Source organism: Streptococcus lactarius, from assembly GCF_016642265.1.
Lineage (GTDB): Bacteria > Bacillota > Bacilli > Lactobacillales > Streptococcaceae > Streptococcus > Streptococcus lactarius.
In genome coordinates this window covers 1-50,668 of record NZ_MRXX01000005.1, presented here as the reverse complement: position 1 = coordinate 50,668, position 50,668 = coordinate 1, and the positions used below count along the sequence as shown (strand labels likewise).

Annotated in this window: 43 protein-coding genes and 2 pseudogenes; 11 read left to right on the top strand and 34 right to left on the bottom strand. The window is 41.4% G+C overall.

What is annotated here, in order from left to right; genetic code table 11:
• Positions 1–241: 241 nt before the first annotated feature.
• Positions 242–1,378 (top strand): L-lactate oxidase, encoded by a 1,137-nt coding sequence (lctO, locus tag BTU61_RS04255; protein WP_200772462.1) that lies wholly within the window; start codon positions 242–244, stop codon positions 1,376–1,378.
• Between the two features lie 220 nt (positions 1,379–1,598).
• On the opposite strand, the gene nusB is transcribed toward lctO, so the two are convergent.
• The 7 genes from nusB to uvrA form a co-directional block, all read right to left on the bottom strand.
• Positions 1,599–2,030, bottom strand: coding sequence for a transcription antitermination factor NusB (gene nusB, locus BTU61_RS04250; RefSeq protein WP_200772461.1), 432 nt, complete (start codon positions 2,028–2,030; stop codon positions 1,599–1,601).
• A complete protein-coding gene (locus BTU61_RS04245) occupies positions 2,023–2,412 on the bottom strand; it encodes an Asp23/Gls24 family envelope stress response protein (RefSeq protein WP_003005404.1) in 390 nt (129 codons plus the stop codon). The genes nusB and BTU61_RS04245 overlap by 8 nt, the downstream gene beginning before the upstream one ends.
• Positions 2,413–2,448: 36 nt before the next feature.
• The gene (gene efp, locus BTU61_RS04240; protein ID WP_187540072.1) at positions 2,449–3,009 is read right to left on the bottom strand and encodes an elongation factor P; all 561 of its coding nucleotides are present in this window, start codon (positions 3,007–3,009) and stop codon (positions 2,449–2,451) included.
• Positions 3,010–3,156: 147 nt separating this feature from the next.
• The gene (locus tag BTU61_RS04235; RefSeq protein WP_200772460.1) at positions 3,157–4,263 is read right to left on the bottom strand and encodes an SPFH domain-containing protein; all 1,107 of its coding nucleotides are present in this window, start codon (positions 4,261–4,263) and stop codon (positions 3,157–3,159) included.
• 8 nt (positions 4,264–4,271) lie between these two features.
• Positions 4,272–5,270 carry a TIM44-like domain-containing protein gene (locus BTU61_RS04230; protein ID WP_200772459.1) on the bottom strand — a complete coding sequence of 333 codons (999 nt, stop codon included), beginning with the start codon at positions 5,268–5,270 and terminating at the stop codon, positions 4,272–4,274.
• Positions 5,271–5,326: 56 nt separating this feature from the next.
• Positions 5,327–6,394 carry a M24 family metallopeptidase gene (locus tag BTU61_RS04225; protein ID WP_200772458.1) on the bottom strand — a complete coding sequence of 356 codons (1,068 nt, stop codon included), beginning with the start codon at positions 6,392–6,394 and terminating at the stop codon, positions 5,327–5,329.
• On the bottom strand, positions 6,391–9,216 hold the full coding sequence (gene uvrA / locus BTU61_RS04220) for an excinuclease ABC subunit UvrA (protein WP_200772457.1): 2,826 nt from the start codon (positions 9,214–9,216) through the stop codon (positions 6,391–6,393). Before uvrA ends, BTU61_RS04225 begins: the two co-directional genes overlap by 4 nt.
• 122 nt (positions 9,217–9,338) lie before the next feature.
• Here uvrA and BTU61_RS04215 point away from each other — a divergent pair, with 122 nt between their 5' ends.
• Both BTU61_RS04215 and BTU61_RS04210 read left to right on the top strand, forming a co-directional pair.
• Positions 9,339–10,283, top strand: a complete 945-nt coding sequence (locus BTU61_RS04215) for a magnesium transporter CorA family protein (RefSeq protein WP_187540063.1) — start codon at positions 9,339–9,341, stop codon at positions 10,281–10,283.
• A gap of 27 nt (positions 10,284–10,310) precedes the next feature.
• Positions 10,311–10,988 carry a DUF1129 domain-containing protein gene (locus BTU61_RS04210; RefSeq protein WP_187540061.1) on the top strand — a complete coding sequence of 226 codons (678 nt, stop codon included), beginning with the start codon at positions 10,311–10,313 and terminating at the stop codon, positions 10,986–10,988.
• Between the two features lie 222 nt (positions 10,989–11,210).
• Here the strand turns inward: BTU61_RS04210 and rpsR are convergent, their stop codons facing one another.
• From rpsR to rpsF, 3 genes are read right to left on the bottom strand one after another with little or no spacing between them, the layout of a single operon-like run.
• Positions 11,211–11,450, bottom strand: a complete 240-nt coding sequence (gene rpsR / locus BTU61_RS04205) for a 30S ribosomal protein S18 (protein ID WP_000068664.1) — start codon at positions 11,448–11,450, stop codon at positions 11,211–11,213.
• 41 nt (positions 11,451–11,491) lie between these two features.
• Complete coding sequence (locus BTU61_RS04200) at positions 11,492–11,989, bottom strand: single-stranded DNA-binding protein (RefSeq protein WP_200772456.1); 498 nt, start codon at positions 11,987–11,989, stop codon at positions 11,492–11,494.
• 20 nt (positions 11,990–12,009) lie between these two features.
• Positions 12,010–12,300 (bottom strand): 30S ribosomal protein S6, encoded by a 291-nt coding sequence (gene rpsF / locus BTU61_RS04195; RefSeq protein WP_003005040.1) that lies wholly within the window; start codon positions 12,298–12,300, stop codon positions 12,010–12,012.
• Between the two features lie 302 nt (positions 12,301–12,602).
• On the opposite strand from rpsF, the gene BTU61_RS04190 reads away from it, so the two are divergent.
• From BTU61_RS04190 to BTU61_RS04180, 3 genes are read left to right on the top strand one after another with little or no spacing between them, the layout of a single operon-like run.
• Positions 12,603–13,655 carry a bifunctional glycosyltransferase family 2/GtrA family protein gene (locus BTU61_RS04190; protein WP_200772455.1) on the top strand — a complete coding sequence of 351 codons (1,053 nt, stop codon included), beginning with the start codon at positions 12,603–12,605 and terminating at the stop codon, positions 13,653–13,655.
• On the top strand, positions 13,642–14,544 hold the full coding sequence (locus tag BTU61_RS04185; RefSeq protein ID WP_200772454.1) for a phosphodiester glycosidase family protein: 903 nt from the start codon (positions 13,642–13,644) through the stop codon (positions 14,542–14,544). The genes BTU61_RS04190 and BTU61_RS04185 overlap by 14 nt, the downstream gene beginning before the upstream one ends.
• Positions 14,525–14,932, top strand: a complete 408-nt coding sequence (locus BTU61_RS04180; protein WP_200772511.1) for a hypothetical protein — start codon at positions 14,525–14,527, stop codon at positions 14,930–14,932. Before BTU61_RS04185 ends, BTU61_RS04180 begins: the two co-directional genes overlap by 20 nt.
• A gap of 279 nt (positions 14,933–15,211) precedes the next feature.
• Here BTU61_RS04180 and BTU61_RS04175 read toward each other — a convergent pair whose 3' ends face one another.
• Positions 15,212–17,293 (bottom strand): surface-anchored 5'-nucleotidase, encoded by a 2,082-nt coding sequence (locus BTU61_RS04175; RefSeq protein ID WP_200772453.1) that lies wholly within the window; start codon positions 17,291–17,293, stop codon positions 15,212–15,214.
• Positions 17,294–17,716: 423 nt separating this feature from the next.
• Between BTU61_RS04175 and BTU61_RS04170 the strand changes: the two genes are divergently transcribed.
• Positions 17,717–18,055: a CHY zinc finger protein gene (locus BTU61_RS04170; protein WP_200772510.1), complete on the top strand. Its 339-nt coding sequence runs from the start codon at positions 17,717–17,719 to the stop codon at positions 18,053–18,055.
• 46 nt (positions 18,056–18,101) lie between these two features.
• Here BTU61_RS04170 and BTU61_RS04165 read toward each other — a convergent pair whose 3' ends face one another.
• The 3 genes and pseudogenes from BTU61_RS04165 to BTU61_RS04155 form a co-directional block, all read right to left on the bottom strand.
• Positions 18,102–18,641 (bottom strand): biotin transporter BioY, encoded by a 540-nt coding sequence (locus tag BTU61_RS04165; RefSeq protein WP_200772452.1) that lies wholly within the window; start codon positions 18,639–18,641, stop codon positions 18,102–18,104.
• 388 nt (positions 18,642–19,029) lie between these two features.
• Positions 19,030–21,414, bottom strand: coding sequence for a phosphoketolase family protein (locus BTU61_RS04160; RefSeq protein WP_200772451.1), 2,385 nt, complete (start codon positions 21,412–21,414; stop codon positions 19,030–19,032).
• Between the two features lie 275 nt (positions 21,415–21,689).
• Positions 21,690–22,453 (bottom strand): annotated as a pseudogene (locus tag BTU61_RS04155) (DeoR/GlpR family DNA-binding transcription regulator).
• 308 nt (positions 22,454–22,761) lie between these two features.
• Here BTU61_RS04155 and BTU61_RS04150 point away from each other — a divergent pair.
• Genes BTU61_RS04150 through BTU61_RS04140 form a run of 3 tightly spaced genes read left to right on the top strand, consistent with a single transcriptional unit; the run spans position 22,762 to position 26,613 of the window.
• Positions 22,762–24,060 carry a PTS sugar transporter subunit IIC gene (locus tag BTU61_RS04150; RefSeq protein WP_200772450.1) on the top strand — a complete coding sequence of 433 codons (1,299 nt, stop codon included), beginning with the start codon at positions 22,762–22,764 and terminating at the stop codon, positions 24,058–24,060.
• 4 nt (positions 24,061–24,064) lie between these two features.
• Positions 24,065–26,278: a glycoside hydrolase family 95 protein gene (locus BTU61_RS04145; RefSeq protein WP_200772449.1), complete on the top strand. Its 2,214-nt coding sequence runs from the start codon at positions 24,065–24,067 to the stop codon at positions 26,276–26,278.
• A gap of 20 nt (positions 26,279–26,298) precedes the next feature.
• Positions 26,299–26,613, top strand: coding sequence for a PTS sugar transporter subunit IIB (locus tag BTU61_RS04140; protein WP_234700084.1), 315 nt, complete (start codon positions 26,299–26,301; stop codon positions 26,611–26,613).
• A 267-nt stretch (positions 26,614–26,880) separates the two neighbouring features.
• On the opposite strand, the gene BTU61_RS04135 is transcribed toward BTU61_RS04140, so the two are convergent.
• From BTU61_RS04135 to BTU61_RS04045, 19 genes are all read right to left on the bottom strand, one after another.
• Positions 26,881–27,765: an aldose 1-epimerase family protein gene (locus tag BTU61_RS04135; protein ID WP_200772448.1), complete on the bottom strand. Its 885-nt coding sequence runs from the start codon at positions 27,763–27,765 to the stop codon at positions 26,881–26,883.
• Between the two features lie 144 nt (positions 27,766–27,909).
• Positions 27,910–29,316: a 6-phospho-beta-galactosidase gene (gene lacG / locus BTU61_RS04130; protein WP_200772447.1), complete on the bottom strand. Its 1,407-nt coding sequence runs from the start codon at positions 29,314–29,316 to the stop codon at positions 27,910–27,912.
• A 102-nt stretch (positions 29,317–29,418) separates the two neighbouring features.
• On the bottom strand, positions 29,419–31,113 hold the full coding sequence (locus BTU61_RS04125) for a lactose-specific PTS transporter subunit EIIC (protein ID WP_200772446.1): 1,695 nt from the start codon (positions 31,111–31,113) through the stop codon (positions 29,419–29,421).
• Positions 31,113–31,430, bottom strand: a complete 318-nt coding sequence (locus BTU61_RS04120; RefSeq protein WP_187540033.1) for a PTS lactose/cellobiose transporter subunit IIA — start codon at positions 31,428–31,430, stop codon at positions 31,113–31,115. The genes BTU61_RS04125 and BTU61_RS04120 overlap by 1 nt, the downstream gene beginning before the upstream one ends.
• A 43-nt stretch (positions 31,431–31,473) precedes the next feature.
• Positions 31,474–32,307: a PRD domain-containing protein gene (locus BTU61_RS04115; RefSeq protein ID WP_187540031.1), complete on the bottom strand. Its 834-nt coding sequence runs from the start codon at positions 32,305–32,307 to the stop codon at positions 31,474–31,476.
• Positions 32,308–32,944: 637 nt separating this feature from the next.
• Positions 32,945–33,925, bottom strand: a complete 981-nt coding sequence (lacD, locus tag BTU61_RS04110; protein WP_200772445.1) for a tagatose-bisphosphate aldolase — start codon at positions 33,923–33,925, stop codon at positions 32,945–32,947.
• A gap of 2 nt (positions 33,926–33,927) precedes the next feature.
• Complete coding sequence (locus tag BTU61_RS04105) at positions 33,928–34,857, bottom strand: tagatose-6-phosphate kinase (protein ID WP_200772444.1); 930 nt, start codon at positions 34,855–34,857, stop codon at positions 33,928–33,930.
• Positions 34,858–34,867: 10 nt separating this feature from the next.
• On the bottom strand, positions 34,868–35,383 hold the full coding sequence (gene lacB / locus BTU61_RS04100; protein ID WP_200772443.1) for a galactose-6-phosphate isomerase subunit LacB: 516 nt from the start codon (positions 35,381–35,383) through the stop codon (positions 34,868–34,870).
• Positions 35,384–35,401: 18 nt separating this feature from the next.
• On the bottom strand, positions 35,402–35,827 hold the full coding sequence (gene lacA / locus BTU61_RS04095) for a galactose-6-phosphate isomerase subunit LacA (protein WP_200772442.1): 426 nt from the start codon (positions 35,825–35,827) through the stop codon (positions 35,402–35,404).
• 332 nt (positions 35,828–36,159) lie between these two features.
• Positions 36,160–36,915 carry a DeoR/GlpR family DNA-binding transcription regulator gene (locus BTU61_RS04090; protein WP_187540021.1) on the bottom strand — a complete coding sequence of 252 codons (756 nt, stop codon included), beginning with the start codon at positions 36,913–36,915 and terminating at the stop codon, positions 36,160–36,162.
• Positions 36,916–37,098: 183 nt separating this feature from the next.
• Positions 37,099–38,814: a phospho-sugar mutase gene (locus BTU61_RS04085; protein ID WP_200772441.1), complete on the bottom strand. Its 1,716-nt coding sequence runs from the start codon at positions 38,812–38,814 to the stop codon at positions 37,099–37,101.
• Positions 38,815–38,850: 36 nt separating this feature from the next.
• A complete protein-coding gene (glgD, locus tag BTU61_RS04080; protein ID WP_200772440.1) occupies positions 38,851–39,966 on the bottom strand; it encodes a glucose-1-phosphate adenylyltransferase subunit GlgD in 1,116 nt (371 codons plus the stop codon).
• Between the two features lie 13 nt (positions 39,967–39,979).
• Positions 39,980–41,092, bottom strand: a complete 1,113-nt coding sequence (locus BTU61_RS04075; RefSeq protein WP_187538886.1) for a glucose-1-phosphate adenylyltransferase — start codon at positions 41,090–41,092, stop codon at positions 39,980–39,982.
• A 356-nt stretch (positions 41,093–41,448) separates the two neighbouring features.
• Positions 41,449–42,306, bottom strand: a complete 858-nt coding sequence (gene metF / locus BTU61_RS04070; RefSeq protein ID WP_200772439.1) for a methylenetetrahydrofolate reductase [NAD(P)H] — start codon at positions 42,304–42,306, stop codon at positions 41,449–41,451.
• A gap of 99 nt (positions 42,307–42,405) precedes the next feature.
• Positions 42,406–44,655 carry a 5-methyltetrahydropteroyltriglutamate--homocysteine S-methyltransferase gene (gene metE, locus BTU61_RS04065; RefSeq protein WP_200772438.1) on the bottom strand — a complete coding sequence of 750 codons (2,250 nt, stop codon included), beginning with the start codon at positions 44,653–44,655 and terminating at the stop codon, positions 42,406–42,408.
• 536 nt (positions 44,656–45,191) lie between these two features.
• Positions 45,192–45,857, bottom strand: a complete 666-nt coding sequence (locus BTU61_RS04060; protein WP_187538864.1) for a potassium channel family protein — start codon at positions 45,855–45,857, stop codon at positions 45,192–45,194.
• A 9-nt stretch (positions 45,858–45,866) separates the two neighbouring features.
• Positions 45,867–47,249, bottom strand: a complete 1,383-nt coding sequence (locus BTU61_RS04055; RefSeq protein ID WP_200772437.1) for a TrkH family potassium uptake protein — start codon at positions 47,247–47,249, stop codon at positions 45,867–45,869.
• A 31-nt stretch (positions 47,250–47,280) separates the two neighbouring features.
• Positions 47,281–48,045, bottom strand: coding sequence for a nucleoside phosphorylase (locus tag BTU61_RS04050; RefSeq protein WP_200772436.1), 765 nt, complete (start codon positions 48,043–48,045; stop codon positions 47,281–47,283).
• Positions 48,042–48,611 (bottom strand): sugar O-acetyltransferase, encoded by a 570-nt coding sequence (locus tag BTU61_RS04045; protein WP_200772435.1) that lies wholly within the window; start codon positions 48,609–48,611, stop codon positions 48,042–48,044. The genes BTU61_RS04050 and BTU61_RS04045 overlap by 4 nt, the downstream gene beginning before the upstream one ends.
• Positions 48,612–48,989: 378 nt before the next feature.
• Between BTU61_RS04045 and BTU61_RS04040 the strand changes: the two genes are divergently transcribed.
• Complete coding sequence (locus BTU61_RS04040) at positions 48,990–50,345, top strand: VWA domain-containing protein (RefSeq protein WP_234700081.1); 1,356 nt, start codon at positions 48,990–48,992, stop codon at positions 50,343–50,345.
• A gap of 198 nt (positions 50,346–50,543) precedes the next feature.
• Here the strand turns inward: BTU61_RS04040 and BTU61_RS04035 are convergent.
• Positions 50,544–50,668, bottom strand: a pseudogene (locus BTU61_RS04035) (DegV family protein); the annotation flags it as partial.

Below are 50,668 nucleotides of genomic sequence, written 5' to 3'. Positions count from 1 at the left end.
GTGCGGAGGTGGGACGACGAAATCGAATTCTAACGAATGACCGATTTCTGTCCCACTCTCTATTTTGTGTAATGGATCAGTGTTAACCTGCACTTTCTTTTGGAACATAAGTCATTCTTTTATTTCATAATCTATGTTTAGATTGAAAATGACAGACAAATTTTTTGAAAATCGTTTGCAAATAAGTTAAGATAGGTGGGTAAGAAAAGAGTAACCGCTTACTTATGAAGGAGGACATTTTATGTCATATAAAACAAGCAATGCAGAAGGACCTGTAGATTTTATTAACACTTATGATTTGGAGCCTATGGCGCAACAAGTCATTCCAAAAGCTGCTTTTGGCTATATCGCTAGCGGAGCAGAAGATACCTTTACATTGCGTGAAAATATTCGAGCTTTTAACCATAAGCTGATTGTCCCTCATACGCTTTGTGATGTGGAAAATCCAATTACAGAAATTGAATTTGCAGGTGAAAAACTATCTTCACCCATCATTATGGCTCCAGTTGCAGCTCATAAATTAGCCAATGAACAAGGGGAAGTGGCTACTGCACGTGGGGTACATGAGTTTGGTTCCCTCTATACTACAAGCTCCTACTCTACAGTTGATCTTCCAGAAATTACGCAAGCCCTTCAAGGGACTCCTCATTGGTTCCAGTTCTACTTTAGTAAAGATGATGGGATTAACCGCCACATTATGGATCGCGTGAAGGCAGAAGGCTATAAAGCGATCGTCTTAACGGCAGATGCAACTGTTGGGGGGAATCGTGAGGTTGATAAACGTAATGGTTTTGTCTTCCCAGTTGGAATGCCAATCGTAGAAGAATACCTACCTGAAGGTGCTGGTAAGTCAATGGACTTTGTCTACAAATCAGCTAAACAACGCCTGTCTCCACGAGATGTAGAATTCATCGCTGAATACTCAGGCCTACCCGTTTACGTTAAAGGTCCTCAATGCCGTGAAGATGTTGAACGTTCTCTTGCTGCAGGTGCATCTGGTATCTGGGTAACCAACCACGGTGGACGTCAAATCGATGGTGGCCCAGCTGCCTTTGACTCACTTCAAGAAGTTGCTGAAGCAGTTGACAAACGTGTACCGATTGTCTTTGACTCTGGTATTCGTCGTGGGCAACATGTCTTTAAAGCCTTGGCTTCAGGAGCAGACTTGGTAGCTATTGGACGCCCCGTTATTTATGGCTTAGCTCTAGGTGGTAGCGTTGGTGTACGCCAAGTCTTTGAACACTTGAATGCAGAATTGAAGACCGTGATGCAACTATCTGGAACTCAGACGATTGAAGATGTAAAACACTTCAAACTTCGTCACAATCCATACAATCCAACTTTCCCAGTAGATCCTCGTGATCTGAAATTGTATTAATAAGAAAAGAGGGAGTGGGACAGAACGAATGTTGACTAAAAATCGTTCCTTGTCCCACTCTCTATTTGTTTTAGAGAGTACAAACAGGATGTACACGACTCTACTAAAAAGAGGTGTTTTTCAACTGTGGAGATTGATTGCTCAAGTGTAAAAACATTAAAAATTAGGTCCAAAATAGAGATTTCCTTCAATCAAAAAAGAGCCCGCGGGCTCTTTTATACTATGCTTCTGTCACAAATTGACTGAGAACACCATTGACAAAACGTGATGAAGTCTCATCTGAAAAGGCCTTAGCCAATTCAACCGCCTCATTCACAGCGACAATCTGTGGAGTGTCAAACTCTGTCATTTCATAAATGCCAAGGCGCAGAATATTTTTCTCCACCAAGGTCAAGCGTTCTACTGTCCAACCAGTCTTCAAATGTTGACCGATTTGTTGGTCTAATTGGTCTTTTGACTGATAAACGCCGGTCACGATATTCAAGAGAAAGGCCGGAAGATCAACTGTTGCATCTTCTGCCACGTCCTTATCATGCAGATAAGCAAAGCGACAAGCTTCGACAATGTCTCCATCGTACTCCAAGGCCATCAAGGCTTGGAAGGCACGCTCGCGTAAATCTCGACGTGATTCCAATAAAATTTCATCAGTCATTGAGGAAGTCCTCATTAAACAAGTCTTTCAAGTCTGGTTTTGGAGATTTTTCTGTTGCAATCCCTACGACATGAATGTTGACCGCATCCAAGGTGACATCTGCCATATCATACACAGCAGATTTCACAGCCTTTTGGATCGCTACTGCTACAGATGGTACAGCCACTCCGTATTCAAGGTAGAGATAAATATCCACTGAGACCTGACCGTCTTCTTCTGTATGAAGGTAGACGCCACGACCAAGTGAGCGTTTTGAAAGGCTATCTGACACGCTCTTATTTTCAAGAGAGTAAACTCCCTCTACTTTTGCCGTTGCAATCGCAATAATTTTTTCTAATACACGTGGTGCAATAACAATGTCACCAAATTGTTCAGTTGCCATAGAAGTTCCTTTCTATTTGACACCCTGAGAGGTCTCTTACGCACGAGAAACGTAAGTTCCTTCTGCAGTGTTGATAACGAGTTTTTGTCCTGCTTCGATGAAGTCTGGAACGTTTACAACAAGTCCTGTTTCCATTGTTGCTGGTTTTCCAGAACCAGTCACTGTAGCACCTTTGATCGATGGTTGAGTTTCTGTGACTGTCAATTCAACAGTAGTTGGTACAGTTACCCCAATCACTTCACTTCCGTAGAATTGAATTTTCACTTCTGAATTTTCAAGAATGTAAAGCAATTCATTTTCAACATTGACTACAGGGATTTCGTATTGGTCATAAGTTTCTGTGTTCATGAAGTAGGCTGTGTCGTCCATTTGGTACAAGTATTGGGCTGGGACAGTCTCAAGAATCGCTTGTTCAAATTTTTCTTCTGGACGGTAGCTTGTGTCAAATGTAGAACCAGTACGGACATCACGTAATTTCATCCGCATGATAGTATTTCCTTTACCTGGTTTGTGGTGACTTGCTTCCAAAACGCGAATCAATTTTCCATCTGCTGTGACAAACGTCATACCAGCTCTTAATTTACTTGCTTCGATCATGTTTTATTACCTCTTTTTTAAAAATAGATTACTCTTTATTGTAACACACTATTTGATTTTTCTCAAACAGCAATCTTTTCTTTTTAGGAAGGAAAGAGTGCAGAGACTAGCGATTGGAACCTCTACATCTCTGAGCCTAGTTCCCTTCTATTCGTCAACAGGGACAATATTACCATCCGCATCCTTAGTCACATGGACATATTTGCCATCCACCTCAATGTAGAAGGTTTTGGGCTTGTCTTGAGCTGGTGCTGCTTGTTGTTGCAGATCATTTCCCAGAGCTTGACCCAGATTCATCCCCATGATCATGTTCATGCCATTGCCACCTTCATTTTTGGCAGCTGCCACCAAGGCCTCATTGCGGGCGCGACGCTCTTCAATTTCAATGGTATTGTACTTCATCGCTGCCAATTCACTGTCCAGTTTATTGACCTTGGCCATACTATCAGCATCATAGCTCAGATCTTCGATCAGGACATTGGTTAATTCAATACCATATAGTTCTGACCACGTTTTGTTGACTTCGCGTTTTGCGACTTCATTGAAAACGTCTTGATCTGCATTGATATTGTAAATATCCGCCTTATTTTCAGCCGTATATTTTGAAAGGGCGACGGCAATTTTTGGAGCGAGGTTTTGGCGCAAGGTTCCCTGAGCTACATCTTCCAAGGTAAACGGTTTATCTGCCGTAATTTGGCGACTGACTGCACTGACATAGAAAAGAACCGGATCTGCTATTTTGACATCATAGAGGCCATAAAAGCGAATGCTCAGAAGCTGTTGGTAACGGTCGCTAAAGTACTCGACTGGGTTTTGAGTTCCAAATTTATTTCCTGTAAAAGGTTGCATCCGTACAAAAACAATTTCTTGTTGGGTCACCACTTGCCCACCAAATGAGAAACGATTCTTGAACTGGTCCCAAGTCCCTTTCACTCCGCCTTTTTCAAACAGCCAGGCATTCTCACCAGCTTGCCATTCGTGGCTTCCTGCTTCTAGAAGGTCTCCCAAAAAGGTTCCATTGTTGACTAAAAGAGCGACATAGCCTTGAGGGACAATGACGACAGAACCATCTGTCAACAGACCAGTATTTTGGTTGCTCTGGCGTGAGCGTCCGTCCGGATCTTTGGTCAACAGTTGTCCCTTGATGGCCAAAGCTGTTGCCGGAACAGCTTCTGGCAAGGTAATAGCTTCCTTAAATTTACTATCTTGAAAACTTGAAATGCCCGCTGAAAGGGCTGCTTTAATAAATCCCATATATTCTCCTATCTGTAGAATTCAATTTCATCCACAACTTCATAAACATCCAAGACCCAATCCTTTGGATTGTGTTTCAAGGACGCTTGGCAATATTCACACTTGTCGATCGTATCGATGGTCAGTGGCGCACCACAGTTCGGACAGTGATCACTTAAGACTTCCGAATTCTTAATGATCTCTGTCTGAGCCCCGTGTTCACGGAGAAAGACCATACGGTATACTGTAAAGAGATCTTTGGTCGGATCCCCTTCGATCACACGACCCGATTCATCGTCTCGGATGTAATCTCTCATGGTTGAAGACAAAATAACTTCGATGCGGTCATTGCCTTCTGGATTTTCGATAAAGTCTTTGATTTTAGAATTTTCAACACGCACGCGCTCTAGAACATTGGTCGTTTTTGCTCGAATATGCTCCTGCAACTGAGTCAAGTGTTGCTCATAAAGACTAGTACTTTCTAAGCTCCGCACGGAATTCCAATCTTTTTCTGTCCAAGCAGATTGTAATTGAAGGTAAACCAGCTTGACTTGTGACAAGAAGCGATCTTCATCAAACATTGGGTCCAATTTTCGGATACGGCGAATGGCTTCATAGTTGTTTTCAATTGGTCGACCAGCACGTTCCTCGGTTGTCCGTTTTGGACCACTGCCACTACTTGAATCCTCTGAGTCATTTGAAAGGCCACCATTTTGTTTAATGGCATTAAACACGAAGGCAAGCAAAACAATCATGATGGTAAGACCAGTCAAAAACCCAGATGACGAAACTGAATCTGACGAGCTATAACTACTTGAATCACTTGACCAGCTACTACGACCAGACCAGCTGCTATCGTTGTCCGACCAGCTACTGCCTCCACCAGACCAACTACTGCCCCCTCCACCTGAATCAATCAAGCTACTACCACCGCTATCTGTATTTCCAACACCAGCATGGGCGGAAGGAACGCATACAAATAAGAGAGCTGATAGAAGAATTCCCAATACTAAAATTCGTTTTTTCATAGGCCTCATTTCTTATCTTTGTTCGTTACACAAGGGTTAAGAAAATACTGTCTATTTTATAGGACAATCAATTCTTTAGGAGCAAGGGTCAAGACTTCACAGCCTGTTTCTGTGATCAAGAGGTCATCTTCGATGCGCACACCAGAGAGACCTTCAATGTAAATCCCTGGTTCATCTGTCAAGACCATCCCTGCTTGAATGGCTTCTTTAGACATTTGGCTAAAGTAGGGTTCTTCATGAATATCAAGCCCAATTCCGTGACCGATTCCATGAGTAAAGTATTGGCCATAGCCGGCTGCTTCGATCACATCACGTGGGATTTTATCAAAATCACGGAAGCCAAGTCCATCTTTAGCCGCAGCAATCAAGGCTTGATTGGCTTTCAAAACTGTTTCGTAAATTTCTCTTTCCTTGTCGCTGACATGTCCAGCATAGATAGTCCGTGTCATATCGCTGACATAGTGATCATACAAGCAACCAAAATCGAGGGTCAAGGCATCTCCTGCTGAAATCACCCGATCACTTGGAGTTGCGTGTGGCATAGCAGAACGTTCACCAGCTGCGGAGATGATATCAAAAGATACACCTGATGCTCCCAACTCCCGCATTCTAAAATCGAGGAAAGTTGCTGCTTGCAATTCTGTCGTTTGTCCCACCTTGATATAGTCCAAAATATCACGGAAGGCTTGGTCAGAGATACTACAAGCTTTTTTAATGGCCGCAATCTCTGTTTCATCCTTGATCAAGCGCAATTCCATCACAAAGTTCGTTAGGGATTGAAGGTTGATGCCACTGAAAACAGAAGCCATACGGGCATGGTAGGCCACCGTCACTTCGTCCTCAAAACCAAGTTCTTTGATTCCTAGATCTTTCACGATCTCTGCAGCTGCAGTCAGCTCATCACGGGTTTCTACGATCTCCACAAAGGGGAAACAAGTCGCATGGGCATGAATGGTGTAGCGCGAATCCGTAAAGAGGATCACGCGTTCTTCTGTCACCAAAGCCGTCCCGTTTGAACCCCAGAAATGGGTCAAATAATAGACATTTTTCAAATTGTTAATCAGTACCGCTTTAAGGTTTTTGGCCTTCATTTTGTTTCGTAAATTGTCGATCCGTTGATTCATTGTAATTTTCCTTTCAAATATTGTCCTGTATAGCTAACAGGATTTGCTGCGACTTCTTCAGGTGTTCCGGTTGCAATAATAGTTCCACCACCGACACCGCCTTCAGGTCCCAAATCGATGATGTGGTCTGCCGTCTTAATGACATCCAAATTGTGCTCGATTACAAGGACGGTATTTCCATCATCCACAAACCGCTCTAAGACTTGAATCAAGCGAGAAATGTCTTCGCTATGAAGTCCTGTCGTTGGTTCATCCAAGATATAGAAGGATTTACCTGTAGAGCGCTTGTGCAATTCAGAAGCCAACTTCATCCGCTGTGCTTCCCCACCTGAAAGGGTGGTCGCTGGTTGACCCAACGTTACATAGCCCAAGCCCACATCTTGGATGGTCTTGAGTTTGCGTTCAATTTTCGGAATGTGCTTGAAGAATTCGACTGCCTTATTGACCGTCATATCCAGTACTTCTGCGATATTTTTTTCCTTGTAGTGGACTTCGAGGGTCTCACTATTGTAGCGACGTCCATGGCAGACCTCACAAGGTACAAATACATCGGGCAAGAAGTGCATCTCAATCTTGATAATACCGTCACCAGAGCAGGCTTCACAACGGCCACCCTTGACATTGAAGCTAAAGCGGCCTTTTTTATAGCCCCGAATTTTGGCTTCATTGGTCTGTGCAAAGAGATCACGAATATCATCGAAGACGCCTGTATAAGTTGCAGGATTGGAACGAGGAGTCCGACCAATCGGGCTTTGATCAATGTCAATCAAGCGATCGATGTGCTCAATCCCCTGAATGGTCTTGTATTTCCCTGGTTTTTCCGAATTGCGGTTGAGCTTTTGAGCGATGGCTTTCTTCAAGATCCCATTGATCAAGGTCGATTTTCCAGAACCGGAAACACCAGTGACTGCGATGAATTTGCCCAGAGGAAAACGTGCTGTAATATCTTGTAAGTTGTTCTCACTGGCCCCTGTAATTTCAATAGAACGACCATTTCCTGAACGGCGCTCTGTTGGGACCGGAATCTTGCGCTTGCCGGACAAATACTGGCCGGTGATGGATTTACTATTACGAGCCACCTGCTTTGGAGTTCCCGCGGCAACGATCTCTCCACCAAAGACACCGGCACCTGGGCCGACGTCGATCAGGTAGTCTGCTTCTCTCATGGTATCTTCGTCGTGTTCGACGACGATCAAGGTATTGCCTAAATCACGCATCTTTTTAAGACTGGCAATCAGGCGGTCATTGTCCCTTTGATGGAGGCCGATTGACGGCTCATCCAAGATATAAAGGACACCAGAGAGATTGGAACCGATCTGGGTTGCCAAGCGAATCCGTTGGCTTTCTCCACCTGACAAGGTCCCAGCTGAGCGTGACAAGGTCAAGTAATTAAGACCTACATTGTTTAAGAAGGTCAAACGATCTTTGATCTCTTTTAGGATCGGTCTTGCGATCGTGGCTTCATTGTCCGTTAAAACCAGCTGGCCCACGGCTTTTAAGTGGTCCGCAATCGATAGATCGGACACCTCCCCGATATGCATTCCTTTTTCTCCACCGACACGAACAGAGAGAGCCTGGTCATTGAGACGGTAGCCATGGCAAGTCGCACAGGTCAATTCGTTCATATAAGAGCGCATTTGGTTGCGGGTGAAGTCACTATTGGTCTCACGGAAACGACGGTGAATGTTGTTTACGACCCCTTCAAAAGGAATCTCAATATCCCGAACCCCACCAAACTCATTTTCATAGTGGAAGTGGAATTCTTTCCCGTTTGAACCATAGAGAACCAAGTCCTTTTCTTCTTGAGTCAGATCTGAAAAAGGCGTATCCATATCAATGCCAAAATGAATCATGGCCTGCTCCAACATTTGTGGATAGTAGTTGGAAGAGATCGGATTCCAAGGGGCAAGAGCTCCTTCACGAAGGGTTAAGCGATCATCTGGTACCACCAAGTCCAAGTCCACCTCCAGCTTAATGCCTAACCCATCACAGTCTGGGCAGGAGCCGAAAGGCGCATTGAAAGAAAAGAGACGGGGTTCTAATTCAGGGACGGTAAAGCCACAGACTGGACAAGCATAATGCTCCGAAAAGAGCAGTTCCTTGCCATCCATGGTATCAATGACCACATAGCCATCCGCAATCCGAAGAGCTGCCTCAATCGAATCAAAGAGGCGCGAGCGAATGCCCTCTTTGAGTACGATCCGGTCCACCACCACTTCAATCGTGTGCTGTTTGCTTTTAGACAGTTCTGGAACCTCTGTTACATCATAGATCTCACCGTCTACCCGGACCCGAACATAGCCGTCTTTTTGCACCTTTTCAATGATATTCTTGTGCTGGCCTTTTTTCTTGCGGATAATGGGAGCTAAAATTTGCAGGCGCTGGCGCTCTGGTAATTCCAAAACTTGATCGACAATTTGCTCAACTGAAGAAGCGGTAATCGCTCCATGCCCGTTGATACAATAAGGCGTACCGACACGCGCATAGAGCAGACGCAGGTAGTCATTGATCTCAGTTGCTGTCCCCACAGTGGAACGCGGATTTTTACTGGTGGTTTTTTGGTCAATGGAAATGGCTGGACTCAATCCGTCAATCGAATCCACATCTGGTTTTTCCATATTTCCCAAAAACTGACGGGCATAGGCTGATAAGCTCTCCACGTAGCGACGCTGACCTTCAGCATAGAGGGTATCAAAGGCCAGACTGGACTTTCCAGATCCAGACAAACCGGTCACCACGACTAATTTATCCCGTGGAATTTCCACATCTATATTTTTTAAATTATGGGCACGGGCCCCATGAATGACAATTTTATCTTGCATATTCTTACTCTAATCACCTTTTTGTTAACCTCCATTATAACAAATTTTTTAGTATTCTTTTATCCAAAACCGTCCTTTTTCTGATATAATGTTAAGGTGTAACAAAAAAAAGGGAGGGTACCATGAAACAGGTCTTTTTATCGACAACGACTGAATTTAAAGAAGTAGAGACACTAGAACCTGGTACCTGGATCAACCTTGTTAATCCTTCTCAAAGCGAATCAATGGAAATCGCTTCTGCCTTTAATATTGATATTGCAGACTTACGGGCACCGCTCGATGCGGAAGAAATGTCCCGTATGACCATTGAGGACGACTATACCTTGATCATCGTTGACGTCCCCATCAAGGAAGAGCGCAACAACCAGACCTATTACGTGACCATTCCACTTGGAATTATCCTGACAGAAGAGGCTATTATCACGACTTGCTTGGAGAAATTGCCACTTCTCGACATCTTTATCCACCGGCGTTTGCGCAATTTCTATACCTTTATGCGGTCGCGCTTTATCTTTCAGATCCTCTATCGTAACGCTGAACTTTACTTGTCTGCGCTTCGTACCCTGGATCGAAAGAGTGAACAGATTGAAAGCCAATTGCACAAATCAACACGTAATGAAGAGCTGATTGAGTTGATGGAGTTAGAAAAAACCATCGTCTACTTTAAGGCCTCACTGAAAACCAATGAGCGCGTGATCAAAAAATTGACCAGCGCCACCAGCAACATCAAGAAATACCTAGAAGACGAGGATCTATTGGAAGACACCTTGATCGAAACCCAGCAGGCTATTGAGATGGCAGATATTTATGGAAATATCCTCCACTCCATGACTGATACCTTCGCATCGATCATCTCCAACAACCAGAACAACATTATGAAAACCCTGGCCATGGTAACCATTGTCATGTCCATTCCAACCATGATTTTCTCAGCCTACGGGATGAACTTCAAGGACAATGAATTACCGCTCAATGGAGAACCAAATGCCTTCTGGCTCATCATCTTTATTGCCTTCGCCATGACCGGCTCCCTCGTCGTCTACTTGATCCATAAAAAATGGTTCTAACCAAACTTGTCTATCAAAGGAGTAACTATGTCTCACACAGACCTTCACCAACTTAGTAAGAAAAATCAAGAATTTATCCGTATTGCTAAACACCAATTGCTTGAAAATGGGAAAACGGAAGAAGAAGCAGAAAGCCTCATCCAGGAAATCCTTCCAGCCATCCAAGAAAATCAAGGAAAAGGGATTCCGGCACGGACTCTTTTTGGAGCTCCAACCGTATGGGCTAATTCCTTCAGCGAGAAAGAACGCTATGAAAAAGAGCATCCTGCTTTGAACGATGCTCCTTCCTTGATGATTTTGGATTCCTTCCTCTTTATCTTTGGTGTCTTTGCTGCAATCAGCGCCTTTATGAACCTAATTGCACCGCACCGTTCTGCTTATGGCTTGATCACTTTGATCCTCGGTAGTTTGACAGGGGCTCTGCTCTTGTACCTCATGTACTACTTCTTCTATCAGTATATGGACGGCACCAAAGATCGCAGCGAACGCCCTTCTCTTTGGAAATCCATGCCGATTCTTGTTGGAGTCATGTTCCTTTGGGTGATCGTTCTATCCCTCACCTCTCTACTTCCAAAATTCCTCAACCCAACCATTCCAGATGTCCTTGCTATCGTATTGGGAGCATTGGCCCTTGTCCTTCGCTACTATTTCAAAAAACGCTACAATATCAAAAGTTCGAGCACAGCACCCGCAACTCGACGCTAAAAATAAACAAAAGATCAGATCTTATGCTGATCTTTTTTGATCCGTTAGACAAAAAAAGACCCGTCAGGATCTGAAAAAGAGGTCCCCCGGACCTGAAAAAAAGACCCACCAGGGTCTTACTCGCTCTTACATTTCCAGGCTCGTGAAAAAAAGACCCGTATGGGTCTTAATTCGCTATCTTATTTTCAAGCTCATGAAAAAGAGGTCCCCCGGACCTCTTTTTTAATCTTCGTTTACGAAAGGCATCAAAGCCATTACGCGAGCGCGTTTGATAGCTGTTGTTACTTTACGTTGGTTCTTCGCTGAAGTTCCAGTTACACGACGAGGAAGGATTTTCCCACGTTCTGAAACGAAACGGCTAAGAAGCTCAGTATCTTTGTAATCGACATATTCGATTTTGTTTGCTGCGATGTAATCAACTTTTTTACGGCGTTTAAATCCGCCACGACGTTGTTGAGCCATGTTTAATTCTCCTTTATAGTTTTAATTCGTTAAACCCATTCTTAGAATGGAAGATCGTCATCTGAGATGTCCATTGGATTGGCTCCAAATGGATTTTCCTCACGACCAAAGTTTGGTGCTGCATTGCTTGGTTCTGATCCACCAAAGCTTGGGGCTGCATTTCCAGCAAAACCACCGTTGCCTGATGAATAGCCACCAGCTGCATGCCCTTCGCGTGCTGCACGGCTTTCCAATAGTTGGAAGCTGTCTGCTACGACTTCAGTGACATAAACACGTTGACCTTGCTGGTTTTCGTAATTACGTGTTTGAATGCGACCGGTAATCCCAATCAAAGCACCTTTCTTAGCCCAGTTGGCTAAGTTTTCTGCTTGCTGACGCCAGATCACACAGTTGATGAAATCAGTTTCGCGTTCTCCATTTTGACTCTTGAAGTTGCGGTTTACAGCTAGGCTGAAAGTAGCAACTGCTTGGTTACTAGAAGTGTAGCGAAGTTCAGCATCACGGGTCAAACGACCGACAAGTACAACATTGTTAATCATAAGTCACCTCGAATGATTTCTTACGCGTCAACTTTAACGATCATGTGACGAAGAATGTCACCGTTGATTTTTGAAAGACGGTCGAACTCGTTAAGAGCTACAGCGTCGTTCGCTTCAACGTTTACGATGTGGTAAAGTCCTTCACGGAAATCTTGGATTTCGTATGCAAGACGACGTTTTTCCCAATCTTTTGATTCAACAACAGTTGCACCGTTGTCAGTCAAGATAGAGTCGAAACGTGCTACCAAAGCGTTTTTAGCTTCTTCTTCAATGTTTGGACGAATAATATAAAGAATTTCGTATTTAGCCATTGATAATGTTCCTCCTTTTGGACTAATGACCCCAAGTCTTTGCATAGGGTAAGTGAGGTTTACTCACAAGAAACTATTATACCAGACTTTTCTAGTAAAGGCAAGGATTATCTGTAAGATTTGAAAAAAGCTTTTCGATAAGACCAATCATCTCAACGGAGTGTGGTTCGAAATCATGACATTTTATAGAAGAACCTCTACCCCTTTTCCACTTCCTTTCCTTAAAGAAAACTGATATCAGTTAGCTTTAAGCTTGAGTCTTTATACTAGCTTCAACAAATCTCAAGAAACGAGGAACGATTATGAATTATCTTATCATCCCCGCCTATCAACCGGATCTGAATCTTATCAAATTGGTTCGCTTGGTCCATGCTAAAGGTGATCTCGAAATCATCGTGGTTGACGATGGTAGTGACGCTGACAAGAAAGTGATTTTTGATAAATTGGAAGGTCTTGCGACAGTCCTGACCCACGAGCACAATCAAGGAAAAGGTCAAGCACTCAAAACCGCTTATGCCTACATCCTAGAAAGAGGTACCTATGGAAGCATTGTTACAGCTGATGCAGACGGTCAGCACAAAATTTGGGATATTTTCAGAGTTGTTAACCAATCTCAAGAGCATCCTGGAACACTTATTCTAGGCACCCGTGCCTTCTCTGGCAAAGTTCCTTTGCGATCTGCCTTTGGAAATAAATTGACCCGTTTCCTCTTCAAACAGCAAACTGGAGTGGCAGTTAGCGATACTCAGACTGGCTTACGGGCCTTCACTACGAATCTCTTGCCTTTCATGCTGGAAGTCGAAGGACAACGCTATGAATATGAAATGAATGTTCTCCTTGCAGCAAGTAAAGCCTACCCGATTCTGGAAGTTCCGATCGAGACGGTCTACATCAATGACAATGAAGGTTCCCACTTCCGTCCTGTTCGAGATGGCCTCCTGATCTACAAGGACATGTTCAAGTTCGCCTTATCTTCCCTAGGTAGCTTCATGGTTGACTATTTGGTTTACGCCTTCTTCCTCTTTATTTTGATGTCCGTACCGATTAGCCTCCGGATCCTTCTTGCAAACGGGATTGCTCGTGTGACCAGCTCCATCTTTAACTACTCGACCAATAAACGCCTCGTCTTTAAAAACAAAGACAGTGTGACCCGAACGGGAAGTGGATACTTTGGCCTTGCTCTTGGCCTCTTCATTTTTGACACCCTCTTGATCCGACTCTTCTTCACTGCTTTTGGGCTCAATCTCCTCATCAGTAAGATCATCGTCGGTCTCCTTCTCTTTCTGGTCTCATGGTTTATCCAGAAAAAAGTTATCTTCAAAGAAAGGATTGCTACTCAAAATGAAATTCTTTAAAAAATCCTATACCTACGCGGCTTGCTTTGGTCTGATCCTGACCAGTACCTTTAGCTACTCTGTCCTCAAAACCTTCGTCTTATCCGACGCCATCCAAACTGTAAAAGCGACAACGACGGACACCAAGGCAGCTAAAAAAGCGGCTGCCTCTGCAAAAACGACAGACACCAGCTACTCAGACGACAATGTCCAAGTGACCTTAACAGAAAAAACGGTGAACAATACCCAAGTTTACGTAGCAGATATTACCGTCAGCTCGTCAGATTATCTGAAAACAGCCTTTGCTCAAAATACCTATGGGACTAACGTGACAGCCAAGACCTCTGTCACGGCGGCTAATAACAGTGCCATTCTAGCGGTCAACGGGGACTATTACGGTGCCAACAGCACCGGATACGTTATCCGAAACGGAGTGGTCTATCGCGATACCGTTCGGGAAGACGCTAGCAACGGAGACCTAGCCATTTATAAAGACGGATCCTTCAAGATTATCTACGAAGATGAGATCTCCGCAGATCAATTGGTCAAAGATGGTGTTGTGAACCTACTTGCCTTTGGTCCTTCCCTGGTCGAAAATGGTGAGGTCACTGTGGACACGAACTCAGAAGTTGGACAATCCATGGCATCTAATCCACGAACAGCCATCGGAATCATCGATGAAAATCACTACATCATCGTCGTCTCAGATGGCCGGACTTCAGAAAGTGAAGGACTATCTCTCTACCAATTAGCAGAAGTGATGAAGTCTTATGGCGTTAAAACAGCCTACAACTTGGATGGGGGTGGATCTTCGACCCTCTACTTTAACGGAAAAGTCATCAACAAACCTACTACAAATGGTACTATCTCAGAAAGGGCGGTGAGTGACATTGTCTACATCGGTTACTAATCCCATTAAAAAACGCTTGAAAAAAACGATTCTTTGCTACACTCTTCTTACGGTTTTCTTCTTCGCTGGAAGTCGCATCTATGAACACTTTAGTTTTGGCGAAACCTCTGCCTTCATGCACTACCTTTTCTTGATCCCTTTGATCGGTGGCACACTTCTAGTAGCTCTACAGCTCTTCGTCAAAGGCCTCTCTCGCCTGAGTCTCAATCTTTGGAATTCCGGAGTGGCTACTCTGACAGCAGGAGCCCTCTACCGAGGGATTGTCAATCTCTCCGGCCGCTCCACCACAATGGATCAGCCCTACTATTACGTTGGCTTTGCCTTTCTAGCACTGGCTCTGATCAGCCTCTTCTTTGTTCGCAGTATCTGGGTGGAGAAGATAACCTAAGACATGAAAAACGTCCGTTTCTTAAAAGAACGGACGTTTCAGATTGAAGTCAAAGTATTCTGAGAAACTTTCCTTAGGTGAGAACGGACGTCAGCGAACTTCTTCAAAGTTCCATGACTTAGTTTTGAACCTAAGGTTTCAAAACTCCCGAGTGCTTGAAACAATATTGTTTCAAGCACTTTTCTCACGGCGGAAAGTTCCAGTAGGGAGTAAATGATATCTATTGCAGAATCATTTAATTTTTTATGCAAAAACAGTTTGTATACTTTCTATCCCCAGTTAACCTTCGCGTTTTTTGCTAGCTACAAAACCTGCTAAAGCAAGTGAGGTCATGCCAAAGAGACTAAGGACTGTAGAAGTCAAGTCTTCTTGACCTGTTTTTGGAAGACCGGTTGCTGGTTTAGCAACTGCTTCTTCTTGACCACCTGTATGATAAGTGACAGCGACTGGTTTAACCGTTGCTGTTTCTTTTGTTTCCGTTGCTTCTGGTTGGACTGCCACTGCTGGGCTTGTAGGTTGAACCGTTGGGTTAACTGGAGCCACTGGAGCTACAGGATTGACAGGACTTACTGGATCTACTGGCGATGGCTGTGGTTCCGGTTGTGGTGCTGGAGTTGGTTTTTCTTCTTCCACTTTTTCCACAAATGTCTTGTTGCCCAAGATTGAAGCAGACAACTTCTTCCCTGCCTTATTCACATCTTCGATGTATTGGATAAAGACTTCAGTATCTGGATTAATCGCACCGATCAATTTTGTATTGCGGAAGACTGAGAAGCCATCACCACCACCATACAAGAAGTCGTTGATAATCGCCTTGTAAGTCTTCTTGCGATCGATTTCTGTACCATCTGCCTTGTAGGCTTTCACAACCTTATAAGGTTTTTCTTCCGTCGCATCGGCTGGTTTGGTATAGGTGTACTTGATCCCTGCCATTTGCAAGAAGTAAAGCTCTTTCTCATCATATTGTTGATCCAAAGCTTTGTAGATTTGGTCTCCGGTAATTTCTACTACTTGAAGGATATTTCCAAATGGTTGCACAGCTTGAGCGGCACCCCAAGTGATAGTTCCATCGGGTTTCACCACGAGGTCTGCACGAATTCCCCCATTATTGGTGAAGGCAAAGTCAATATCTGGGTATCCTGATTTTTTAGCAATATCCAATTGGGCTGCTGTGACCAAATCTCCCACAGCACTTTCTTTTTGCGCATTCAATTCCCGTGTAATATTTTCAGCTTTCTCTGCCGAACCAATTTTCGCTTCCGTTACCTTTTTAACCGTCTCGTCGGCTTCATTGATGATCGCTTGGACCTTGGCATCTTTTGCTTTGCCTTTAGAAGGATCTACGGCAATGATTTTAGCAGTTGGAGCTTTGACAAAATCCCCTGTATCTGTATCTAAGACACCTCGAACATCCGAGTAGGCTTTCCCTTGAGATGTTCCTTGCACAATCAAGGTATTTCCGACCATCCCATTTGTATATTGGTGGTTGTGACCTGCAAAGACAAGATCGACTGAGTTTTCTGGATAAAGTTGATTCAATTTCTTGATCATCTCTGCAGCTGGTCCTTCTGCTACCCCATTTTTACTTGTGGCAGCAACGTGGGCCAAGACAGCAATAGCATGAACGCCTTGGTCATTCAACTCACGCGCATATTTGGCAATCGATTCTGCTTCATCCAAGACCCGGTACTGTTCATGGTTCTTCCGCAAGACAAGGTTAGGAAATTCTGTCGTCACAACCCCGATGAATCCGACCTTAACCGTCTTGTCATTAACTGGAATTTCTTTGATGGTATAAGGTTTCCAATCAAATGGGATTTTGTTGGTGTCCTTGTCAACCAAGTTGGCAATCACAATTTCTTGTTTGGAAGCTTCATGAGGATACTCATCGACGATCTTGTTGAATTGACCAGGTGTTGGGGCTTCCCCTTTCATGATCCGGTTGAATTCTCCAAGACCTTCGTCAAACTCATGGTTTCCAAGTGTTCCGTATTCAAAGTTCATTTCATTGAAGACTTTTACAGTTGGTTCATCTTGAAGGAGGGCAGAATTGGCTGGACTAGCACCGACCATATCTCCAGCTTGTACACGGATGCTTGCATTTGGAGTTCCTGCATTTTCTGTTTCAAATTCCTTTTGCGAATCATTCATGTACGTCGCTAGCAGTGGGGCTGTCCCAGCATTTTTCACTGTTTCATTTTCCAAGCGGGCTGTTCCCGTTTGTTCCAAGGCACCGTGGAAGTCATTGACCCCCATGAACTGGACTTGCAAATCATCTGCAAATACACGATTGATGGCAAAGAAACTGAAACCAGTAGCAACTGCTAAGATACTGCTTTTCAAGATCACTTTTTTCTTCATTAAATACTCCATTTTCTAATTTACGGCACTTCTCCAAAGAGGAGAAAACAGAAAAGTTGATTTGCTGCAATCAGCTATTCCATTTTACTATTTTTTCGGCTTTTCTTCAATATTTCTTTGAAAACTCTTCCATCTTCCCCTAGAAAACGCTTGATTTCCGAACTTATATCCAGCTGTCTTTTCTTTAGTTCCTAGATCTATAAATTGTTAAAAAAATCAGTCCCTAAAGGTTCATCAAATAAGAACTGAAAACTATTGTTACGTAGAAGCATAAGATAGACACAAAGAATCATGTGAATCGACTATACTTTTCTCCTAAAAATACAAATCATTTGTGCTATAATGTGGTTAATGGAAAATAGTAAAAGTACAATCACTAGAAAAACTTTCAGAAAGCAGGAACCTGATGTCCTGGGCAAGACAATTGCTTCTACTCCTTGTCTACCAGTAGCACAAATTCATGGTCTCCTGGTAGATAAGGAAAGTAGGTGCCAACACTATCATTCTCCACTAGATATTGTTGCTCTAAAATGCTATGACTGTCAAAAATATTATGCCTGTTATCAATGTCATGATCATATAGAGGATCATAGATTTCGAGCTTATCCTTGCCACATAAGGCAGGATAAGGTAGTTATCTGTGGTGTTTGTCTACATGAAATGACTATTGAAAACTATCAAAAGTCTATCTCTTGCTCTCATTGTCACAGTCGGTTTAATCCAGCTTGTTCAAAGCACTATGACATTTATTTTGCAAAATAAAAAGATTGAAGACATTGTTCGTGTGAACAGAGCCTTCAATCTTTTTTTAGTTAAAGTAGCTATGATTTTTTAGTGCTTTTAAAACTGGCTTAGTCACCAAAGAGACGATGAGTCCTTTTAGCAGGTCAGGAATGATAAAAGGTGTCAAACCGACAGCTACGGCTGTAGACCAACCCATATTTCCAAGGAAGTGAAGGGTGAGAATTCCACCGACAAATACTGGGACATCTCCTAAAACAAAAGCCAAAAAGATTTTCCAAATGGGTGTATCAGCATTGGTCAGTTTAGAAGTGATAAAGGCGAAAAGGGGATAGGCAAGTATATAACCAGCTATTGGACTAAAGAAGGTTTGAAAACCACCGCTACCTCCTGCGAAAACGGGTAGACCAATTGCACCGAGAATAAGATAGAGGAGAGCAGCAAGAGTAGCTTCTCTCGGTTTAAAAATGGCAGCCACGAGTCCTACAGCAAAGGTCTGTAAGGTGATGGGCACCGCTCCTATCGGAATGATGATTTGTGATAGGGAAGCAATGATAGCAGCTCCGAAGGCTGGAAGAACAATTGAAAAAGTATGATGTTGTTTCACTTTTAGTTAACCTCACTTTCAAATATGGTTAACCTATTATACCAAACAACTCCTAAATAGTCAACCAAGATATAAAAATAGGTTGACTGTAGAAACTGTAATTCGTTTGTAATTTTCTTTCTCAAGCAATCCCACTTTCCAGCACTCTTTTTTATTTTATGAAATCATTCACCTAGTTACTGATGGGCTAATCAAATATTTTTAAAAAAATATCAAATTCTTTTACCGCTAGCATCATCAATGCAATCCACAAGGTGATTTCACCCTCTGTGGATAGAAGACTTCCACAAACTAATGAAACAGCGCTTAACTGTTTCAAAAAAAGCAAGTGGAAATGTAAAAGACGGTCTAAATAAGAAAAAAAGCCGGATTGCTCCGACTTTTTTTCTTATTTATTTACATTTTCCCATTTCCAGTTTTGCACTTCCGGAATGTCATCTCCGTTTTCACGGATATAAGCATTGTGGAAGGCAACTGTTTCATCCATTTGAGCTGCAAATGCGGATGCTTCTTCTCCAAGAGCTGCATTGGCTGCATCTTGTGCCAAGTGGAAGCGGTCCAACTCAGACATGACACGCATATCAAATGGTGTTGTGATATCTCCGTTTTCACGGTAACCATGTACACGAAGATTGTGGTTGTGACGGTTAAAGAAGATGTCACGGATCATACCTTCGTAACCATGGAAGGCAAAGATGACAGGTTTGTCAGTCGTGAAGACTGTATCGAACTCTTCGTCAGAAAGTCCACGCGCATCTACTGATGGGTGACGCAATTTCAAAATATCCACAACATTGACAAAGCGGATCTTCAATTCTGGGAAGGCTTGGTGCAAGATCGTAATCGCTGCCAAAGCTTCTAAGTTTGGTTCTGTCCCAGCTGCTGCAATGACTACATCTGGTTCTTCATCTGCTGAAACAGTTGAAGCCCAATCGATCACTTTGTAGCCTTCGCGAACCAATTCTTCAGCTTCATCTGTCGAGTAGAACTGAGGACGAGGGTGCTTAGAAGTGACGATCAAGTTGATCTTATCTTCTGCTTTAAGGGCCTTATCCATTACAGCAAGCAAGCTATTGGTATCTGCTGGCAAGTACTCACGAATATATTCAGGTGTTTTCTCCGCCAAATGCGTCAAGATACCTGGATCTTGGTGAGTGTAACCATTGTGGTCTTGTTGGAAGACGGTTGAAGTCGCAATCAAGTTCAAAGCTGGGTAGTTTTTACGCCATGTTGTGTGAGTCTTAGATTTACGCAACCATTTGAAGTGCTGCGTAATCATTGAGTCAACAACACGAAGGAATGATTCGTAAGAAGCGAAGAATCCATGACGTCCTGTCAAGACATATCCTTCAAGCATTCCTTCTGCTTGATGTTCTGACAATTGAGAATCGATGACACGACCAGCAGGGCTCAATGCTTCATCATAATCTGGTTTCATGCGTCCTAACCATTGACGGTTGGTCCGTGTGAAGACTTCTTGAAGACGGTTTGATTTGGTTTCATCCGGTCCAAAGATACGGAAGTTATCAGGGTTCGCATCCACAAGATCTGCTGCATACTTACCAAATTCGATCATATCCTGCGCCATGATGGCACCTGGTGTTCCAATTTTAAAGGCATGTTTCTTCCAATCAGCTGTGTTCATTGGTTTGATGACACCTGCATTGGTGATTGGATTCATCGCCATGCGACGGTCGCCTTTTGGTGCGATTTCTGCAATTTCAGGGAGTAATGTACCGTTTTCATCGAACAATTCAGCTGGGCGGTAAGATTCCAACCATGAAAGAAGGGCATCCACATGTTCCATATGATGCGCATCTACTGGGATTGGAACTTGGTGCGCACGGAAACCACCCTCGATTGGTGTTCCTTTCCATGCTTTAGGTCCAGTCCATCCTTTAGGAATACGGGCAATCAAGACAGGGTAAACAGCTTGAGTTGCTTCTTCCGCAGAACCCTTACGAGCTTCTGCTTGGACTTTTTTAATTTCTTCAATCGCTTCATCCAACTTTTCAGCGAACAAAGCGTGTGCTGCTTCATGATCATCTGAGATTGCTGTTACATTGGCAAAGATTGGTTTCCAACCTAGACCTTCGAAGAAGAGAGTCAATTCTTCATCTGTCTTCCGCTCAAAGATTGTTGGGTTATGGATCTTCCCACCATTGAGATAGAAGATTGGAAGAACAGCACCATCATTGACAGGGTTCAAGAAAGTATTTGACAACCAACCAGCCATCAATGGTCCAGTTTCCCCTTCACCATCACCAATTACTGTCGCAGCAATGACATCTGGATTATCCAATACAGCTCCAGTAGCGTGTGAAAGTGCGTAACCAAGTTCTCCACCTTCGTGGATAGATCCTGGTGTTTCAGGCGCCGCGTGTGAAGCAATTCCTCCAGGGAATGAGAAGATCTTACACAAGTGTTTGAAACCTTCTTCATTTTGAGGAATACCTGGATTCAATTCAGTGTATGAACCATCCAAGTAAGAATTAGATACCATTACTTGCCCACCATGACCTGGTCCTTCAATGTAGAACATATCCAAGTCGTATTTATTGATGGTCCGGTTCAAGTGAGCATAGATAAAGTTTTGCCCCGGTACTGTACCCCAGTGTCCGATTGGGTGAGCCTTCAAGTCGTTTTCAACGACTTCACGCTTCAACAATGGGTTATCTTTCAAGTACATTTGAGCAGCTGAAATGTAGTTGGCTGCACGCCACCAAGCATCTACTTTATCCAAGTATGCTTTGCTGTTATAATCGACAGTCATCTTGTCTCCTCACAAATTCTAGACAGATTTTCTTCAAAACCTGTGCTTTTTTAATAGTTTAAAAAATCTGTTTTCAGCGTCAAACAGATGATATTGAAGAAGTTATTCAATATTATTCTATTTTATCAAGAAATTCCCTTTTTGTACACAGAAAGTAAGAAAATATTATTTGAAATTCAAATTTTTTCGAATGAAATGAAAGCGCTCCCTCGTTTAAACAACTCTTTTGAATCGGAACTTCGGAAATGACGATCATGAAGCATTACTTGTAGCACTTAATATATCCATTCTGTCCCACAATCCTCTGCCGCAACTAACATTTTAGGATCCGGGGCAGCATCTGAAATAATCGTTTTGTAGGCAGATAGCTGGTTGATTTTATAAAATCCAGTATGGAAAAATTTTGTTTGATCGACTAATAAAATCGTATTTTTAGCCTTTTCGATAATGTTTTTCTTCGCCAAAGCTTGATTCAAAGACTTTTCATACACAAATCTATCATCAATTCCACTGGCCGAACAGATTGCAAGATCAATATTAAAATGTTGAATAAAGGAATGTTCAAAATCCTGACAGATAGAGGTGGTAGAATGGTGACGCACTTCGCCTCCAATCTCAAAAATTTTATTAGACGGATTCGTATGTTCAGCCAAATATTGGGCTGATTTTAAATCATTGGTCAAAATAATTAAATGATTCACTTCACAAACGTAGGGACATAGTTCAAAAACAGTCGTACTAGCGTCTAGATAAATACACATCCCTGGACCTATGAAGTCTCTAGATAGGGTTGCTATTTTTTTTTGGCATTTTTATTTTTGTTTTCCCTCAAGAAATACGATTCTTCATTAGTATTTGAAGAATTAAGAAAAACTTCTCCACGTGCTCTCCTAATTAGTCCATGCTCTTCTAGGTAAATCAAGTCTCTTCTAAGTGTTGATGCACTTGAATAGGTCAGCTGCTCCAACTCTTTTATGGCCATGCGGCGTTTCCGCCGAATAATGGCTTCAACTTCTTCAATTCTACTTAATCTGGTCATACACTATCCTCTTTATTCTACCTATAAAACCTTTATTATATTATACCATTTAGATCATCTTTTGAATACTCTTGAAGAAATGACGGATCATTTTTGAATTTACACCAACCTTTTCGTCATCTATTGAATTCAGAACTATTACAGGATATTATATAGGTAGCAAATTGCAATGGTACCATTTTTATTTTTTTGGAGGAGGACTTATTTTTTTCATTTATTTTCAAAGCGTTTAACACTGGTCCTTAAATGTAAAAAGTATGTTTAGGATTCTAATTTCTATATTATTTATGGAAAAACGGAGGAATTTTATGTTTAATCAATTCATTGATAAATTGCAAAAAATTGCAAATCCAATTGCTAATAAACTGAATAGCACCAAAGAATTCGTTGCTATTCGTGACGGTATGATCGCCACTACACCTGTAACAATCGTCGGTGCAGTCGGAATCTTGATGGCCAATCTTCCATTCTTGGATAAGTTTGCACCAAATGTCAATACCTTTTTGGTAAATTTCTTCTCTCAACTGGGAACCATTTCTATCGGAATGTTGACCGTTACGATCTTAATTGCTGTTGCCAATTCCTATAGTGAACAATTAAAGATCAATAAATTATATGGGATTATTGTAAGCTTCTTGTCCTTCCTTGTAATTTCAAACTTTTCTTATAAAGGGGCCGGAGAAGTCGCTGGAAAAGCTGTTGAAAAACTTTCTGTAGCCAATGTCATTCCAACTGCCCTCTTTAGTGCACAAGGGATCTTCCCAGCCTTAATTACTACAATTATCTCTCTCAAAATTTATCATTACTTTATTAAACGAGATATCACTATCAAGTTACCAGATGCCATTCCTGAAAATGTTACTAAGAGTTTCACATCTATCATTCCAATGTTTGTCGTATTGTTGTTCTTCTTGGTCGTTCGCTTCGGCTTCTCTCTAACTCCATATGGATATTTCTCTGACTTCATGTATCAAATGTTTACCCAACCATTACTTGCCTTGGGTGACAGTATTTGGGCAATTGCCATCTTCATCCTGATCCAACAATTACTCTGGTTCTTCGGTATCCATGGTGCCAATGTTGTCGGAGTTGTTTGGAGACCTATTCTATTGACTATGATGGCTGCAAACTTGGATGCCTATAACACAGGACATGCACTTCCTTACATCGTTTCCCTTACTTTCTGGGAAGTCTACTCTGGTGTCTTCAACTTTGCAATTCCATTGACATTAATCTTTGGATGTAAATCAGAACGTGCGAAATCTATGGGTAAATTCTCTTGGATCCCATCTATCTTCTTGGTACATGAACCATTCATGTATGGACTTCCAGTCGTTATGAACGTTTACATGTTCATTCCATTCATCTTCGTATACCTTCTTCAATTCTTCTTGGTTTATGGTCTTGCGGTATTACATATTGCACCAATTCCTGTTGTTCCAGTTCCATGGACTACACCAATTATCTTGAGCGGATTTATTTCAACTAACTTCAATATCATGGGATCACTCATTCAAATCTTGTTGATCGTTGTTGGATTCTTCGGATATTTACCTTTCGTCAAAGCAATGGATAAACAATTCTTAAAAGAAGAACAAGGTTTATAAGGTTATGACAAAGATTATTTTTAAAAAGCCAGCTAATTCATGGGAAGACGCTTCTCCCTTGGGAAATGGTTTTCTAGGGGCAATGGTTTTAGGAAACCCCAACCATGATATCCTCTACATGAATGAAGATTCATTGTATTCTAGCTGGGAAATTGATCGTTTAAATAAACATGCTATCGATGCCATCGCTCCTATCAGAGAGGCCCTCCAACAGCAAGAAATTGAGAAGGCCCATCTCTTGGCAAGACGGTATCTGTTTGCAAAATCGCCTCACCCAAGACACTACGAGCCACTGGGCCAGGTTCATATTGAGGCCATTCATTCACTGGATTATTCCGACTATTCAAAAGAATTGAAATTTGATGACGGCACTTGCACTATCTCATACAGCCGTTTAAAGCAACAAGAAAATCGGACCTGCTTCATTTCCTATCCTGCAAATGAATTATTCTATCAGATAGAAGGAAGCGATCTTAATCTCGAACTTTACTTGATGAGACGGAGCCCAACCAGTGGACAAAGTGAATCTTATTTGGATGAGCTGGAACTGATTGATGATACACTAGTGCTTTCAGGATACAACGGTAATAAAACTCAGGGCATCGAGTTTGCAATGGGCCTGAACGTTCATTCCTGTGACGGAGTAGTCGAATATTATGATTCTCGAATTGTCATCAAACATGCAACAAAATTGGTTATCGGCGTAACTGGACGCACAAGCATTCGATCAGAAGACCCACGGCAATGGTGCCTGGATCAGCTGAGCGCCTCTAAGAAGGTTCCATACGATACCTTAAAGACTGAGCATATAACTGATTTTAGTCAGCTGTTTAACCGGTCGACATTAAACCTAAATGAAGCAAAAGATACGGTCGTCCTACCGGATGCATTAAACGATGCTAAAGAAGGAAATGTAACACCATCTCTTAGCTTAGCTTACTTTAACTTTGGGAAATATTTACTGATCTCATCAAGCAGAAAAGGTAGTTTCCCAGCCAACCTACAAGGAATTTGGAGTAAGGACTTTACTCCTCCTTGGGGTAGTCGCTACACCATTAACATCAATACTCAGATGAACTATTGGTTTTGTGAAAAGCTTGGCCTTTCCGAGTTACATTTCCCGCTCTTTGACTTTTTAAAGAATAGTCTTCCTAATGGGAAAAAAGTGGCACAATCCATGTATGGAGTTGATGGGGCCGTACTCCATCACAACACGGATATTTTCGGTGATGCTGCTCCTTCTGATTTCTACATGCCTGCAACGATTTGGCCGATGGGGGGCATCTGGCTTTCTCTCGATATTATCGAACATTTCGAGTACAGCCATGATGATCAATTCCTTTCAGAATACGGTGAGGTATTGCTAGAAAATTGGAAGTTCTTAAACTCCTATTTATTTGAATACAACGGTACACTCAATACAGGGCCTTCGGTTTCACCTGAAAATACCTATATTACAAACGATGGACAAGCTGGTCAACTCTGTATTAGTCCAACCATGGATATTCAGATTGTCAGAGACTTCCTCACCAGGTTTGGCCACTTACCAGATTCCATTATCCCATCAGAAATCAAGGAAAGAAATCAATACATTTTGAACCATCTTCCTGCTACAAAGATCAACTCTGAAGGATGTATCATGGAATGGCAAACGGATTATCAAGAATCCGAACCAGGCCATAGACACATTTCTCATCTATTTGGTTTATTCCCAGGAAATGAAATCAATGAATTAAAAAATCCAGAGCTCTTCCAAGCAAGTTTCAATACTCTTGAGAAAAGACTAGCTAACGGTGGAGGTCATACCGGCTGGAGCTGTGCATGGATTATCAACTTCTTTGCTCGGTTAAACCGTCCTACTGAAGCATTCAATAATTTCGAAAAGTTACTAACCAAATCTACTTTAGATAATTTATTAGACAATCACCCACCATTTCAAATTGATGGGAACTTTGGGGCTGTCAACGGTATCCTAGAAATGATTGTCCATGATTTTGGGACTACAATTCATTTGCTTCCTGCCTTACCGAAAGCTTTCGAAACAGGATCACTCAAAGGGTATAAAACAAAATCTGGTTTAACCTTAGATATTTACTGGGAAAACTCAACAGTCACTAAACTAAGCATCTCTGCTGAAAGAGATACAACGGTTACAATCGACTGGAATAATACCAGTAAAGAATTCTCATTTAAGAAAAATAATTTCTATTCACTATAAAAGAAAGAAGGATTTCTATCATGACAAAAACAATTGTATTAGCATGTTCAGCTGGAATGAGTACTAGTATGCTGGTTACTAAATTACGCAAATCAGCAGAAACAAAAGGATATGATTATCACATTTATGCAGTTCCAACAAGTGAATTACCTGAGGAACTTGCTAAAGAAGATATCAGCGGTATCTTCTTAGGCCCTCAAGTAGCTTTCCAAAAAGATACAATCTTGGACCTTGTAAAAGATAAAGATATCCATGTGGAAGTCATTAATATGATGGACTACGGTACAATGAATGCCGATAAAATCATTGAACAAATTAAATCAGTGGTCGAATAAGATGACCACAATAAACGAATCAGCCACAGGATCAGTGATAATGCCATTGATCCTGTGGCTGATTTTTTGTTATGATCACCATATAAAAAACAAGACTGAATGAATCTCAAATAACATTCATTCAGTCTTGTTCTTCTATTTTCAATCAAACTTTCCATCGCTATCATCTACAATCAACGATAGTCCAAGTCAAAAATTGTCTCAATTGAACATTATTTTAAAGGAGGGAGATCTTGGACTATCGCTAATAAACAAGTATGATAGAGGCTAGATTCCTAGCACTTCAATGACAAAACTCTTTCGATCAGCTTGCTTTGGTTCAACAAATGAAACATCCCGTTTTTGATCAAACTGGTCAGATTCCTCTAAAGAGGTAGATAGACCACTCCAAGGTTCCAAAGCTATGAATGGACCTTTATTGGTCGTAGACCATAAGATCAGATGAGGGAAGTCCTTAAATTGTAACTGAATTCCCTTATCATGCTTTTTCGATTTCAAACGGATACTTCTTGAGGACAATTGATCAAGCGTTACCGCATCTTTTTCAAAAATCTTGAAGTCCAAATCAAGTGTTTTTTGACCTTGCAAGAACGGCGTACGATCTTGTACATCTAAAAGCCCTGTATCAGGAAATTGTTTTGGAACTGTACAAGTTTCCTCGTTTTCAAATTCCAAATAATAATCTTCATAAGCTTCATCCGCAAGAAGAGGGCAATTGAAACCAGGGTGACCACCAATAAAGTAAGGCATCACTTCATCTGAAAGATTTTCAACAATGTATTCTGTTACAATTGATTTTTCTTTCAACGTATACAAAATACTCAACTTAAAATGATAAGGATATTGCTCAAACATCTCTGGAGTATCTTCAATTGTAAACTTCACTTGGTGATCGTTTACAGGATGAGCCTGGAATGTTTTTTTGCGGACCAATCCATGTCTTGGAAGCTGACCCACTTTTTGACCAAACAAAGCCTTATCGTCACGAACACTTCCGCAATTCGGGAATAAGACTGGCGCTTGGCCACTCCAATAAGTTGCATCCCCTTGCCAGAGGTATTCAACCCCGTCTTTATCCTTAATGGAAGAAAGGGCTCCTCCGACTTCTTGGAATTGGACAGTTAAGTAGTCATTTTTTAATTCAATCGTCACAATCAATTCCTTTCTTTTTGTTATTGAAAAGGGAAAAAATCTACATTGAAACAAACGATACAGACTTTTTCAAAGACCATTTTATGGAAATCCTTGACCTTTTCTAGAGTATCTGATAACAAAATAGGATACCTTCAAGTGAGGTTATTCAATCACTTGAGTTTCAGCTAATTTCTTGTACCAATGTGCAGATTTCTTAGGATAACGTTCTTGTGTATCGAAATCAACATAGAAGAGTCCGTAACGTTTTTCATAACCATTAGACCATGAGAAAACGTCCATCAATGACCAGATGAAGTATCCTTTGACGTTTGCACCATCGGCAATCGCATCAGACAATACTTCCAAGTGTTGTTTCACATAATCAATACGGCCATCATCGTAAACAGTGTTGTCCACAAATTCATCTTTGTATCCAAGTCCGTTTTCAGTGATGTAGATCTTCTTGTAGTTTGGATAATCTTTCTTGACACGCATGATTTGGTCATACAAACCTTGAGGGTAGATGATCCAGTCCCAGTCAGTACGAGGTACATAGTCAGGAGCTACACGACGTCCAACACCTTTGATTTGGTATTTAGAGCTTCCTTTTTCACCTTTACCGTTGTGGATGATTTCAGTTTCACCATCAAAGGCTTCCATCCAGTCACTCATGTAATAGTTAATTCCAAGGAAGTCGTTCAAATCTTTAGCTGCTTCAAGCGCTGCAAAGTCTTCGTCACGAAGATCCAAGCTGCCACCATTAACTGAAAGAATGTGGTTTACACCTTCCATGGTTGCATCTGAGTAGTGCCCAAGGTAAGTAGCATCCAAAATAAATTTGTTATGGATGATATCTTCCAACTCAGCAGCACGAACGTCTGCAGGATTTTTAGGATCCAATGGATACTTAGTTGGAAGGGCGTGAACAACCCCGATTTCACCTTTGTAGCCTTTGTCTTTGTACAATTTCACAGCACGAGCATGAGAAACCATCATATTGTGGTGAGATTGGAAGACTTTGGCAAGGTCGTATCGAATACCTGGTGGGAATTTACCAACCAAGTATTGACCATCACCGATTGGGCCGATTTCATTGAAAGTTGTCCAGTAATTTACTTCTGGGAATTCTTCGAAACAGAAGGCAGCATAATCCACAAAGTGTTCGATGTTTTCACGATTCAAGAAGTCTCCGTTTGAGTGAAGTGCTTCAGGAGTATCAAAGTGGTGAAGCGTTACGAATGGTTCTACATGACGTTTATGACATTCTGCAAATAACTTATGATAAAATTCTACCCCTTTTGGATTGACTTCACCATAGCCAGTTGGGAAAATACGAGACCAAGCAATAGAAATACGGATTCCATTTACGCCATATTCTTCTGCTAATTTTAAGTCTACTGGATATTTATGGTAGAAATCACTCGCTGGTTCAGCAGTATACCAATAGTTGTCTGCTAAGTATTTGTCCCATGCAACTGGTCCTTTACCATCTGTATGTGTAGCACCTTCTGCTTGATAGGCTGCTGTTGCGCCACCGAAAATAAAATCTTTAGGTAATGTTTTTGACATAAGTTTCCCCTTCTCAATCATAAAATAAAAACAAAGCAAGATGGAGAGGAGTCAGTGAGCAATCCTTCTCCATCTCACTTCAATCAACAGTAAATCTATTTATTATTGAAATTGTTCTTGAACGAATGCAAGAGCGCCTTTACCATCACGAGTCAACTTGATGTATTGAGCTCCTTCAGTCTTAGCCAATTTGATTCCAAGTTTATCTGTTTCAGCCTTCATATCTTCATAGTTTGAAGCTACTTGAGGAGCAAGGATAACAAGGTCAAATTCTGGTAACATTTCACGGTGAGCACCGTAACCACCAGCAGCAGCCTTCACAGGAACATTGTATTCTTTAGCAGCTTTATTCAAAGCATTGGCAAGAAGTCCACTAGTTCCACCACCTGCACAAAGAACCAATACGTTTGTTTCTTTTGTGATATTGTTTTGAGCTGGTTCACCTTCAGCTTTTTCAAGGATAGCATCAGCTTTCGCTGTATTGAAGTTTGCAGCTACTTTTTCTTTCAATTCATCATTAGATTTACCAGAACGTTCTTCTTCAAGAATTTGTTCATCGTAAACTTTAACGAATGGATAGTAAATAACTACGTCCACTACAACAAGAAGTGTAGCAAGGATGAATGAAAGTACTTGGAAGTTCGTACCAAGAACAATACCCAGAGGTCCAGGAGTTGTCCATGGTAGGTTAGAAGTAAATGAGTTCATTCCCAAGGTATCAACAAAGAATTTGAAAATCCATACGTTTGCAATTGGAGCAAAGATAAATGGAACAAAGAAGATAGGGTTCAATACAATTGGAGCACCGAACAAGATTGGTTCGTTAACACCAAAGAATGTTGGGACTACAGATGCACGTCCAATGGCACGGTTACGTTTTGATTTCGTTAACCACATGAACATAAATGGAACAACAAGAGTCGCACCAGTACCACCCAAAGTAACGATAAACATTTGAGTACCTGAAGTAAGGATCTTATCTGCGTGCATTCCTTGTTGAATCAACTTCAAGTTTACTTCAGCATTTGCATAAGTAATCGCTGCGATAGCTGGTTCAACAATTGAAGGACCATGGATCCCTACAAACCAGAAGAAGGCATAAGCACCAAAGATGAAGGTAATACCAAGGTATCCGTCTGCAGCTGAGAATAGTGGAGCAAGAAGAGTACCGATTGATTCAGCAACCGTTACATGAAGGCTTGCTTTAACAACTAATTCAAGTGCATACAAGAGTACAACTGATAATGTAAATGGAATCAAGTCTTTAAATACTTGTGAAATATTTGGTGGAACCTCGTCCGGCATGCGGATGGTCACATTGTTTTTCACACAGACTTTGTAAACATTAACAGTAATGAATGCAGCAATAAAGGCTGTTAACAACCCTTTAGTCCCCATGAATGCTGTTAAGAATCCGCCATCTTTAGCAGGTTCAGCAGCCATGAGCAAGAAGCCAACCATAGTAGCCAACATTGTTGAAATGTAGTTGATTTGGTTGGTTGCTGGGAGGTCACGGTTCATTGAATCTGTCAAACCCTTAGCCGTTGTCCCAGCAACGAAGAAGGCCAAGATGCCCATAGAATAGCTATATGGAGTCATCAAGAAAGTTTCAATATCTTTAGACCAATGGAATCCCCATGCGTTTGGTACATACGCAATCAGGATAAAAATAGAAGAAAATAGGATTACAGGCATCCCTGCAATGAAACCATCACGAATCGCTCGCAAATATTTATTACGAGAAATCTTCTCAAAGAATGGTTTCCCTTTTTCAATAAGCTCAATGAGTTTGTTCATTATTTAGCTCCCCTTTTATATAATTCGATGAGATGATGAATCACATCTTTTAACAAGATGGTTGTCATCAAGTGGTCCTGTCCATGCATCATGGTGATGCTGTAAGGAATTTCTGCTCCAGATGCTTCTTGAGTAAGCATAGATGTTTGCGCTTTGTGAGCTTCAGCAATGCAACCACCTGCTTCTTCAACAAGAGCTTCTGCTTTAGCAAAATCGCCAGCTTCAGCTTGTTTTAAAGCTTCAAGTAATTTTGAGCGAGCGTCGCCAGCATAAGCCACGATCTCAAAACCCAACAATTGGACTTCTTCTCTATTCATAATATTTCCTCCTTATAAATTTAATGATAGAGCAAACTAATTTTTACAAGAGACGTTGAATGTGTAACACAATGTAAATGCGTTCACTGTGGAATAAATCCACACCCGTTTCTCTTGCAATCACATCATAGATTCGATTTCCTATTTCAAAAGCCTCAGGATACGAAATCTTCAGATGTTCTTCCATTCCAAGTAAAGAGGTATTGTCCTTTCTGGATCGATCGATATAATCCAAAAAATAACTTAGATGGACCATAAAGCGGTCATAAAAATTGCTATTTAGGGAAGTTCGTTCGATATGGTTTCGAGCCAACTCCTGCTTGACTAAGTCAAGAATATGTTTGGTACGGCTAATCTCAACTGATGGAGCTACTTCTCCATCACGTCTCGCATTTATAAAGTGAATAGCAATCCTTCCAAGTTCTTCATCTGGAAAACGATCGAGTAGTTTCGATTTGAAAATGGACAGAGCCTCAGCACCAATTTTGTATTCAATTGGATACTCTCTTGAAACATCTGGTAACTTACTGCTTTGGTAGTTACCTGTTTGAATAGACTGGTAGGTACAATAAATGTGATCAGTTAGAGTTACATATAAATAATCCTGCACCGGATAGTTGTACTTCAGGGTTAATGTGTCTATCACATCATAAGTTACCGTAATAAAGTCCAGTGGTACGTCTTTTAAAAGAGCTAAAAAGTTTTCTTTGGACTCTTCCGTATTTAAACGAAAGACCTTGTCCACCAGGCTTGAAGCAATAATGTCCCCTTTTTTCTTTTGGAAGACAATCCCTTTACCTGTAACAATTAACTCTCTTTGACTTTCATCTTTCACCAGAGCTATATTATTATTAATCGGGCTTACGATCCGATACACTGCAACTCCCCCTTTCCACTTTATTATGAACCGAACTGGTAGAATGGCAGAACACAGAAAAAACTGCAAAAAGACCACAAACGAGCTGGGAAAACAGAATACTACTACTCCCGAATTCATTTGCAGTCTCGCCTAATATGACTCAGTTACGATCCACCCTATTCAAACTATGTTTTCATTATAACATTTAAAAATGTTTTTGTAAACCCTTTCTGATTCTTTTTTTGCTATTTTTTCTAAAATTTTGTTTATTTCAAACACGATTCTTGTTTACATGTCTACATTCAGGGGTTTGTAATGAAGGGGGTCCACTCTTAAAAATAACCGTGATATAGAAAGGGCAACCTCGGGCAATATCCATTTTTCCTCATTGACTGCTATTCTCCAAAGTAAAAGGGAGAATTTATTCCGAGGACAAGTCTCTTCTATCCTTTTATATAGAAGGGCATAGGAACATCCTCTAAAACTAGGAATAAGTCCCATTTTTTGAATAAACAAAAACCCTTGGAAAACAGACGATGACGTCTATCTACCAAGGGTTCCTATTCAATTTCATCTCAATTGAAGTCCAATCTAATTTAATGAGATTGGACTTCATCAGGAGGTTACGTTGAACTTGTTTTAGAAAGTTCGTCGATTAAACTCTTTCTTTCCAAGAAGTAGCAGTTTGTTGAAGAACTTTGTTCAATTCATCAATGTTTTGGAATCCTGTTGTACGCAACCATTCGCGAGCTGCTTCTTCACCTTTTTCAATATAAGATTGAACTGAACCAGCCCAAGTTGCACGTCCACAAAGTACACCGTTGAAGTTTGCGCCTGAATTATGTGCAAATTCAAGAGTTTCTTGGAACAATTTAGCTGATACACCAGCACTCAAATAGATGTATGGAAGGTTTGTAGCTTCGTCTTGTGCTTTGAAGTAAGCAGCAGCTTCTTCACGGCTGTATACCACTTCACCTTCAGCAAATCCTTCAACATATTTCATGTTTACAGGAACTTCAACTTTCAATACATCGATATTGAAGCGTGGGTTTGAGAATACTTTCATTGCTTCAATAACTTTACGAGGTTTTTCTTTAGCAAATTCAACAGAACCTGTGTCAGCATTCTTTTCATCGTAAGCCAAGATTTCCAAGAAGAATGGGATATCTTCAGCCACACATTCAGAACCTACGCGTTCGATGTAAGCTTGTTTTTGTTGGTTCAATTCATCTGCACTATCTACATCATAGTAAAGCAAGAATTTAACAGCATCTGCACCTTGTTCTTTGATACGTTTTGCAGACCATACATCCAAGCAGTCAGGCAAACGTTTTGTGCTTGAAGTATCGTATCCTGTTTTTTCATATGCAAGAAGAAGTCCAGCATTTTTGTCCAAAGCTTTAGTAGCAGGAAGTCCATATTCGGGGTCAAGAAGCATAGATGAAGCATATTTTGTCAATTCATCTGCTACAAGAACTTTCAATTCTTCCATTTGAGCTACAGTTGGTTCAGCATCTTGGTATTGACCCATCAAACGTTTCAAGGCACCACGTTGGTCAAATGCCAAAGCTGAGATGATTCCATTTTCGTCTGAAAGTTTTTCTAATGATTTACGTTTTTGTGCTGTAAGCGCCATTTTTATACCTCTTTTACTTTAATTTCTTTATATAGTTGATCGTAGTTGTCCATATTCACATGGCCAGTCATTTTTTCTTGTGCATTAAGCATTCCTAATACCATTGCGTGTTTCAACAATTCTTCGTCATTTTTTTGACTATTGAGAGCTGATGAAATTCCAGCAACCGTAGAATCTCCAGAACCAACCGGATTGACTACTTCAATTTTAGGAATATCCACTTTGTAGAAGGTGTTTTGATGCTTGGCAAATGCACCGTCACCTCCAAGTGAGACAATAATCCATTCAATGCCATCAAATAAAGGATCTGTTAACACTTCTTTCAAATCTGAAAGATCTTCTGTTACTTCTTTACCCAACAGTTGAGAAAGCTCTTCATTGTTTGGTTTGATAACAGTTGGTTTGAAGCTAGATTTCAAAACTGCCTCTAAAGATTTTCCTGATGAATCTAGGACAACCTTGCGTTGATGCTTTTGTGAGATTTCAATCAGTTTTGCATAGTAATCTGTAGACAGACCGGCTGGGAGACTACCAGAAATAGCAATAACATTTGAATCCTTCATCAATTCTTCAAAATGGCTTAAGAATCCTTCTGACTCAGAGTTGCTAATTTCAGGTCCTGCTTCCAGGATTTCTGTCTGATTCCCTTCATGTAGAATCGCGATACAATTCCGTGTATCACCATCGATATCAAAGAACGCTGCCTGAACTCCTGCTGGCAAATGCTCTTTCAAAAATTGACCATTTGTACCACCGACAAAACCTGTCGCTACTACTTGATCTCCACTTTCTGAAAGGACACGTGTAACATTAAGACCTTTCCCACCAGCTGTTTTAGAAACTTCAGATACGCGATTGACGGTATCCAAGTTCAATTTTTCTAGTGGATAAGAAATATCAATAGATGGATTCAAAGTTACCGTTAGAATCATATTCTACCCCTTAGTCGTGATATTCACCGCGATCCCATTTTTCAAGAAATTCAGTAAAGAAGTTTGCATCTGCTTGGTGAGCATTATGGGTTTCAACATGTTGGATTTTTGCAATCAATTTTTTGTTTTCTTCAGTTGGTTTGTATTCAGCATGAATGAATGCTTCGATGATGTCGCACATCAACAATTCACCAGTGATTTTACCACCAAAACCGATGACGTTCGCGTTCAATTGTTCTTTAGCATAAAGAGCAGAAGTCATATCGCGAACCAATGCAGAACGGATACCAGGAACTTTGTTTACCGCATTGTTGATACCAACACCAGTACCACAGATACATACACCAAGATCTGCTTGGCCGCTAGCTACAGCTTCACCAACTTTTTTACCAAAGATTGGGTAGTGTGTGCGGACATGGTCATATGTACCAAAGTCAAGTACTTCATAACCTTTTGATTTCAAAAATTCTGAAACAGCCATTTTTTCATTTGTAACGATATGGTCACAACCAATTGCAATTTTCATTTTTTTCTTTCCTCTTTCCTAGCACATTTTATTAAGCATATCTACACGAATTTGGTGACGACCACCATCGTATTTACCATTTACGAAACCTTTAACGATGTTTTTAGCTAATTCATCCCCAACGATTTCAGCACCCATAGTAATCATACGAGCGTTGTTGTGTGCACGAGTCATATATGCAGAACGTTCATCAGAAACTTCAGCAGCAACCATTCCTTTGATCTTAGTAGCAACCATGAATGGACCAGCTCCATAAGCATCGATCACAATACCCAAATTGCCATCAGCTGCGTTCACTTCTTTTGCAACTGCCAAAGTGACGTCAACAAAATCTTGACCATCTGCAGTTACATCAACTACTTCAAATCCTTCAGTGTTTAAAAAGTCTTTTACAAGTTCTTTTAAACGTTTTCCAGATGCATCTGCACCAATTACAATAGCCATTACTATGCCTCCAAAAAATTATTTATGATTGATCGATTGCTCGATCAGTTAAAAAAGCACCTCAGATGCAAAGCATGTTAAGTTACTTTTTACATACATCTATAATATACACCATTATAAACAAAAAGTCAACATTTTTTGTTTGATTTTATCTTTAATTGGTCATAAACGAATTGTTTAGTTTTTAGACAGCGGTTTCATTTGTTCGTTTGTGAACAAAAATAGTGCGAAACAGAACGATTTAAAAAATCGCTTCTAATTCCACACTACAAGCAACTCACCAGTACAAGGATGAGGGGACCCTCGTACTCTAGCTACGATTATTTTATTTTTTAAACGATCACTTGAGTATAAACTTCTAACTCTTCGTGAGCATTGTCGGTAGAGACATCTGTAATCACAGCTGTCACATCACTGAGCGAACAGATCGAGGTAAAATCTTCCTTGCCAATTTTTGATGAGTCCATTAAAAGGTAACTTTCAGAAGACTTTTCAATTGCTAAGCGCTGTGTGAAGGCTTCTTCGAATGAGGAGGTCATCACTTGACCATCTTTGATGCCGTTTCCACTAAAGAACATTTTATTGTAATACATCCGTTCTAATAGGGCATTGGTGATCTCCCCCACAAAAGCCTGTGTCAAGTCCCTCATCTCTCCACCCAAAAGGATCACTTTAAAGGTATCTGAACTTTTCTTGTAGAGTTCATTGAAAATAGGGAGACAATTGGTGATGACACGTAACTCTTCATTTTGAATTTCTTCTGCCAAAATTTCAACAGAGGTCCCAGGTCCTAGGAAAATCGTCTCTCCATCCTGAATCAACTTTGCAGCTTTTGAGGCAACCTGTCTTTTGGCCGCAATATGTTGATACAACTTTTCTTCATGAGGGATTTCTCTGTATTTTAATTGTTGATTACTGCGAGCTCCTCCGTGAATTCTTGTAATCAAGCCTTGTTCTTCTAACTCGGCCAAATCTCTGCGGATCGTCATATCAGATACCTTCATCATTTCCACGATTTCAGTAACCGTTATCACACCTCTACGATTCACTAATTTTTCGATCTCGACCATGCGTTGGTGTTTTTTCATATTTTGTACCTATTTCACATGTTTTGTTTGTATTCCTTTTTCTATTATACCTCTTTTCTCTTTTCAAATCCACATTTTTTGTTTAAAACAAACACTTTTTGATTGAAAATCAGGGGAACCAACTCCCGTTTCAAACAAATAGAGCCACCAGATAGCTCTATCCAATGACTCTACTTGTTTATTTTACCCTACAAAAGCATTGATTTCTGCTTCGATATGGGCGATTTTTTCTTTGGCATCTGCTTCAGATGTTCCAACTGTAGCGATGTAGAATTTGATTTTTGGTTCAGTTCCTGAAGGGCGGACAGCGATCCATGAATCGTCAGCCAAGCTGTATTTCAGCACATTGCTTGGAGGAGTTGTCAATTTTTCAACGCCGTTTGCTGTAGTAGCCGTTTGTGCCAAGAAATCTTCTGTCTTAACAATATCTGTCTTGTTGAATTGTTGAGGAGCATTGCCACGGAATTTATCCATGATTTTCTTGATTTCAGCAGCTCCATCCACACCTGAAAGGGTGACAGAGATGGTCTTTTCTGCGAAGTAGCCGTATTCTTTGTAGATTTCAGCAATACCGTCTGCCAAGGTCATGCCACGTGAACGATAGTAAGCAGCGATTTCAGCTACGATCAAGACAGCTTGGATTGCATCTTTATCCCGTACGAATGGTTTGATCAGGTAACCGAAGCTTTCTTCAAAACCGAGCATGTAAGTGTGGTTGTGTTGGGTTTCAAATTCGTGGATCTTTTCACCGATAAATTTGAAACCAGTCAAGACGTTAAACATGGTTGCGCCGTAGCTTTCTGCGATCTTCGTCACCAACTCAGTTGATACGATGGATTTACAGAGGGCCGCATTGGCAGGAAGAGTACCAGCTGTTTTGTGAGCTTCTAAGATATATTTGGCGATGATAGCACCAATTTGGTTTCCTGAAAGGTTGAGGTAAGAGCCATCTGGTTGGCGAATTTCAACACCAAGACGGTCTGCGTCAGGGTCTGTTGCGACCAATACGTCCGCATCCACTTTGCGTCCAAGTTCTTCAGAAAGGGCGAAAGCTTCTTGGTTTTCGGGGTTTGGAGATTTAACAGTAGAGAAGTCTGGGTCTGGAACTGCCTGCGCTTCAACCACTTGAACCGCTTCAAATCCTGCTTGCGCAAGAGCACGACGAGCCAACATTTCACCAGTACCATGAAGTGGAGTGTAGACAATCTTCATGTCACGGCCGTATTCATTGATTAAGTCTTGGTTAATGTTCACACCTTTGACTTCTTTGAGGTATTCAACGTCAACGTTTTCCCCAATGACTTCAATCAAGCCACTTGCCTTTCCTTCTTCAAGGTCAGCGAGTTCCACTGTAAAAGGATTTTCGATCGCACGGATGTAGTCTGTCAAGGCATCTGCATCTGCTGGTGGCATTTGTCCACCATCTTCTCCATAAACCTTGTAACCATTAAATGGTGCAGGATTGTGGCTAGCGGTCACCATGATTCCAGCAAATGTGTGGAGGTGACGGACGGCAAATGACAATTCAGGTGTTGGACGAAGGCTTTCAAATACGTAAGATTTGATGCCGTGAGCTGCCAATACTTGAGCAGATTCAAAAGCAAATTCAGGAGAGAAGTGGCGACTATCGTAAGCAATCGCAACTCCGCGTTTCTTGGCTTCCTCGCCTTTAGAGTCGATCAATTGAGCCAAGCCTTCTGTTGCTTGACGGACCACATAAATGTTGATACGGTTTGTACCAGCCCCAATATAGCCACGCATACCAGCTGTACCGAACTCTAGGTTGGTATAGAAGGCATCTTCTTTAGTTTTTTCATCCATAGCGACCAACTCATCATGAAGATAAGCTGGTAATGCAGCAAAATCGAGCCATTTTTGGTAGTTTTCTTGATAAGACATGATGATTCCATCTCCTTTTTATTTGACAAATACAAATTAAATAATGCTATTTTCCTTGATATAGATAGGTTCTTCGTATTCTCCGACAATTTCAACAGGATGTTTAATGATTGTCGATTTGTCTATAATCGCATTTTCAATGTAGGCACCTGTTCGAATATGAACGCGATTTAAGATAATGGAGTTTTTAACGGTTACTCCATCTTCAATGACAACATCCCGATCGATGACCGAATTTTCAACTTGTCCATTAATGATACTGCCATTTGCTAACAGGCTTCGCTTCACCTCAGATAGGGGACCATATAAGGTTGGAGAGGAGTCACCTGTTTTTGTAAAGATTGGCCAATTTTGTTTGAACAATAATCTTCTATTTTTGGCTTCAATCAGTTCTAATTGCGTTTGGTAGTAGGACTCTGTATTGTTTATACATGCCACATAATCTTTATGTGCATAGCCAATCATCTTGTACTCGTCTACGACATCTTCCAAGATATCTCTAAACCAATACAAAGAAGAAACTTGATTGGCACGGTTGATTAATTCAAGAAATGTTTCTCTTCTCATGAAATAAGCTTCTAAAGAGATCGGGCGGTTCTTATACTTTCCGTGATTTTCTTGGAAATTCACAATTCGTTTGTCATCTCCAAAGGTTAGGGTTGTACAACCTATAAAATTCTCTCTAGCCGTTGAAACATTTTTATAAAGAACGGTGATATCCGCACCCGTGCGTTCAAAATCTTCCTGAAGTTCCGAAAAATCTTGACTGTAAATGAAATAACTTGGAGCAATTAAGACAAATTCTTTATTTGAATCTTTAATATAGTGCAGATTGTCCGTAAAGGCCTTCACATCATGTTGGAAAATCTCAGATGCATTATGGTCACTATTTAACAAGCGCAATTTGCCTCGTTTGCTATTGATATTATACTGGGTTCCTGCACCAACATGTTGAATCGTTGAGCGACTATTGGACGGGATGTAGACCTGGTATTCAGTGATCCCAGAATTTGACATATTTGAAAGGACAAAATCAATTAAATGGTATCGAGCCAAAAAGCTATAAGCCTGTGGAGATTTATGGGTTAGAGAAGTCCCAAAATCAACATTTTTACCTTCAATATTTACAATTCCTAAAGTATTTCGCAACATCTTTTCACCCCTCCTACTTGTTTACATTCCGATCAATTAAGAGAATGTTGTCAGCTGTTCCTTTTAATTGAACGCCTTCGCCAATCGTCACATTTTCTGAAATAATGGCGAAATCAACACTCGCATTTTTTGAGATACGAACACCAGGAAGGAGGACGGTATTGGTGACCACTGCCCCTTCTTGAACGACTGCATCCGTTGAAATAACCGAATGGTTTACAGTTCCTTCAATAACAGCTCCCTTATCAATGTAAGCAGACGACACAACTGCATTTTCACCAATGACTTGAGCAGGAGAACCTTTGTCTTCAGAGTAGACCTTCCAAGTTGAATCAGATAAATTCAATTGATCAGAGTGGTCAATCAAATCCATGTTGGATTCCCAGAGACTCGTAACGGTACCAACGTCCTTCCAATACCCTCTGAATGGGTGCGCAAATAATCTCTTGCCATCTTCTAAGTATTTTGGAATGATGTCTTTTCCGAAATCATGGGAAGTTTCTGTACTTTCTTCATCTTGCAACAGATATTTCTTCAAGGTTTTCCAAGTGAAGATATAAATCCCCATTGAAGCTAGGTTGCTCTTTGGTTTGGCCGGTTTTTCTTCAAATTCAACAATACGGTAATCTTTATCCGTATTCATAATACCGAAACGAGAAGCTTCATCTAACGGAACTTCAATAACTGCAATGGTGGCATCCGCTTGATTTTTTTCATGCGTTTCCAGCAATTTGTCATAGTTCATCTTGTAAATGTGGTCACCAGAAAGAACCAACACATATTCTGGCTCATACAAGTCGATGAAGTCAATATTTTGAGTAATGGCATCTGCCGTTCCTTTATACAGATTGAAGCCCTCAATTTTTTCTCGAGGTGGAAGGACGAAAATACCGGATCCTTGGGTATCCAAGCCCCAACGTTGAGACTGGGAAACATAGGCATTCAAAAGAATCGACTCATACTGGGTCAGAACACCGACAACATCTATCCCTGAGTTTGCACAATTACTAAGCGGAAAATCGATAATTCGATACTTTCCTCCATACGCTACTGCAGGTTTTGCAATTTTTTTGGTTAAACTTTCTAACCGGGTTCCACGGCCACCAGCAAGAATCATTGCCAGCATTTTCTTTTTTGCCACGGCTTTGTCCTCCTTGTTTCATTTTCTATATTATAAATTATACCACGAAACGTTCTCAAATGGAAACGTTTACATGAACAGTAGGGAAACTATTTCCCTTACTGATTTTTTTGCCTGTATGGCAAAGAGTTCTTAGACACAAAAGAAAGCTTTAGCCTCTCCAATTCTAGAATAGATTGTTTCGTCAAGACTCTATTTTAGAGACTCCCACTCTTTTTTGTTCGAAAAGGAGGGCTAAAAGACTTTTTAGTGAAACTCGTCACAAGTGGCTTCAAAAAATAACTAGAGAAATTCTCATTTTCAGTTGTCTTTCTCTAGTTTTTAAAATTTTGTACCAGTTTTTATTGGTGTTTAAATAGAGGCTTGGTTGCCTGATGGACTTGATGAGCTACCTCAGCATTGTTCATCGTATACAGGTGAATACCTGCTACGTCTTGAGTGACCAAGTCTACAATTTGATCGACGGCATAGGCAAGCCCTGCTGCTCTGAGCGACTCAGGGTCATGCTCATACTTGTCTAAGATAGCCTTAAACTTACGTGGGAGATGGATATTCTCACAAGTCTTCAAGAGACGAAGCGCTTGGTTACGATTAAGGATTGGCATGATTCCTGCATGAATCGGTACATCAATACCAGCCAAGGTGCACTTGTCTTGGAAATCGTAGAAACGCTCATTATCAAAGAAAAGCTGCGTGACAAGGCTCGAACAGCCTGCATCGACTTTCTTTTTAAGATGTTGAATATCTAAGATCTGATTGGGCGAGTCTGGATGACCTTCTGGATAGCAGGCCCCCACGATTTCAAAATGTGGTGCCTGGTCCTTGATAAACGCAATCAAGTCTGTTGCATAGCGAAAATCTTTTTGAGGCTCAACATCAGGAATCATATCCCCACGAAGGGCCAAGATGCGCTTGACCCCGACCTCGTCTAAAGCCACAATCGTCTCAGCTACTTTTTCCTTGGTCAAATAAATGGCAGGAAGGTGAGCGATGGTTGGAATGGCTAGGTCGTTTTGAATATGATCTGCTAACGCAACCGTCGTTTCTTTAATATTGTATTTATTATTGCTAGCAGTCACACTGATAAAATGTGGTGCCAAGGTCTGCATACTTTCCAACGCCTGCAAAATCTTTTCATTTCCAACAGCAGGATTTGGAGGAAATACTTCAAATGAAAGAGACGGTGTTTGTTGTGACATATTCTATCCTTTTCTATTTTGTTTTGATCAGGAATCGCAAGCTACTATTTGTGATTTGAAAACCTTCTACAGGCATATAGAAGGTTTTCAAATTATTTTTTACAAGTGTTCACGTGCTTCTTTAGCAGCATTAACCAGTTTGATCAAACTTTCTTTTGTTTCTTTGATTCCGCGTGTCTTCAAACCACAGTCAGGGTTGATCCAAACTTTGCCACTTGGTACTTTCGCCAAGATTGCTTCAATTGTGTGATCAATTTCACCGTCTTGTGGGACACGTGGTGAGTGGATATCGTAAACCCCAGGTCCAACTTCTGTTTGGAAGTTTTTCGCTTTCAACTCATCCAAGATTTCAAGGTTTGAACGGCTCGCTTCAAATGAGATAACGTCCGCATCCAAGTTGTCGATAGCTGGGATGATATCTGTAAATTCTGAGTAACACATGTGCGTGTGGATTTGTGTGTCTGGTGCTACTGTTGAGTGTACCAAACGGAAGGCTGGAATCGCCCAGTCAAGGTAGTCTTCGTACCAGTCACTGCGACGGAGTGGCAATTTTTCACGAAGTGCAGCTTCATCGATTTGGATGATTTTCACACCTGCCGCTTCAAGGTCAAGTACTTCATCCTTGATAGCAAGAGCGATCTGAAGAGTAGAATCCTTGATAGAGATATCTTCACGTGGGAATGACCAGTTAAGGATGGTAACCGGTCCAGTCAACATACCCTTAACAGGTTTGTTTGTACGACTTTGTGCGTAGCTAGACCATTTCACAGTGATAGGGTTGAGACGAGTGACATCTCCCCAGATGATTGGTGGTTTCACCCCACGCATACCGTATGATTGGACCCAACCGTTCTTAGAGAAGAGGTAACCAGACAAGTTTTGACCGAAGTACTCAACCATGTCGTTCCGTTCAAACTCACCGTGTACAAGCACGTCAAAGCCAACTTCTTCTTGCCATTTGATCCATTCGTCGATCGTTTTAGCAAGGAAGGCATCGTATTCTTCTTGTGACAATTCACCCTTACGGAAAGCCAAACGTTTGGCACGTACTTCTTTCGTTTGAGGGAAGGAACCGATGGTTGTTGTTGGAAGAGCCGGAAGCTTGAAGGCTTCTTTTTGGATTTCTTCCCGTTCTGCGAAGGCTGGCAAACGAGTGTAGTCTGCTTCTGTCAACGCTGCGATGCGAGCATGAAGTTCCGCATTTGCTCCGACACGTTCTGTCGCAAAGAGTTCTTTGTTAGCAGCAAGAGCTTCTGCGCCTTGACCGTTGCGGATAGCATCCAAATCACGCAATTCACCCAATTTTTCAACCGCAAAGGCAAAGTGGTTCAAGATTGCTGGTTCAAAATCTTCATTAGCAGTTGTAAATGGCACATGAAGAAGTGAGCAAGAAGTTGTCAAGACAACCTTTTCAGCTGGAACTCGATCCAAGATTTCTAAGCTCTTTTCATAGTTGTTGCGCCAGATATTTTTCCCATTCACAATACCAGCATAAAGGGTCTTATCAGCTGGGAAGCCACCTTTAACGAGTTCAAGTGTTTTCTTCCCTTCAACAAAGTCAAGACCAATACCATCTACTGGCAAGTTCACGAGATCATTATAGACATCACGAACATCACCAAAGTAAGTTTGGATCAAGACTTCAAGGCCTTTCTTGTCCGCCAAGAGTTTGTTGTAGAGGTTCAAGAAGAGGGCTTTTTCTTCAGCTGACAAATCTTTGACAAGAGCTGGTTCGTCGAGTTGGATACGAGTCGCACCAAGTTCAGCCAATTTGGCAAAGACTTCTTGGTAAGCAGCAACCAAGCCGTCGACGAAGTCTTCCTCTTTTACACCATCTTCAAAGTCAGATAATTGAAGGAAAGTGAATGGTCCAACAACAACTGGACGAGTGTTGATACCCAATTCTTTTGCTTCTTGGTACTCATCAAAAATCTTGTGACCAGCCAATTTCACTTCTGTTGTTTTTTCAAATTTTGGAACGATGTAATGGTAGTTCGTGTTGAACCATTTCTTCATTGGAAGGGCACGTACATCCCCTTTTTCACCTTGGTAACCACGCGCCAATGCAAAGTATTGTTCCAATTCTGTTAAATCCAAGCTTTGAACAGAAGCAGGCACAACGTTAAATAAGAATGCCGCATCAAGGAAGTTGTCATAGTGAGAAAAGTCATTTGATGGGATTTCAGTGATGCCTTGTTCTTTGACGATATTCCAGTGTTTTGCACGCAAGTCTTTGGCGGCTGCCAAGAGTTCATCTGCAGAGATTTCTTTTCTAAAGTATTTTTCAGTTGTAAATTTTAATTCGCGGAATTCACCCAAACGAGGGAAACCGATAATTGTTGTTGACATGATGTGTCCTCCAAAAATTCTAATTGACACTATCATATCAGAAGAATGCTTTCTTGTATAATTGCTTTTACGCCAATTTTGTTATAGCCAAAAACTATAACACCGATCCAACAAGGCCTCAAGTCCTTTCACCGGACAGAAAACTAGGACCTCTTATAACATTTTCCTATAACTCTTCCGATCAGAGTTCCCTCATCTTCCATCAGCAACTGCTATACAAAAAAATCTGCACTCCAAATAGAGACAGATTTCATTTTATAATTGATCATATGGCAGTCCGCTCAGAAATTTGTTGGACAAGTTTTAACATTTTTTCTGTAATTTGATCATTTGGTTTCCTATTTTTCCTAAATCATTTGTTCTGATCCCTAATTATATCATTTTTGATCTGATTTTGACAGAGAGATCGTAACACTCCAATCTGAGTTGTTGAGGAAAGTAGACTTGTACTTGTTTGATAGCAAGAAACATTCCAAACCGATCTTTCTCACCTGTCGTGTCGGATTCTACTGGTTTCGAGCTGACTTCCTATTTGATCAATCCAATAGGTCCTGGATTCTTTCTAGGTACTGATTATCGGTCACTGCCATGACACGTACATCAGCTGGCCATACAAAATCAGGACCAAACTGGCTCTGGAGTGGTTGGTCTTCCGCATTTCGATAGCCAATGATATTGAGTTGATACTGGTTTCGGACTGCCAATTCTCGGATACTTTTTCCAATCCAGGCAGTTGGAACCATAAACTCAACAACCACGACTTCTTCATCCAATTGAAAAACTTCAATCGTATGTTGAAAGAGGATCATCTTTGCCAAAGATCTTCCGGCTTCAACTTCAGGAAGAATGACCAAATCGGCTCCAACTTTTTCCAGTACTTCTTTGGTTACTTCATTTTTCACTTTGGCAATGACCCGCTCCACTCCCAGTGCCTTACAATGCATCACCGCAAGCACACTAGATTCCAAACTTTCACCAGTCGCAATCACGACCGTATCACAGTTTCCAATATCCGCTGCATCTAGTAACTCGATATCTGTGAAGTCTCCAACAATTCCTGTTGTAATAATCGATTCGTATTGATTGATCACCTCTACATGGTCATCAATCGCAATCACATCTACCTCTTGGTCTTTGAGACCTTTTAAAATACTTTGTCCAAAAATTCCTAATCCTAGAATTCCAATTGTTCGTTGTACCATCATACTCTCCTATCCAACAATAAGGTCTGCCTTGACATATTGCAAGGTATCCGCCTTTTTGGCTTGGTATTGATTTAAACTGACCATCAAGGTTAAAGGACCGATCCGTCCGATAAACATGAGGGCCATGATAATGCTAAGACCTGCTCCATTTAGGGTAGAGGTCACATTGGCCGATACTCCCACAGTCCCTAGGGCTGAAGCCACCTCAAAGGCCAGGTAAATAAAGCGTTGCCCAGCAGGCGTCACCAAACCAATCCCAAATAAACCGAGAAGGAAGGTTAATTGAAAAATGACAGCTGCGCCAAAGGATCGTTGCACGAGTTCTGGCGAAATGGTCCGTTTCCCCAAGTTGGTATGAGGCAGTCCCAAGAGTTCCTTGCGGGCCAAGAGTAAAAGCACCAAAAAGGTCGTAATCTTCATTCCCCCCGCTGTTCCGCCAGGCGCTCCACCTAGAAACATCTGAAGGATATAGACAAAGAGCGTCACTGGATGGGCTCTGGTATAATCGAGTGAGGCAAAACCGGCGGTCCGCATACTCACAGTCTGGAAGAAACTCACCAAGACCTTGTCCCCAAAAGGAAGCGAACCAATGGTTGCTGGATTATTAAACTCTGTCAATAGACTGGTCAGCGTTCCCAAAATGAGAATAGCCGCTGTCAGCCAGAGGACAACTTTGGTATGAAATCGTAAGGTCTTACGTCCAGACTGGTTCTTGGCCTTTGTTGCCAAATCAAACCAGACCATAAAACCCAAACCTCCTGTAATAATCAGGGTGGATAGGGTCAGATTGACTAGCCAATCGGTCTGGAAGCTCATCATACTATCGCCCCCAAAATTATCAAAACCTGCATTACAAAAGGCCGAGATCGAGACGAAAATAGCATTAAAGATCCCGTGTCCCCATCCAAATCGTGGAATGAAACGGATCATCAACAACAAGGCTCCTAAGACCTCTATAATAAAGGTTGTCATAAAAATGGAGCGTACAAAACGACTTAGACTCTTATTGTTGCTGAAACTAAAGCTATCTCGTAAGGTTTGCCGATTTTTATAGCCTAATTTTCTACGTTTTTCTATGAAGAAGAGACCGATAAAGGTCAAGATCCCCAATCCACCGATCTGAATCAAGAGCATACAGATCAACTGCCCCCATCCATTATAGGTCGAAGCTACTGACTGGGTAAAGAGACCCGTTACGCAAACCATCGAAACCGTCGTAAAGAGATGATCCATATAGGTCGCCTTCGAACTGGCTAACTGTACAAGAGGCAGGCTTAATAAGATTGATCCTACAAGGATCACCAAGGCAAAACTGAAAAAAATCCGTCTTGCGGGAGACAGGCTCAATACCCTGGTCCGCCATTTTTTTAAAAATAATTTGATTTTCATACCGTTATTGTATCATAAAACAGGACAAGACTCACAGAAGATGGACCATCTCTATCGAAAGTCCTAAGGCCTTGTCAAAAGCTTGGGATCCCCAATCACGCTGGTCATAATTTTCCAGATCTGCAAGGGAATCTGCGGTAAATAGGAGCAAGCCCCAAACCACACGACGAAGCTGGGCTACTGCTGCAAGCGAAGCGCACTCCATCTCCACAACACTACAGCCTTCTTGAATGCGATAGGCCACCTTGTCAGGCGTTTCTCGATAAAAGCCGTCCGTCGACCAGGTCATGACTTCTTGATAAGGAATCTCTTTCCCTTTCAAGACAGTTTCAATGGCGGTCAGCGCTTGACGATTCACTTCCATATAACGAGAAGGCGCTACATAATGGTAACTGGCTCCCTCATCTCGCAAGGCCTTGGTCGGGATTAAAAAAGCATTTTCTTCTATGTCTACCAAGACCCCACAGCTACCTGCTGAAATGATCTTCTTCACTCCATAACCAATCAACCAATCCATGAATTGGGCAGCAGCTGCAGAGCCAACCGGCGCTTGTGCCAAGCAGATTTCCTCCCCTTGGTGCTCCAGAACATAGACTGGATAAGTCTTGGTAGCAGAGACAAAGCTAGCTACTTGTTTGGCTCCAACAGCTTTCGCAAAGCGATCGATCTCATCCTCTAAGAAAGCATAAAGGCATTTTTCAGGCAAGTGCACATCAAGCCCCTCATGGGTCGGCATAATGACTGCCTGCGGATTGTCGTCAAACTCTAAAATGGGAATTTCATGCCGATGTATCATTCTTTCTCCTTTTTGATAGGTATTTCTTTGATGACACGGGCTGGGTTTCCTGCAAGGACCACATTGTCTCCAAAAGACTTGGTCACGACTGCACCAGCACCAGCTACCACATTGTCACCTAGCGTCACGCCAGGAAGGATGGTGAGCCCTCCTCCTGCCCAGAAATTGTCCCCTATCGTAATCGGAGCTCCGTACTCGAGACCAGAATTGCGCTCATCTGGATCCAGTGGGTGTAAGGGGGTCAAAAATTGGCAATTGGGACCGATCATGGCATTCTTTCCGATGGTAATGGGACAAATATCCAACATGGTCAAATTGTAATTGGCATAGAAATGCTCTCCCAAATGGATGTTGACGCCGTAATCCACAAGAACCTGACGATTTAGATAGAGGTTGTCGCCAGTAGAGCCAAACCACTCTTTGATGATGGCCGCTTCTTTTTTAGGGTCCACCTCTTGGTTAAAGGCTTCCTGCTTCTCCCGAGAGGCTTTGGCCAAAGCTCGTAATTCAGGATCCGAAGGTCTATAATAGTCACCTGCAATCATTTTTTCATATTCACTGGCCATAAGGACACCTCCACTTTATTTTGACTTATTATAGCAAATTTCCCAGGTCTAAATCAAGAACAGAAGAAGATAAAACTGACGAATCAAGATTTGAAAGACCAAACGATTGCCTAACTATCCAAACATAAATAAAGTGACTAACTAGTATTTCTTTGATTTTAAAGAATGGACTCAAAAGCTATCATTATAGAGAAGCGATTTATTTTCCTCTAATTAATCATTTTAATATTTTTTTGTTTTTATGTATATTTTTAACATGTGGTATTTTATCAATAACTAGAGATAAAAATATCTTGAAAACCCTTGATTATTATACCGTTGACAAGTTTTTCAAAAACCTGTATGATAGAAAAAAGTTTATTAAAAAGGGGACGTATTTTGAAAAAATATACTATTTCACGTAAACAAACTTTAACTTTAGCATCCGTTGTTTTAGGAACTGTCTTCACAGGAACGACTATTGCTTCAGCTGATGACGTTGCACCTAGCACAACCCAAGCTGCTCCTGCAGCTACTACAGCAGCAAAATCACCTATCACTGCTGCAACCGAAGAAATCAACGCCAAAGCCAATACACCCGTTGTGCCTGCTGATAAAGCAAAAACTGGGGATGTTATCGCTGTGGATGTCCAAAAAACAGGACCAGCTACGAAAACAGACGGTGCAGATACAACCACTACCTCAACAGCAACTATCAAAACGACTAGCTTAGCCGATCAAGACACACCTGTTGGCACTTCAAAACAAGTGTCATCTACCAAGACAGCTACATCAACTAAGGAAACAGCTGACTACACTGAGACAACAACTGAAACCGTCAACAAAACAACTGTAGTCGAAGTGACAAAAGAAGCAGATGTCGTCAACAAAAAAGAAGTCCAAGGAACATCAGACATCGTTTTTGTCATTGATAAATCGTTCTCAATGGACGACCATATTAATGATACGATGAAAAATGTTGAGACATTCGTCCGTAATTTATCTGCAAAAAATATCCAAGCACGCTTGGGATTGGTTGATTATGAAGACTCAAAGCATACCAACTACCATGATTTTAATGGATCAAAATTTACAAATGATCCAGAAAGCTTTATTTCTGCTTTAAAAGCAATCAAAACCTACGGTGGTTATGAAAATGCTACTGTTCCATTGCACCATATCGCTACTTCAGCGGATTATAACTGGGGGACTGGAGCAAACAATCATCGCTTTGCTTTCTTGATCACAGACGAAGACATTGATCTTACAAAAGATACACCAACCAAAGAAGCAACACTGAAGGCCCTTCAAGATGCAGGTATCTCTTTGACCGTAGTTGGTAAAACATATACATCTATTAAAAAAGACTTTGCTCCATTGGTCAATGGGACAAATGGTCTTTACCTAGATATTGACAAAAACTTTGCTGACTTGTTGAACGTTCAATTTGCCAATAAAGTGGTTGAAACCGTTCAAAAGGGTCGTGTCTTCAAGGTACAAACAGACAAGTATGAGTTGATCTCAAAAACCCATCGTGTGGCGAAAGCAAAACCACAGACACCTAGCATCCAAACACCGGCCAAAAATGAGCCAGTTAAAACGGCAGTTTACATCGCACCAGCAGCTCTTCCTCAAAAAGAAGCAAGCCTTCCAAATACTGGAAGCAAGACCTCAACAGCCTTGACAATTCTTGGCCTTGGTCTTCTTAGCATGGGTGCTGCCTTCGGGCTCTCTCGTAAAACGAAGAAAGACTAACATGAAAAAGAGAGTGGGACAGAAATCGGTCATTCGTTAGAATTCGATTTCGTCGTCCCACCTCCGCACAGTTGAGTAGGGCTGTAAAAGCTGATGAAATCAGCGTAGTAGAGCCCACTCAACCACTGCGTCTTGCTCGACAATCCAAAGACAATTGAGAGGCTAGGACTTTTGTCCCAGCCTCTTTTTAGTGGTAATTTAAATTTCATACCCCATAAGGAGTCCGCCTTCTTCAGCGTAGAAACTACAAAGTCCAGAAGTTGGGAGGACTTCGATAGCTGCATGGGCAAATTTCTCACGAACCAATTCAGAGAATTGCTCGA

What these genes read in the sequence shown, in the direction of transcription:
- lacG (WP_200772447.1), bottom strand. Translation starts at nt 29,316, where the DNA reads ATGTCAAAAACATTACCTAAAGATTTTATTTTCGGTGGCGCAACAGCA.
- BTU61_RS04245 (WP_003005404.1), bottom strand. Translation starts at nt 2,412, where the DNA reads ATGGCAACTGAACAATTTGGTGACATTGTTATTGCACCACGTGTATTA.
- BTU61_RS04145 (WP_200772449.1), top strand. Translation starts at nt 24,065, where the DNA reads ATGACAAAGATTATTTTTAAAAAGCCAGCTAATTCATGGGAAGACGCT.
- BTU61_RS04120 (WP_187540033.1), bottom strand. Translation starts at nt 31,430, where the DNA reads ATGAATAGAGAAGAAGTCCAATTGTTGGGTTTTGAGATCGTGGCTTAT.
- BTU61_RS04060 (WP_187538864.1), bottom strand. Translation starts at nt 45,857, where the DNA reads ATGGTACAACGAACAATTGGAATTCTAGGATTAGGAATTTTTGGACAA.
- BTU61_RS04175 (WP_200772453.1), bottom strand. Translation starts at nt 17,293, where the DNA reads ATGAAGAAAAAAGTGATCTTGAAAAGCAGTATCTTAGCAGTTGCTACT.
- efp (WP_187540072.1), bottom strand. Translation starts at nt 3,009, where the DNA reads ATGATCGAAGCAAGTAAATTAAGAGCTGGTATGACGTTTGTCACAGCA.
- BTU61_RS04160 (WP_200772451.1), bottom strand. Translation starts at nt 21,414, where the DNA reads ATGACTGTCGATTATAACAGCAAAGCATACTTGGATAAAGTAGATGCT.
- glgD (WP_200772440.1), bottom strand. Translation starts at nt 39,966, where the DNA reads ATGTTGCGAAATACTTTAGGAATTGTAAATATTGAAGGTAAAAATGTT.
- lacA (WP_200772442.1), bottom strand. Translation starts at nt 35,827, where the DNA reads ATGGCTATTGTAATTGGTGCAGATGCATCTGGAAAACGTTTAAAAGAA.
- BTU61_RS04230 (WP_200772459.1), bottom strand. Translation starts at nt 5,270, where the DNA reads ATGAAAAAACGAATTTTAGTATTGGGAATTCTTCTATCAGCTCTCTTA.
- BTU61_RS04050 (WP_200772436.1), bottom strand. Translation starts at nt 48,045, where the DNA reads ATGATACATCGGCATGAAATTCCCATTTTAGAGTTTGACGACAATCCG.
- nusB (WP_200772461.1), bottom strand. Translation starts at nt 2,030, where the DNA reads ATGACTGATGAAATTTTATTGGAATCACGTCGAGATTTACGCGAGCGT.
- BTU61_RS04215 (WP_187540063.1), top strand. Translation starts at nt 9,339, where the DNA reads ATGAAACAGGTCTTTTTATCGACAACGACTGAATTTAAAGAAGTAGAG.
- lacD (WP_200772445.1), bottom strand. Translation starts at nt 33,925, where the DNA reads ATGGCGCTTACAGCACAAAAACGTAAATCATTAGAAAAACTTTCAGAC.
- rpsF (WP_003005040.1), bottom strand. Translation starts at nt 12,300, where the DNA reads ATGGCTAAATACGAAATTCTTTATATTATTCGTCCAAACATTGAAGAA.
- BTU61_RS04090 (WP_187540021.1), bottom strand. Translation starts at nt 36,915, where the DNA reads ATGAAAAAACACCAACGCATGGTCGAGATCGAAAAATTAGTGAATCGT.
- BTU61_RS04190 (WP_200772455.1), top strand. Translation starts at nt 12,603, where the DNA reads ATGAATTATCTTATCATCCCCGCCTATCAACCGGATCTGAATCTTATC.
- BTU61_RS04055 (WP_200772437.1), bottom strand. Translation starts at nt 47,249, where the DNA reads ATGAAAATCAAATTATTTTTAAAAAAATGGCGGACCAGGGTATTGAGC.
- BTU61_RS04185 (WP_200772454.1), top strand. Translation starts at nt 13,642, where the DNA reads ATGAAATTCTTTAAAAAATCCTATACCTACGCGGCTTGCTTTGGTCTG.
- BTU61_RS04125 (WP_200772446.1), bottom strand. Translation starts at nt 31,113, where the DNA reads ATGAACAAACTCATTGAGCTTATTGAAAAAGGGAAACCATTCTTTGAG.
- BTU61_RS04200 (WP_200772456.1), bottom strand. Translation starts at nt 11,989, where the DNA reads ATGATTAACAATGTTGTACTTGTCGGTCGTTTGACCCGTGATGCTGAA.
- BTU61_RS04150 (WP_200772450.1), top strand. Translation starts at nt 22,762, where the DNA reads ATGTTTAATCAATTCATTGATAAATTGCAAAAAATTGCAAATCCAATT.
- BTU61_RS04210 (WP_187540061.1), top strand. Translation starts at nt 10,311, where the DNA reads ATGTCTCACACAGACCTTCACCAACTTAGTAAGAAAAATCAAGAATTT.
- BTU61_RS04105 (WP_200772444.1), bottom strand. Translation starts at nt 34,857, where the DNA reads ATGATTCTAACGGTAACTTTGAATCCATCTATTGATATTTCTTATCCA.
- metE (WP_200772438.1), bottom strand. Translation starts at nt 44,655, where the DNA reads ATGTCAACAACAATTATCGGTTTCCCTCGTTTGGGTGAATTCCGCGAA.
- uvrA (WP_200772457.1), bottom strand. Translation starts at nt 9,216, where the DNA reads ATGCAAGATAAAATTGTCATTCATGGGGCCCGTGCCCATAATTTAAAA.
- BTU61_RS04045 (WP_200772435.1), bottom strand. Translation starts at nt 48,611, where the DNA reads ATGGCCAGTGAATATGAAAAAATGATTGCAGGTGACTATTATAGACCT.
- lacB (WP_200772443.1), bottom strand. Translation starts at nt 35,383, where the DNA reads ATGAAAATTGCAATTGGTTGTGACCATATCGTTACAAATGAAAAAATG.
- BTU61_RS04075 (WP_187538886.1), bottom strand. Translation starts at nt 41,092, where the DNA reads ATGCTGGCAATGATTCTTGCTGGTGGCCGTGGAACCCGGTTAGAAAGT.
- metF (WP_200772439.1), bottom strand. Translation starts at nt 42,306, where the DNA reads ATGTCACAACAAACACCGTCTCTTTCATTTGAAGTATTTCCTCCAAAT.
- lctO (WP_200772462.1), top strand. Translation starts at nt 242, where the DNA reads ATGTCATATAAAACAAGCAATGCAGAAGGACCTGTAGATTTTATTAAC.
- BTU61_RS04225 (WP_200772458.1), bottom strand. Translation starts at nt 6,394, where the DNA reads ATGAATCAACGGATCGACAATTTACGAAACAAAATGAAGGCCAAAAAC.
- rpsR (WP_000068664.1), bottom strand. Translation starts at nt 11,450, where the DNA reads ATGGCTCAACAACGTCGTGGCGGATTTAAACGCCGTAAAAAAGTTGAT.
- BTU61_RS04235 (WP_200772460.1), bottom strand. Translation starts at nt 4,263, where the DNA reads ATGGGATTTATTAAAGCAGCCCTTTCAGCGGGCATTTCAAGTTTTCAA.
- BTU61_RS04140 (WP_234700084.1), top strand. Translation starts at nt 26,299, where the DNA reads ATGACAAAAACAATTGTATTAGCATGTTCAGCTGGAATGAGTACTAGT.
- BTU61_RS04085 (WP_200772441.1), bottom strand. Translation starts at nt 38,814, where the DNA reads ATGTCTTATCAAGAAAACTACCAAAAATGGCTCGATTTTGCTGCATTA.